The sequence below is a fragment of the Embleya sp. NPDC056575 genome (genome assembly GCF_042793325.1).
Classification (GTDB): Bacteria; Actinomycetota; Actinomycetes; order Streptomycetales; family Streptomycetaceae; genus Embleya.
Map to the genome: position 1 here is coordinate 1 of NZ_JBHTVA010000009.1, position 55,978 is coordinate 55,978.

Sequence of the window (55,978 nt, forward strand, 5' to 3'; positions counted from 1 at the left end):
CTCCCGGACACCGGGGGCGGCGCGGGCGCCGTCGTCACATGGGGGCCGGGCGGCCCCGGCCCGATCAGGGCTCGAACTTGTATCCGAGACCGCGCACGGTGACCAGGTAGCGCGGGGCGCCCGGGTCCGGCTCGATCTTGGCCCGCAGTCGCTTCACGTGCACGTCCAGCGTCTTGGTATCGCCCACATAGCCGACGCCCCAGACCCGGTCGATCAACTGCATCCGGGTGAGCACCCGGCCCGCGTTGCGCAGCAGCACCTCGAGCAGGTCGAACTCCTTGAGCGGGAGATCGATCCGCCGACCCTCCACGGTGACCCGGTGGGCCTCGACGTCGAGCCGGACCGGACCCGCCTCGATCGCGCGCGGCTCGTCCGTCTCCACCCCGCCTTGGCGGCGCAGCACGGCACGGATCCGGGCGATCAGCTCTCGGGTCGAGTACGGCTTGGTGACGTAGTCGTCGGCGCCGATCTCCAGGCCGACCACCTTGTCGACCTCGCTGTCCTTGGCGGTCACCATGATGACCGGCACGTTGGACTTGGCCCGCAGCCCGCGGAAGACCTCGGTGCCCGGCAGGCCGGGCAGCATCAGGTCGAGCAGGACCAGATCGGCGCCGCCCTGGTCGAACAGCTCCAACGCCTCGGGGCCGGTGGCGGCCACGGCCACCTCGAAGCCTTCCTTGCGAAGCATGTACGACAGCGCGTCGCTGAAGGACTCTTCATCTTCGACGACGAGCACACGGGTCATCGTGATGCCTCCATGGATGGGGTCGACGATGTCATCGACATCGATTGAGAGGTACTGGACTTGAAGGGCAGCACCAGGGTGAAGGTGGATCCCACACCCTCCAGGCTGCGCACGGTTACCTCTCCCCCGTGGCCCGCCGCGATGTGCTTGACGATGGACAGGCCCAAGCCGGTACCGCCGGTGGCCCGCGAGCGGGCCGGATCGACACGGTAGAACCGCTCGAAGATGCGATCCAGGTCACGCTGGGGAATGCCCAGGCCCTGGTCGGAAACGGTGATGACGGCCATCCGCGCCTCTGCTCTGACCTCGATGTCGACCCTCGTCCGCGCAGGACTGTAGTTGACCGCGTTCTCGACCAGATTGCCCAGAGCCATCACCAGTTGATTGTGGTCCCCCGGCACGATCAGCTCACGATCGCCCCCGATCGCGAGGGTGATCTGCTTCGACTCCGCCGCCTGCCGGCAGCGGTCGGCGGCCTCGGCCACCAGGTCGTCGAGGGGTACCGGTCCCACGTGGTGCAGCGGATGGTCGTTCTGCACCCGGGACAGGTCGATCAGTTCCTGGACCAGGTTGGTCAGCCGGGCCGACTCGATCTGCATCCGGCCCGCGAAGCGGATGATCGCCTCGGGGTCGTCGCTGGCGTCCATGACCGCCTCGGCCAGCAGCGAGAGCGCGCCGACCGGGGTCTTGAGCTCGTGGCTCACGTTGGCCACGAAGTCGCGGCGCACCGCGTCCACCCGGCGCGCCTCGGTGCGGTCCTCGACCAACAGCAGCACCAGCCGAGAGCCCAGCGGCGCCACGCGCGCGGACACCTCGAACTCGTGCGCCTCGCCGTCGGCGCGGGCGAGCAGCAGGTCGCGCTGCCTTATCTCGCCGTCGCGCCTGGTCTCCTTGGCCATCACCAGCAGGTCCTCGGGCACCAGTTGATCCCCGCGGACCAGGCCGAACTTGTAGGCCGCGGAGGACGCCTTGACGACCGTGTCGAACTCGTCGAGGACCACGGCGGAGGAACGCAGCACGGACAGCACGGTCGCCACTCCGGGCGGCAGGGAAGGGGCCGCGGCGGGCGCCGCGGCCGTACCTCTGCCCTGGGCCCGCTCACTCCAACGGAAGGCCAGGGTGCCGGCCACACCGACGGCCAATCCGGATACAGCGGCCAAAGCGGCGGCGGCAACGTTCACGTCCACATGTTCCAGGGTAGAGCTGACCCGAACGGGTGAAACCGTCCAGAGGGTCCGTCGTGCAGATCTTCATGTGTCGTTCATCCGTGCGCCACGCCTGTCACCGGTGATCGTTCGGAGGTCGTCATGTCCGACCCGCAGACCCCACCCCAACCGAGGGCTCCCGTGCCGGGCTGCAACTGCCCGTCCAGTTGTGGCTGTGGCTGTAAGTCCGGTTCCGCGTGCAATTGTGGCGGCAGTTGCGGCCGCTGAACCGGCGCTCGGGCCGACGAGCCCGGCCCGTGCGGAGCGCCGGACCCCTTCCGTGACAGTCGGGCGCTCCGCGCGGAGCCGATCGGGCCTTCACCCGATGTTCGTGTTCACTTCCGCCCCTGGTTCTTGACCGCTTCGATCGCGGCCGCCGCGGCCTCGGGGTCGAGGTAGCGGCCACCGGGGGTGACGGGGCGCAGGTCCGCGTCCAGTTCGTACAGCAGCGGGATGCCGGTGGGGATGTTCAGGCCTGCGATGTCCGCGTCCGAGACGCCGTCCAGGTGCTTGACCAGCGCGCGCAGCGAGTTGCCGTGCGCGGCCACCAGGACCGTGTCGCCGCCGAGCAGGTCCGGCACGATCGCGTCGTACCAGTAGGGGAGCATGCGCTCCACGACGTCCTTGAGGCACTCGGTGCGCGGGCGGATCTCCACCGGCAACGACGCGTAGCGCGGGTCGGCGAACTGCGAGTACTCGTCGTCGTCGGCCAGCGGCGGCGGCGGGGTGTCGTAGGAGCGGCGCCAGAGCATGAACTGCTCCTCGCCGAACTCCTCCAGGGTCTGCTTCTTGTCCTTGCCCTGGAGCGCGCCGTAGTGCCGCTCGTTGAGCCGCCAGGAACGCCGCACGGGCAGCCAGTTCAGGTCGGCCACGTCCAGCGCGAGCTGGGCGGTGCGGATCGCGCGGCGCTGGAGCGAGGTGTGCAGGACGTCGGGCAGCACCCCCGCGTCGAGCATCAGTCGTCCGCCGCGCGCGGCCTCCTTCTCCCCCTTTTCGGTCAGGTCGACGTCGACCCAGCCGGTGAACAGATTCTTGGCGTTCCATTCGCTTTCGCCGTGGCGAAGAAGTACCAGTTTGTACGGAGCATCAGCCATGGCAAGGAGCGTAATCCACCACCGCGCGGCCCTATTGCCCGCGGTTCTCCGGGGCGGCGAATCGGGCGAAGGCCTCCAGGTTGCGCAGGGATTCGCCGCGTTCGACGCGCCAGTCCCATTCCCTGCGGATCGAGGTGGCGAAGCCGATCTCCAGGAGGGTGTTGAAGCTGTCGTCGGCGGTCTGGAGCACCACGCCCAGGATCCGGTCGATCTCCTCGGCGCTCACCGCGGCCAGCGGGAGCCGCCCGTTCAGGTACACGTCGCCGAGTTTGTCGACGGCGAAGGCCACCCCGTACATCCGCACGTTGCGCTCCAGCAGCCAGCGGTAGAAGGCGGCGTGGTTCTCGTCCGCGTGCCGGATCACGAACGCGCTCATGGTCAGGCTGTGCGCGCCCACCGTGAGGGCGAGCGCCGTCTTGAGCTTGCGGGTGCCCGGCAGCACCGCGACGAACGTGTGCGGCGCGGACCGCTCCCACTCGACGCCGGCGTCGTCCAGAGCCGCGCGCACGGTCTCCGCGGCCCGCTCTCGTTCGGCTTCCACGGCCTGCCCCATTCGTCGCCCCTCTCGCCCCGGTACCCGACGCTACTGCCCGCCCACGACCCACCCACGCGGGGCCGTGCTGCGGGCCAGCGTGTCGGCGTACACCTCGGCCATCGAGGCCGCCGCCGCCGCCCAGCCGAAGGAGGCCGCGTGCCGCACCGCGCCCTCGGCGTAGTCCTCGCGCAGCCGGGGGGTGCGGATCAGGTCGCGCAGGGCCAGGCCGTAGTCGACGGGGTTGTGGCCCCGGACCAGGGTGCCGGAGACGCCGTCGCGCACGGCGGTGGGCAGTCCGCCGACCGCCGCCGCGACCACGGGCGTCCCGCACGCCTGGGCCTCGATGGCGACCAGGCCGAAGGACTCGTTGTAGGAGGGCACCACCGCGACGGTGGCCGCGCGGTACCAGTCGGCCAGCACGTCCTGGCGCACCGGGCGCTGGAAGCGGACCACGTCGTGGATGCCCAGCGTCGCGGCCAGCTTGTGCAGGTGTTCGGGCGCGGCCATGCCGTTTCCGCTGGGGCCGCCGACCACCGCGACCACCAGCGAGTCGCGCAGCGTGGGGTCGGCCTGGAGCAGGTGGGCGATCGCGTACAGCAGCACGTCGGGGGCCTTGAGCGGCTGGATCCGCCCGGCGAACAGGATCACCGTGGCGTCCTCGGGCACGTCGAGGCGGCGGCGCGCGGCGGCCATGTCGCCGGGGCGGAACGTCTCCAGGTCCACCCCGGGGTTGACCACCGCGACCTGATCGGGCTCCGCGGCGTAGAGGTCGATCAGCTGGTCGGCCTCCTCGACGGTGTTGGCGACCAGCCGATCGGCCGCCTCGACCACCTGGGACTCGCCGATCACCCGGGCCCGGGGCTCGGGGGCGTCGCCGCCCGCGAGGGAGGCGTTCTTGACCTTGGCCATCGTGTGCATCGTGTGCACCAGCGGCACGCCCCAGCGTTCCTTGGCGAGCCAGCCCACCTGGCCGGAGAGCCAGTAGTGCGAGTGCACCAGGTCGTAGTGTCCGGGGTCGCGCATCGCCTCGGTGCGCAGCACGCCGGAGGTGAAGGCGCACAGCTGGGCGGGCAGGTCCTCCTTGGACAACCCCTCGTAGGGCCCGGCGGTGACGTGCCGCACCAGGACGCCCGGGGCCATCTCGACGACCGGCGGCAGGTCGCTGCCGGTGGCTCGGGTGAATATCTCCACCTCGATGCCGAGCGCGGCCAGCCGCTTGCTCAGCTCGACGATGTAGACGTTCATCCCCCCGGCGTCGCCGGTGCCGGGTTGGTGCAGCGGGGAGGTGTGAACGCTGAGTGTCGCGATTCGACGAGGTGCCCCCCGGCGCGCTCCCCATGTGATCGCGCGCTGGACGTGGTGGCTCACTCGTTGACCTCCCTGGCCGGCCCCGTGCCCTGTCGTTCTGTTGTGCGGAACTACCAGTTGTACCGAGCCGTCGCGGACGGGGTCCGCCCGGCCCGCCGTCGCGGCCCAACTCAAGTCCCAACCCATCGTGGTCGGGCGGGATTCCCGGGCGGGGTGTGATCCACGCCCCGGCGGGGGCGTACGGAGGTGTTCGCCTACGCTGCGAGCATGGGCACGCGCGGCAAACCGGGCATCGGCGCCCCGGGAGCGGGGACGGGAGCTGGGTCCCGGTCGCGGCCGGCCGGGGTGATCACCCGGGGTACCACCAACGCGAACCGGCTGCGCCGGGTCGACCGGTGGCTGACCGGGGTACACGGGCGGCTGCTGCGGGCCGCGGCCGATCCGCTGGTGGTCGACGTCGGCTACGGGGCATCACCGGTGACCACGGTCGAGTTGGCGCGCCGCCTGCGCACGGTGCGGGCCGATGTCGCGGTGGTGGGCTTCGAGATCGACCCGGAGCGGGTGGCCGCCGCGCTGCCGTACGCGGGGAACGGGCTGACCTTCGCCCGGGGCGGCTTCGAGGTGCCGCTGCCGGCCGGCCGCTCGGCGACCGTGATCCGGGCGTTCAACGTGTTGCGGCAGTACGACGAGGACGCGGTGCCGGCGGCCTGGGCGCGGATGTGCGCGCGCCTCGCGCCGGACGGGGTGCTGGTCGAGGGCACGTGCGACGAGTTGGGTCGGCGTGCGGTGTGGCTGGGCATCGGGTCGGACGCCCGGCCGCGCACGGTCACCTTCGCCGCCCGGCTGGCGGGTCTGGGGCGGCCGTCCGAATTGGCCGAGCGGTTGCCGAAGGCGCTGATCCACCGCAATGTGCCGGGCGAGCCGGTACACGCGTTCCTGACCGCGTTCGACCGGGCCTGGGATCTGCACGCGCCGCTGGCCGCGTTCGGCGCCCGGCAGCGCTGGCTCGCGGCGACCGCGACGCTGGCCCGGGACTGGCCGGTATGCGACGGCCCGGCGCGCCGGCGGCAGGGCGAGGTGACCGTCGCGTGGTCGGCGGTGGAGCCCCTGGGGCGTGCCCGCACGTCCCGGCGAGTGTCGCCGATACCCGGCCGACTGTATTGATACATTCTGGTGACTCGTGTCCGATCCGAAACGGCACATGAAATCTTGAACACACCGCGTTGATCCGGACGTGGAACAGCTCGGCGTGTCGTCCTGGATTGCACTGATACGCCCGTTCCGATATCCGGACGATCTCGAATAGTCCCCTGCCGATCACAGCCGGAACATGCAAGGATCCGACGCTGAACCGGTCCTCGGGAACTGCCTTCCCGAAAGCGCGGGTTCCGGTCGGCGTCGCCGCATGAGATCGTCCGCGGCGTCTCCAGGACAAGCCGTTTTCCGAAAGGGCGAAAGCATGGTGAAACTCGGGGGCCGGATCGGTCTGCGAACCCGGGCCGTGACCAGCTGCGGAGCGGCACTGTTGTGCGCGGTCCTGTTCGGCGGCAACGCGTGGGCGGCTCCCGACGCGCCGCCGGTGCCGCCGCCCGCCAACACCGCGATCACCTCGGTCCAGGATCTGCTGGCCGCCCAGGCCCGGGTGCAGGAGTTGTACCGCCAGGCCGAGCAGGCCACCGAGCGATTCAACGCCACCACGGAGCAGTTGGGGCGCACCCAGATCAAGGCCAACGACGTGAACGCGGGCGTGGTGTGGGCCCGGCAGAACGTCGACAAGGCCAAGGAGGATCTGGGCCGACTGGCCCGGCTCCAGTACACGACTCGGGGCATGGACCCGCTGCTGACCCTGATGTTGTCCGCGGATCCCGCGCAGTTCCTGCGCGACGCGCCCACGTACGAGCGGGTCTCGCAGTCGCAGCTGGACACCATCGCGCGTGCCAAGCAGGCCGAACTCCAGCTCACCGCGATGCAAAAGAGCGCGGACGCCCAGCTCGCCGAGAGCCGTCGGCTGGAGCAGGAAGCCGCCGCGACCCGGACCGACATCCAGTCCCGGATCAACGAGGCCGAGAAGATACTGGCCGGGCTCACCCCCGAGCAGCTGGCCGAACTCGCCCGAATGGAGGCGCTGTCGGCGGAGGCCGGTCAGGCCCAGCTGAACACGCTGATCGGCAAGCCCGACCAGCGGACCACGCCCAAGGCGGCGTTGGCCATCGCGTTCGCGATCGACAAGATCGGCAAGCCGTACATCTGGGGCGGCGTCGGCCCCGAGGGCTACGACTGCTCCGGCCTGACCTCGAAGGCGTGGGCGTTCGCGGGCGTGCCGATCCGCCGCACCTCCCAGGAGCAGTGGGCGTCGCTGCCGCGCGTACCGCTGGCCGACATGCGTCCCGGCGACCTGATCGTCTACTACTCCGACGCGAGCCACATCGGTATGTACCTGGGCAACGGCAAGATCGTGCACGCGCCCCGTCCGGGCCGCACGATCACCGTCGCCAACGCCGGTTCGATGCCGATCCTGGGCGTGGTGCGACCCGACGCGGGCGCGGGGACGGTGACTGCCCCGGCGATCCCGAACGTCCCGGGCCCGCCGCCCACCACACCGCCGGTCACGCCGCCGGCGACCACACCGCCGGTGACCACTCCGCCCGTGACCACACCCCCGGTAACAACGCCTCCGGTGACCACCCCGCCCGTGACCACACCGCCCGTGACGACGCCTCCGGCGAGCACGGCCCCGCCGTCGACGCCACCGGCGACGGGGACGGGGACGCCGAGCGGGTCGAAGTCGGGAACGCCGGCGCGTGGGTCGGGGACACCTTCGGGCGGGTGATCGTGGGTCGCGAACGAAGTCGGTGAACGGGTGAGCGGGATCCCGTGCACGCGTCGAAGGGGCCGGGCCTGCGGGCTCGGCCCCTTCGCGTAGGCGGTCGGGTGTGGCACAGGACGCGGCGGCGCGCTTTCGAGGCGAGCCGAATCCGGGGTCGTGCCGTGCCCGCCCCCGGCGACCCGACCGGCTCGCCGTGGGCCTACAGCGCGGCCACCGCCGCCTCGAAGGCGACATGGGCCCGGGCCTCGAACAGCACGAAGCGGGCCTCCGTCACGGCGGACGGTGTGCCGTGGACCGTCTCCACGGCGATGCGTGCCGCGTCGTCCATCGGCCAGCCGTAGATGCCGGCCGAGACCGCCGGGAAGGCCACGGTCGAGGCGCCGAGGTCGTCGGCCACGCGCAGGCACTCGCGGTAGCACGAGGCGAGCAGGGCGGAGCGATCCTCGGTGCGGCTGTACACCGGGCCCACCGTGTGGATGACCCAGCGGGCCGGGAGGCGGCCCGCGGTGGTGGCCACCGCGGCGCCGGTGGCCAGGCCGCGACCCAGCTCGGCCGCGCGCAGCGCCCGACACTCGGCCAGGATCTCCGGGCCGCCCCGGCGGTGGATCGCTCCGTCGACGCCGCCGCCGCCCATCAGGGAGGAGTTCGCCGCGTTCACGATCGCGTCCGCGTGTTGCTCGGTGATGTCGCCGCGAACCAACGTGATCCGTGTCATGCCGACGAGCCTGCCGGCCGGGGCCTCGGCGTCGCCGGCGCATTTCCTCGCTGGGGCGACGCCGCGAAGCGACGGCGGTGCGGGGTCCGGGCCGGGGGACCGTACGGTTATCGGCTCGGGCCGGCCCGCGCTATCGTCCCTTTTCGATTGCCGAACTTCGATTGCCGAACGACGCCGCGTCCGTGCGGCGGCATCATTCCGGAGGTGGTGGCGTGCGCCCCGCGTACGGCGGCGACGGCGGAGCGGTCGAACGGACCGGCTACCGCACGGGGCCGGTGGCCGTCCCCTCCGCATCGGGTCCGGTCGCCCACGTGGCGCGTCCGCTGCGCGTGCTGCTGATCGAGGACGACGCCGGGGACGCCTTCCTGGTCGAGGAGCTGCTGGCCGACTCGCCGGATCCGATGGAGATCGTCTGGGCGCGCTCGATGGCCGAGGCGATGGTCGGACTCGGCGAGGACGTCGGGTGTGTACTGCTCGACCTCGGGCTGCCCGACGCCGAGGGACTCAACGGGCTGCACCGGCTGTTGGCGTTCGCGCCGCGGACCGCGGTGATCGTGCTGACCGGGTTGGCCGACGCGCATCGCGGGTCGGCCGCGGTGGCCGCCGGTGCCCAGGACTACCTGGTCAAGCAGGAGATCGACGGCTCGCTGCTGTCCCGGGCGATCCGCTACGCCCTGGAGCGCAAGCGGGCCGACGAGTCGCAGCGCCGGCTGGTCGAGTCGGAGTTGCGCGCGCAGGAGAACGCCCGACTCGAACGCGGACTGCTGCCCGCCCCGATCCTGCGCGACCCGTCCCTCGACTTTCTCGCCCGCTACCGCCCCGGTCGACAGCGCGCGCTGCTCGGCGGCGACCTGTACGACGCGGTGCAGACCGCCGACGGGCGGGTGCACGTGATGATCGGCGACGTCTGCGGGCACGGCCCGGACGAGGCCGCGCTCGGGGTCAACCTGCGGATCGCCTGGCGCTCGCTGATCTTCGCCGGACTCACCGGCGGTGACCTGCTCACCACGCTGGAACGAATCTTCGAACACGAGCGGCGCTCGGACGAGATGTTCGCCACGTTGTGCATGACCATCATCGAGCCCGACCGCCGCCGGGGCCGGGTCTACCTCGCGGGCCACCCGGCCCCGCTGCTGATCACCCCCGAGGGCGTGGCGCCGCTGTCCGAGGGCGCCACCGGACCGGCGCTCGGGTTGTTCCCCGACGGCCGGTGGGGGTACGAGTCGATCGACCTCGGCCCGGACTGGTCGCTCCTGCTCTACACCGACGGGCTGATCGAGGGCCGGATCGGCCGGGGCCCGGAACGCCTGGGCACCGACGGCCTGTTGCCGCTGGTCACCCGCCTGCTCGCGGCCGGGGGCACCGGCTACGACCTGATCGACTCCGCCGTCGCCGCGGTGGAGGAACTGCACGGGGACAGCCTCAACGACGACGTCGCGGTGTTGCTGCTCCGACACGATCCGGACCATCCGCCGCACGGCGCCGCGGGCGAACACCCGGTGTTGCCCGGCCCGGCGACCGGTGAGGGCCGGACGGCATGAGTCGACGCGAGCCACGAAAGCGACCCGGCGGCCCCCGCATGCGCCAGGTCGTCGGCCTGGGGCTGGGCCTGCTCGCGCTGGTCATCGTGATCTCCGCGGTGATCGGCGCACTGGCCATATCCCGGCTGAACGACTCCCGCGGCACCGTCCTGGAGCGGCTCGAACCGGCCGCCAACGCCGCGCTGCGCCTGGAGAACGCGCTGGTCGACCAGGAGACCGCGGTGCGCGGCTGGATCCTCAGCGGCGACCCGAGCTTCCACGAGTCGTACGCGCAGGCGCGGTCCGAGGAGGACCGGGCCTACGCGGCACTGGAGCGGCTGCTGCCGAACTCCGCAGACGGGGACCGGCTGCGCGCGGACCTGGTCGAGGTGGGCGCCCGGGCCCGGGCCTGGCGGATGGGCTACGCGGAGCCGGCCTTCGCCGATCGCCCGGGCATCGCCGCGGTGCCCGACCAGGGCAGGGGGCTGTTCGACGCGGTGCGCGCGAGGACCTCGGTCCAGCAGGCCGATCTGGGCGACGAACGGGCTGCGGCCCGGCACGAACTGTCGCGCGACTCCACCATGCTGACCGCGACGCTGATCGCGGTGGCGGTGTTGTTCGCCGGGCTGTTGATCGCCATCGCGGTGTTCTTCCGCCGAATGGTCACCAGCCCCCTGGAGCATCTGGGCGAGCAGGTCCGGCGGGTCACCGAGGGCGAGTACGAGCACGCGCTGACCGGGCGCGGCCCGGCCGAGATCGCCGCGCTCGCGCACGACGTTAACTCGATGCGCGACCGCATCCTGGAGGAGTTGCACAGCACCGAGGCGGCCCGCGCGCTGATCGACGAACAGGCCGAGGACCTGCGCAGATCCAACGCGGAGTTGGAGCAGTTCGCCTACGTGGCCTCGCACGACCTGCAGGAGCCGCTGCGCAAGGTGGCCAGCTTCTGTCAGCTGTTGGAGAAGCGGTACCAGGGCCGACTGGACGAGCGCGCCGACCAGTACATCGCCTTCGCCGTGGACGGCGCCAAGCGCATGCAGACGCTGATCAACGACCTGCTCGCGTTCTCCCGGGTGGGCCGGCTGGACACCGAGCTGGGCGACGTCGACCTGCGGGAGAGTCTGGAGCGCGCGCTGCACGCGCTGGCCGCGGCCCGTGAGGAGAGCGACGCGAAGATCACCGCCGATCCGCTGCCCACCGTGCCGGGCGACGCGGTGCTGCTCGGGCAGCTCGTGCAGAACGTGGTCGGCAACGCGATCAAGTTCCGCACCGAGCAGACTCCGAGGGTGCACGTGAGCGCCCGCTGGAACGGCGAGCAGTGGGAGTTCGCCTGTGTCGACAACGGCATCGGGATCGAATCGCAGTACGCCGACCGGATCTTCGTCATCTTCCAGCGCCTGCACCCGAAGGACGCCTACGGCGGCACCGGCATCGGACTGGCCATGTGCAAGAAGATCGTCGAGTATCACGGCGGTCGGATCTGGCTGGACACCGAGGTCACCGCCGGCACCACGATCCGCTGGACCCTGCCCGGCCCGCCGCCCGCCTCAAACGAGGCGGCTCACCAGGGGCCGTAGGGCCCCGTGTTGTTGCGTCCGCCGCCGCGCCGGCCGCCGACCTCCTTGAGCGCGGGGCGCACGTCGACCATGTAGACGATCGCCGCGACCAGGCCCGCGAGGGTGAACATCAGGCCCAGGCCGCCGGTCGGCAGCACGTCGACCACGACCGCGACGCCGAGCAGGATCAGCCAGAAGGACTTCTTCTTCTTGTCGGCGGCGCGGTACGCGTCCTCACGCCGAAACGCCGCGTCGAACAGGCAGAAGACCTTGAGCAGGAGAATGCCGAGGAAAAGCCACGTCAGCGCCTGGTCGAACTTGGCCGTCAGCAGACCATCGGCCATGTCCATGCCCATCGATCCTCCTCTGCGCGGCCGCCGGGTGCCGCCACGTCGTGCGGGGGATTCCAGTCTGGCACGCCGGGCGCGCCCCGACGATGGTGACGCGGACGGATCAGGCGCCGGAACCGGTGGTCGGCTCGGTGCCGGCCTCGGCGGCGGGCTTGGTCCGCGGCTTGGCGTTGGCCCGCTTGGTCGCGTTCGCACCGGTCGCGGCGGTCTTCGCCCGGCTCGCGGCCGGCGCGGCCGGGGGTTCGGCGACGGGCGTGGTGTCGTCGTGCCGGTCGCCGCGCTTGACCAGCTTCTCGCCGCGGGCGGCGAGGTCGTCGTAGATCCCCCGGGCCCGGTCCACCTGCGACCTGGCGAAGATCTGGGTGCGGTCGGGGAGCGTCTGGATGCGCTCGCGGATCACCTTCGGGTCGGTGACGACCTCGGTCCGGAACCGCTCGGGCAGCTCGCGCAGCTTCTCCACCACCAGGTCGCCCGCGCCGGCGACGGCGTAGAACGGGGTGGTCTCGGTCAGGGTCTTCCTCAGGTCCGTGGCGATCGCCATGGTGTTCCTCACTCCTTGTGCGTGTGGATCGAAAGATCGGTCGTGGCCCGGCCGGCCTTGCCGTTCTCGGTTGCGTCGGCGGCGCCCGGTACGTCCCGCACGGCACCGTCCTGTGCGTTCTCCTTGCGGAATGCCTCGTAGATCTCCACGAGCACCCGCTTTTGACGGTCGTTGATCGCCGGATCCGCCATGATCGCGGTGCGCACCTCGCGGTCGCCCTCCTCGCGTTCGTCGAGGATGCCCGCCTGCACGTAGAGCGTTTCGGCGGAGATGCGCAGCGCCTTGGCGATCTGCTGGAGGATCTCCGCGCTCGGCCGCCGCAAACCACGCTCGATCTGACTGAGGTAGGGGTTGGACACCCCGGCCACCTCGGCGAGTTGCCGAAGCGAGTATTGCGCGTTGCGGCGTTGCTCCCGGATGTATTCACCCAGCGAGCCGACGTTCAGACCTGCCATGTCCCCAGCATGCACACATCGCGCTTGCTCTTGCAAGCACCCCGCTAACAACCGCGAGCGGTCCCTCGGGCCGGGAGCCGACCGGCTTCGCCGTCCCCGGGGGGTCAGCGCCCGGACAGCAGGTCCTCCACCTTGGCCTCTCCCTCGCGGTAGCGCCGGGTGATCTCGGCGGCGCAGTCGTCGGCCGTGCGCTGGAGGCGGTGCCGACGGGAGGAGACCTCCTGCTCGTGGCCGGCGAGCTTGTCCAGCGCCTCGCCCAGCTCGGCGTCGGTGTGCGCGGCGAGGTCGGACAGGCCCACGTCGGCGAGCAGTCGCTCGATCCAGCTCCGGTAACGATCGGTGCGCGGCGGCTGCACGTTGACGTGCCGGGCACCCCGGGCGGGCGGTCTGGATTCGGACAGGATCTCGGGCAGCCGGCCCACCACCGGCGATTTCGGCTCGGCGCCGTCCCCGCCGGACCGCCGGGCCAGTTCGGCGCGCAGGATGTCGATCCGCCCCTGGAGCAACCTCCGCAGATAGGACAGATCGTTCTCCTCGCGCTGGGCGTCACGCATGAGTTCGCGAACCCGACTCAGCGTGAGGGCGCGGATGGCCTCCGGGGCCACTCCGTCGGGAAGATCCACCATGAGACGCATCGTGTCATGTCGGGCAGACCGTCGCGTGCCACATGGCGCGGAATCGATCCGGACGGGTGTGCAGAATGGGCCCATGCGTGCCGTCCTGCAAGTGGTGACCGAGGCTTCCGTGACCGTCGACGGGGACGACGGGGAGGTGACGGTCGGCTCGATCGTGGGCCCCGGACTGTGCGTCCTGGTCGGCGTCACGCACACCGACACCCCCGAGATCGCCCGCCGACTGGCCGCGAAGTTGTGGAGCCTGCGCGTGCTCGACGGCGAGAAGTCCTGCTCCGATCTGGCCGCACCGTTGCTGGTGATCTCGCAATTCACGCTTTACGGCGATGCCCGCAAGGGTCGTCGGCCCACCTGGAACGAGGCCGCGCCCGGGCCGGTGGCCGAACCGCTGGTGGCCGAGGTGGTCGCGGCGCTGCGGGCGCTGGGCGCCGAGGTGGCCACCGGCGTCTTCGGCGCGGACATGCGCGTCGCGTTGGTCAACGACGGCCCGATGACCCTCGTCGTCGACATGTGAGCCCGGTCGCGGCCACGACGACCCCGAGAAATCCCAGGGTCGCGAAGCCCGCTTCCCGGGGGTTCTCCCCATGTTCCCGGGCTTCACGGGGAAGGAGAATGGCGACAGGTTCACCGACCGAAGGGGGTTGACCATGTCGCATCGCGGGCCGTACATCGCGGCCGGGATCGTCGTCGCCATCATCGCGCTGATCGTGCTGCCGTCCTGGATCGCCTGGACCATCGTGGCGGTCGCGATCGGCCTGCCCGTCGTCGCCTACTTCACCCTGGACCGCTCGCAGCGGCGGCGCCTGCACCGCATCCGCCGCCGCGAGATCCGCTAGCGCGCCCGCTGCCCGTGGGGCACGGGCAAAGGGGTGGCGCTACGCGGGGACCACGATCTCCTGCGTCGCCGGCACCCCGCCGGCCAGGAGTTCGGCGTCCACGGCGGTGTTGCGCTTGATCAGCGCGAGCGCGATCGGGCCGAGTTCGTGGTGGCGCGCCGCGCTGGTGACGAACCCGACCTGGCGGCCCGCGAGTTCCACCGGCGCGCCGTGCGCCGGCAGCGTCTCCTGGGTGCCGTCCAGGTGCAGGAAGACCAGGCGCCGCGGCGGGCGGCCCAGGTTGTGCACCCGCGCGACCGTCTCCTGCCCCCGGTAGCAACCCTTGTCCAGGTGCACGGCGGTGTCGATCAGGCCCAGCTCGTGCACGATCGTGCGGTGGTCGGTCTCCAGGCCGCGCCGGGGCCGGTGCGCCGCGATCCGCAACGCCTCGTAGGCCCACATGCCCGCCGGATGCGCGTGCTCTCGCCCATACGCCGCCAACCGCTCGCGGGGCAGGAACACCTCGCGGCCGTACCCGGTCTCCCGGACCAGCACATCGTCGGGAGCTTCCCCGCCCGCCTCGTGCACGACGGCGAAGTCGGCGGACACGTCGGCGACCTCGACCCGCAACATGAAGCGCATGCGGTCCAGGAACTCGACCAGGGCCGGCGCCTCACCGGGTTCGACGTGGGCCCAAAATGCCTCGCCGTCGTCCACCCCGTACAGCGCGTGCTCGATGTGTCCGTGCGGGCTCAGCACCAGCGTCAGCGTGGCCTCGTGCGGCTTCAGCTCGGTCAGGTGCTGTGTGGTCAGCGAGTGCAGCCAGCTCAGCCGGTCCGGGCCGGACACCCGGATCACGTCGCGGTGCGACAGGTCGACGAAGCCCTCGCCCGCCTCCAGCCGACGTTGTTCGCGCAGGGGGTCGCCGTAGTGCGCGGCGACGCCGGCGTCGGGGGCTTCCGCGGCGACCGCGCCGGGCAGGGTCAACAAAGGGCTCGTGGGCATGCCCCCACAGTACGAGACCCGTCGAAGGAACCTCAGTTCGCCCGGGCCGCCGTGCACTCCGCGCAGCGGCCGAAGATCGCGAAGTGCGCGAGATCGATGTCGAACCCGTGCTCGTCGCGCAGCCGCTCGCCCATCCCGGCGGCGACCTCCGTACCCACCTCGATCACCCGGCGGCAGTCCCGGCAGACCAGGTGCAGATGGCCGCCGGCGTCCGCCGGGTGATAGGTCGGCGCACCGTGCCCGAGGTGGGTGTGGGTGACCAGGTCGAGCTGTTCGAGCAGTTCGAGGGTGCGGTAGACGGTCGAGATGTTGATCCCGCCGGCGGTCTTGTGCACCTCCACCAGGATCTCGTCCGGTGTCGCGTGGCCCAGGGCGTTCACCGCTTCGAGGACGAGTTGGCGCTGCGGCGTGAGCCGGTAGCCCTTCTCGCGAAGCTCGTGCTTCCAGTCAGTGCTCACGCAGGGAAGTTTACGAGTGCGCGGCGCCCGCCGGGCCGGCCGAGCGGGCGACTACTCGGCCGCGAGTTCCGCGTCGACCCGCTTGAGCTGCGCCGAGACGTGTGCCTGGAGCGGGTGTCCCATGGCGGCCATGTCGTAGGCGTACATCAGCTCGCCCTTGACCAGGCCGTAGAGCCGGTGTCCGGCGGTGTACTCCTTGGCGTCCTCGGTGCGCGCGACCACGTCGGTGCGCATCTCCAGGCGCGGGCCCTCCACCTTGCCGAGCCAGATCTCCACGATGCCGGTCGGGTGGGCAAGCGTGACGTCGACCGAACCGTCCAGCTTGGAGCGCCAGAAGCCGGTCTCGGTGGCCAGCGGGCGCACCCGCTCCCCCGCGTCGTCGAGCAGCCAGGTCCGCGACGTGTAGGTCAGGAACGGCTTGTTCGCGATGTAGCCGAAGGTGACCTGCTGGCCGAAGCGGAACGCCTCGATCGTCGGGTAGTCGCCGACACCGGCGCCTTCCCAGGTGCCGAGCAGGAACGCGAGGGGGACGGCGTCGAAGTGCAGGTCGTCCGGGATTTCGATCATGGTGGGGAGGGCCGCTTCCGAGGGTCGGGTACGGCCGGTCAGCCTACCGGGCGTCGGCTCAGTTCTGGCCCTTGTACAGCTTGGACACGGTCAGCGCGGCGAACCACGCGACGAGGACGCCGACCACGGCCAGCAGCGCAATGAAGAAGATGTGCATCGCCCGGGTGCTCCTCGTGCTTCGTACGGGGCGGCCGGATCGCCCCGGCCGGGTGCCAAACGGCCTCAGTGTATAGGCTGCGAGCCGTGAAGCGATCTCTCGTGGTCAAGGTCACCGCAGGTCAGGACGCGCCGGAGCGCTGCTCCCAGGCGTTCACCGTGGCGTCGGTGGCGCTCGCGTCGGGGGTCGACGTGTCGTTGTGGCTCACCGGCGAGTCGTCCTGGTTCGCGCTGCCCGGGCGGGCCGCCGAGTTCGAACTCCCGCACGCCGCGCCGCTGCCGGATCTGCTCGACGCGCTGCTCGCGGGCGGACGGGTGACGTTGTGCACGCAGTGCGCGGCGCGGCGTGAGATCACCGGGGACGACGTGCTGCCGGGGGTGCGGATCGCGGGCGCCCAGGTGTTCGTGCAGGAGGCGCTGGCCGACGGGGCCCAGGCGCTGGTGTACTGACCGGCCGGGCCCGACGCGCCGGTGTCAGTGGCTGATCCCGGAGATGTTCAGGCCGATCACGCCGAGCAGGACCAGGGCGATCGAGATCAGTTTGAGCGGGGACGAGCTCTCGTTCAGCAGCCAGATGCCCACGAGCGCGGTGCCCGCCGCGCCGATCCCGGTCCACACCGCGTAGGCGGGGCCGACCTCCAGAGACTTGAGCGCGTAGGTGAGCAGTCCGAAGCTGCCCAGCGCGCAGGCGGCGAAGCCGACGGTGGGCCACAGCCGGGTGAATCCGTGACTCTGCTTGAGCATGATGGCGAAGCCGGTCTCCAGGATCCCCGCGATGATCACAATCGCCCATGCCACGTGTTGCCTCCCGGCGTCGCGCCTTGCTCCGGTGCCCCGATGCGCCGGGCGGTTCCCCCCGACGATACGGAAACCTTTCTGCCCCGACGACGGGCGGGACACACCGGGTGCACGACCGAACGACCGCGCCCCTCCCCCGAGCACGTGGGGAGGGGCGAGGCCGTATCGCACCGAGCGGTGGCGGATTCCGTGGGTGTACGTCCGAAGGAGATCCGCCCCGTCGGCGTGTCAGACCGCGATCTCGACCTCGGCGACGGTGCCCTTCTCGGACACCACCACGCTGCGGTCCACGGTCGCACCGGGCACGAGCGCCCGGACGGTCCAGTTGCCGGGTGCCGCGAAGAACCGGAACTGGCCGGTCGCGGACGTGGGCACCTCGGCGGTGAAGTCGCCACCCGCGTCGAGCAGGCGCACATAACCGTTGATCGGCTGCCCGCCCTTGGTCACCGCCCCCTGGATGATGGTTTCCTTCGCCACGTCAACTCCTGCCAGATCCGGGCCGCCGGCCTTCGCACCGCACATCGTTCCTGCTCCCTGCGTTCGGGTGGGTGTAGCCGTCGGTCACTTGCCGTCGCCGAGCTCGATCGGCACGCCGACCAGCGCGCCGTACTCGGTCCACGAGCCGTCGTAGTTGCGCACGTTGCCCTGCTCCAGCAGCTCGTGCAGGACGAACCACGTGTGCGCGGAGCGCTCGCCGATCCGGCAGTAGGCGATGGTGTCCTTCGCCAGGTCCACACCCTCGCCCTCGTACAGCGCGGTGAGTTCCTCGTTGGTCTTGAAGGTGCCGTCGTCGTTGGCGGCCTTCGACCACGGGATGTTCTTCGCGGTCGGCACGTGGCCGGCCTTCTGCGACTGCTCCTGCGGCAGGTGCGCCGGGGCGAGCAGCTTGCCGGAGAACTCGTCGGGCGAGCGCACGTCGACCAGGTTCAGCGAACCGATGGCGGCGAGCACGTCGTCGCGCCAGGCGCGGATCGAGGTGTCCTGCGGCTTGGCCGTGTAGGTGGTCGCGGCGCGCTCGGGCACCTCGACGACCAGCTCACGGGAGTCGAGCTCCCACTTCTTGCGACCGCCGTCGAGCAGCTTGACGTCGCCGTGGCCGTAGAGCTTGAAGTACCAGTAGGCGTAGGACGCGAACCAGTTGTTGTTGCCGCCGTAGAGCACGACGGTGTCGTCGTTGGCGATGCCCTTGGCGGACAGCAGCGCCGAGAAGCCGGCCTCGTCGACGAAGTCGCGCTTGACCGGGTCCTGCAGGTCGTCGCGCCAGTCGATGCGCACCGCACCGCGGATGTGGTTCTTGACGTAGGCGCTGGTGTCCTCGTCGACCTCGACGAGGACGACCTTCGGGTCGTCCAGGTGGGCCTGGACCCAGTCGGCGTCTACCAGAACGTCGGAGCGGCTCATGGGATACCTCCGGTGCAGAAGTGCGCGGGATCTCGCGGATGTCGGGGTGCACGTTCGCGACACACGTTCGCGACACACCCGGGCATGCCGCGGCGCCGCCGCATGCGGGGATGTACGTGTGTCAGGGGTGTTTCACGCGGGAGCCGGGTGCCCGTTCCGCCGTGTCGTCACACGGCCCGGGTCCCGGGGCCGACGGTCGGTCGCGATCCACCGCGGGTGGATCGCCGAACGACGACTGTCGACAAGTCAGTCAGCGCAACACAGGCAGGTCTGCGTGCGGCACAGGTCCACTGCGCGCCGCTTGGTGAGGTCATCCGCCTGTCGCTTCACACCACGATCGTAGGGACGGATGACCGCCACTGTCATGCATGTCCCATCATGCGAGACAAATATGTCCGTATCTTGAGATAGCTGTGGGATTAGTCGTTATTTGTCAGGGTTGTGCGGGTGGAATCTCCAAGAGTTGTTCGCCGCCGCCGACGGTCCTGACGCTGAAGCGGACGATCTCGCCGACGGGGATGCTGGTCGCGCCCCGGATCGGATCGGCCGAGGGGTACTCGCCGTCGGGCACCACCCACGAGGACGCGGTCTCCACCCGGCCCTTGGTGCCGTAGACGTCCAACCGGCAGCGGGTGCCGGGGCGGATCCCGGACAGCGACAGGTCCACGCTGCTGCCCCACGCGGTCGCCGCGTAGCGCAGTTCGGCGCCCGCGCCGGAGCGTGGATCGCCCGCGCGCACGGTACGGCCGCCCGATTGCGCGGGCGCCGTCGCGGTGCCTGGCGGGGCGGCCGGCGCGGTCGGCGTGCCCGGGACCGTGCCCGTCGGCGCCGCCGCGGTGTCCCCGTCGCGGCCGGTGTCGCCGAGCGCCCAGCCGGTGAGGCCCGCCAGCAGCACCAGCACCGCCGCGGCCGCGGCGGCCAGCGAGCGCAGCCGCCGACCCCGGTCGGCCCGCTCGGCGGCGGCGGACAACAACCGCGCGGGGGCCGCCCCCCGCGCGCCCGCGCCGCTGGCCCGCGCCTCCGGCTCGCTCAGCCGGGCGAGCATCCGGGGCAGGCCGGCCAGTTCCTCGTACTCGGCCCGGCAGCGCGGGCAGCCGGCCACGTGGGTGCGCACCCGGGCGGCCTCGTCCTCGTCCAGCGCGCCGACCACGAAGGCGCCGAGGTCCAGGCGCGCGACCGCGCAACCCAGCGGGGCGGGCGATCCCGGCGGCCGGGCGGGCGACGGCGGGTTCGTGCCGGGAGTGGTGCCGTTCGTCGTCGTGCCCTCGTCGCCGATGTCCGTCACGGGACCAACCCCCTTTCCTCCAAGGCCACACGCAGCGCTCGCAGCGCGTAGTACGTCCGTGATTTGACCGTGCCCTCGGGCACGCCGAGGGTCTTGGCGGCGTCGGCCACCGAACTGCCCCGGTAGTACGTCTCCAGCAACACCGCGCGGTGCTCGGGGCTCAGCGCGGCCATCGCGTCGGCGACGTCCCAGGCGAGCACGGCCCGCTCGAACTCGGCCTCCGCGCCCTCGTCGGGCACCGTCGCGAGCACCGCGTCGCCGGTCTCGGGCGGCCGGGCGCGGCGGGCGCGGCCGACGTCGATCACCACGTTGCGGGCCACGGTGCACAACCAGCCGCGGACCGAACCCCGGCCGGGGTCGAGGGCTTCGGGGTGGCGCCAGGCCCGCAGCAGGGTCTCCTGCACCACGTCCTCGGCCCAGGCCCGGTCACCGCCGGTCAGACGCAGCGCGAACCCCAGGAGCGGGCCGCCATGTTCGAGGTAGAGGGTGCGGATGACCGCCTCGTCGGCGGTGGATATTCGGGACGCCGAGTGCAGCGGGTCGGCGGCGGGTCGGTCGTCCTCGGGGGCGGTGCGCGCGAGGAAGGCGCGAGCGGCCGCCGGGTCCGCCTGCGCCTCGGCGCCGAGCACGTCCGAACGTTGCAGCACACCCGCTTCACGAGCGGGCGGGCCCGGCGGTTCATCCCGCGTCCCGGGGCGGGACCGGCGGCGTATCCACGGCATGGCCGCATCCTCCCGTGACGAGACCGCCGATGCACGGTCAATCAGCCGATCATGACCCGGCCCAACAGATACGCGGCCGGCGCGGCGAGCGCGAGCGGCAGGGACACACCGGCGGTGAAGTGCACGAACCGGGACGGATGGTCGTAGCCGGCCACTCGTCGACCGAGCAGTGCGAGCGCCGCGGCACCGGCCCCGAGCAGCGCGGCGTACGGCGCCTCGCCGCCGAGCGAGACCGCCGCGGCGGCGCCCGCCGCGGAGCCGAGCAGCCAGGACGGGATCGCCGCGATCGCCGGGGGCAGCGGAACCGCCCGGACCAGCGTCGCGACACCCGCCGCCAGCACCGCCGGCACCACCGCCGCGCCGGCGTCGACCGGGCCGCCCGACAGATCGCCCGCGACCAGATAGGCCACGTCGAAGGCGGTGATCAGCGCGGCGGACGTGGTCACCGTCAGCGCCGGCAACAACTCCCCCGGCCGGGCTCCGCTTCGGGCCTGCATGGCCAACGTCACCAACAACGCGCCGGCGAGCACCGCCGGCACACTCGCCAGCCCCTGCTCACCCTTGGCGTAGACCGCCGCGTCGGTACCGAACGCGACCAGCACCACCAGCGCGATGCCCTGGCGCGCCGGCCACATGCCGTTCAGCCGGAACCACCCGACGGCGGTGAGCACCTGGAGGAACGCGATACCCAGCAGGAGCGCGGGCTTCCCGGCGATCGCGGTGACCGCGAGCACACCGGCCAGCCCGACCGTGCACAGTCCCGGCAGCAGGCCGGGCGGATCCCAGATGGGCGTCCTGGCCGACCGCGACGCGCGCGTGGGCGAGTCGCCGCGCCGGGGCGCGGGCACCGGAAGCGACGCGGGAGCGGACTCCGTCCCGACCCGGGGGTCGGGGTCGGCCGCGTAGTCGACATCCGGATCGAACGTGGTGCCGGGATCGAAGTCGATGTCGGCGGCGAAGTCGGTGCCCGCGCCGAACTCGGCACCGTAGTCGGCCCCCGGCTCGAACTCCGGCTCGAACCCGGTCCCATGGCCGCCGTGCCCACCCGCGTCGTCCACGATCGCCGGCATCACCTCGGTCGCGCCGGCGTACTCGCCCCCGCCGTAGCCGTCGCCGCCGTAGGCCCCGAATCCGGATTCGGTGATCGCGGGCAGTACGTCCGTCGCGCCGTCGTAGCCGTAGCCGCCCGAAGCCGGCACACCCTGCGGATCCGGGTAGCCGTACCCGCCGCCGGCCGCCTGGTCCGCCATCGGGTCCTGGTATCCCTGCGGATACTGCTCCACCTGATAGCCGTAGGCCGCGTGGTCGGCCTGCTGCGGGTGCGGTTGCCCGTACTGCCCCGCCTGCGCGGCAACGGCGCCGTAGGACTCGACGGGCTGCCCGCCGTACGGCTGCCCCGGGTCTCCCGGGTGTCCCGGATACCCCTGGGCGACGTGCTCCCCCGGGTATCCGGCGGCCGGGTCGTAGCCGGCCGGCTCGTCGTATCGGTCGCCCGCCGGGCGACCGTCGGGGCCGCTCATCCGCCGGCGAAGGGGGGCAGGACCTCGACGGTGCCGCCCTCGGTCAGGACGACCGCCGCGTGGTCGCGACGGCCGACCGGGTCCCCGTCCACCACGAACGAGCAGTTCGCGACGACCGCCTCGAAGCGGGTCGAGCCGCCGTGAAGCTCCCGGGCCCGGCGCAGCGCCTCGGCGAGGGTGGCCGCGTCGTACGGCTCCTCCGGCGTGCCCGCGGCCTCCTTCGCCGCGGCCCAGTACCGCATGGTGCCGACCGCCATCGCGCGCCCTCCCGTGTGTCTGCGTCGTGTGTGGGTCCGCCGGTGTCCCGGTGTGTCGGTGTCCCGGTGTGTCGATGCGCCGTCCCGGTGCCGACCGGCGCCGAGGCGTGCAGCATCCATGATGACGCCTCCGGACGAGCCCTTCGGTCCGCCCGGCGCGCGGATCACCCTTCGGTGTGCGCCCGGGCCCACCGGCCGATCCGATCCACCAGCTCGGCGTCGACCGCGTTCTCGGCGTGCCCGAGGCCGGGTTCGATCCACAACTCCTTCGGCGGCCGGGCCGCGGCGTGGATCTGCCGGGGGTGGTCGAGCGGGAAATAGGGGTCGCGATCGCCGTGCACCACGAGCAGCGGCGTGGGCGCGAGCGCGGCGGCGGCCTCGAACGGGGCGAGCGGGACCGGGTGCCAGGGCTCGGCGGAGATCCGGGTGCCGAGCGCGAGCCGGGCGAGCACCCGGCCGGTCGGGCGTTCGATCGCGAAGTGCACCCGCCGCATCGGCGCGGTCCCCCGGTAGTACCAGCGGGCGGGCGCGCTGACCGCGACCACCGCGGCGGGCCCGGTGTACAGCGCCGCGTGCCGCAGCACGACCCCGCCGCCCATCGAGAAGCCGACGGTGACCACTCGGCGGTAGCCGAGCCGGCGACCCCAGCCGATCGCCGCCTCCAGGTCGCGCACCTCGCGGTCGCCGACCGTGCTCAGCCCGGTGGACGCGCCGTGTCCGCGAAAGTCGAACCCGATCACCCCGCCGTGCCGGCGCAACCCGCGCAGGACCGTGCGGACCGCCGGTCGCCGCCACGATCCGGTGAACCCGTGGGCGACCACGAAGACCCGATCGAGTGCCCCGAAACCCGCCGCGGAACCCGCCGCGAGCCCGTGTACCGCGCTGATCCGCACGTCGTCGTCGGTGCACAACACGGCCTGCTCGGGTGCAGGCATTCCGGTGAACGGCGGGTCGCCGAATGTCGGGTGGGGTGTCCGCAGTGCGGGAAGATCCCCGGGTGGGTCGGTTCCTCGAGACATGTTCGCTATCCTGGCCCCGCAGGCTCTCCTCCGATGACGGGCACACCCCAAGGACCCCGGTAGTGGTTCCCCAACGGTTACGGAATCGGACGAGTCGGCGACCGATGAAGGATCCGGGCGACGATGCCCCGGGTCCTTTCGTGTTTTGTGCCTGTTTTTGGGAGGTGTCCCGTTGAGTGCCCTGCTGCTGCTCACGAACGCGCTCCAGCCGTCTGCCGAGGTGCTGCCCGCGCTCGGACTGCTGCTGCACCAGGTACGGGTGGCCCCGGCCGAGGCCTCCGCCCTGGTCGACGCGCCCGCCGCCGACGTCATCCTGGTCGACGGCCGGCGTGACCTCCCCCAGGTGCGCAGTCTGTGTCGGGTCCTGCGGACCACCGGGGTCGGCGCCCCCCTGGTCCTGGTGGCCACCGAGGGCGGCCTGGCCGCGCTGACCGCCGACTGGGGCGTCGACGACGTGCTCCTGGACACCGCCGGGCCGGCGGAGGTCGAGGCCCGCCTGCGGCTGGCGATCGGCCGGCTCCAGGCGGCGCAGGGCGCGGAGGACGAGCCCACCGAGATCCGCAACGGCGACCTGAGCATCGACGAGGCCACCTACAGCGCGAAGCTGCGCGGGCGGGTGCTCGATCTGACGTTCAAGGAGTTCGAGCTGATCAAGTACCTCGCGCAGCACCCGGGCCGGGTGTTCACCCGGGCCCAGCTGCTGCAGGAGGTGTGGGGATACGACTATTTCGGCGGCACCCGCACGGTGGACGTGCACGTGCGCCGGCTGCGGGCCAAACTCGGGCCGGAGCACGAGTCGCTGATCGGTACCGTGCGCAACGTCGGCTACCGGTTCGTGGTACCCGACCGGGGTGTCGGGGACGTCGCGGTCGCCGAGCGGGTGTGAGCCCGCACACCCGAACGACCCGTGTCCGCGCATCCGGGCGGCCGGGGTGCGCAAGTGAACCCCGCCCAGTCGACCGACCGGGCGGCACATCCGGCGCCCATGCCTACAAAACAGACTTATCCGGAAGAACGCGGAGGAGCGTCCCGTCCCCGCGTCCAGGTTGTGAACTCCCGTGAGCCGCGCCGGTCCTCGTCCCTACAATGACCGCGTGCCCAAAGTGACCCGCGACGACGTCGCCCGCCTCGCGGGGACCTCCACCGCGGTGGTCTCCTACGTCGTCAACAACGGCCCGCGCCCGGTCGCCCCGGCCACGCGCGAGCGTGTACTCGCGGCCATAGACAAGCTCGGCTACCGCCCCGACAGCGTGGCCCAGGCGATGGCCAGCCGCCGCACGAACCTGATCGGATTGGTGCTGCCCGACGCCCGGCAGGCGTTCTTCGCCGAACTCGCGCACACCGTCGAGCAGGCCGCGTTCGAGCAGGGCCGGCTGGTGCTGATCGGCAACTCCGACTACGAGGACGACCGCGAACTGCACTACGTGCGCGCGTTCCTCGGCATGCAGGTGTCCGGCCTCGTGCTGGTCAGCCAGGGCCCCTCCGAGCGCGCCGCGCGCGAGATCGCCACCCGCGACGTGCGGGTGGTGCTGATGCACCGCCAACCCGACGCGCTGGGCGGCGACGCGGTCATCCTGGACGACGTCCAGGGCGCCTACACGGCGGTCCGGCACCTGGTCGACACGCACGGCTTCACCCGGGTGGACTGCCTCGGCGGACCGCCCACCACCCCCGACTCGGGCGACCCGGTCACCGACCACGTCACCGGCTGGCGGCGGGCGCTGGCCGAGCGCGGACTGCCCACCGAGGGCCTGCTGCACGAGGCTCCCTTCGGCCGCTTCGGCGCCTACCAGGTCGCGCTGTCCCTGCTGTCCGGGCCGGACCGGCCCCGGGCGCTGTTCTGCTCGACCGACGACCAGGCGATGGGCGTGCTGCACGCGGCGCGCGAGGTGGGCCTGCGGGTGCCGGACGACCTCGCCGTGGTCGGCTTCGACGACATCGCCGAGGCGGCCATCGCCGACCCGCCGCTGACCACGGTCACCTCCGACCGGCCGGGCATGGCCCGCGCCGCGGTGGAGCTGGCCCTGGAGCGCGAACCGGCCGCCGCCGGCGACCCGCGGGTGCGCACCTTCCCGTCCACGCTGGTGGTCCGACGCAGCTGCGGTTGCGGCTGACCGTCCCGGCCGCGCCGACGGCGCCGGGACGGCTCCCGGCGCCGCTCAGTACCGTGGACGTCATGGACCTCGCGGATGTGTCGATCGAGACGGTGAATCGGGCCTCGGCGGATGACGCCGCCGCCGTACTGGCCCTGGCGGAGGCGGCGGCCGGCGTCGACGGCGCGGCGCCGTTGTCCGAGCAGTCCCGCCTCGAGCTGCGCCACGGCGCGCCCTCGGCCCGCGAATTGCTGGCCCGCGACGCCTCCGGGATCGTCGGCTTCGCGCACCTCGACGGCGCGGACCCGGTGGACGGGCCCACCGCCGAACTGTTCGTGGTGCCGCCCGCGCGCGGCGCGGGCCTGGGTCGGGCGCTGCTCGAAGCCGTGCTCGCCGAGGCCGCGCGGGTCGACGAGCGGGGCCGGCTGCGGGTGTGGGCGCACGGCAAGCTGCCGGCGGCCGGGCGCCTGGCCGAGGCGCTGGACTTCACCGCGTTCCGCGAGTTGTGGCAGATGCGCCGGGTGGCAGGCACCCCGGTGCCCGAGGTCGCCACGCCCGCCGACGTCCGGCTGCGCACCTTCCGCCCGGGGGCGGACGACCGGGCCTGGCTCGCGCTGAACGCGAAGGCGTTCGCCCACCACGCCGAGCAGGGCGCGTGGACGGTCGAGGACCTGACCCGGCGGTTCGCCGAACCGTGGTTCGACCCGGCCGGCTTCTTCCTCGCCGAGGACGCGAACACCGGCGAGCTGCTCGGCTTCCACTGGACCAAGACGCACCCCGCGACGGCGGACTCCGGCCCGCTGGGCGAGGTGTACGTGGTCGGCGTCGACCCCGCCGCGCAGGGTCGCGGCCTGGGCGCGCTGCTGACCGCGGTGGGCCTGCGACACCTGGCCGAGCGCACCGTCGACGGCGTGCCGCTCGCCGAAATACTGCTGTATGTGGACGCGGACAACGAGCCGGCGGTCAAGGTCTATACCCGTTTGGGCTTTCGTGTGCATACAGTCGATGTGATGTACCGACGTTGAACACCGTGTGAAACCTGGCGAACAACTGTTTCGGGGCGCCTTCGTACAGGTGCGCATAGACCGTCGCGAAAAGACAATGGTCCGATGAACGCCGAGACTCCCGCCGCACGATCCTCCCGACACCTCACCGTGGCCGTGCCGCCGGCGAAGAACGGCGGCACGGCCGTCACCGCGGCCGTGGTGCACGCGGAGTCCGAGCTGCCCCCGGACCGGTTCCTGGACCGCGAGGGCAGCTGGCTGGCGTTCAACGAGCGGGTGCTCGAACTCGCCGAGGATCCGAGCACCCCGCTCCTGGAGCGGGCTCGATTTCTGGCCATCTTCGCGTCCAACCTCGACGAGTTCTTCATGGTCCGGGTGGCCGGCCTCAAGCGCCGGATCGCCACCGGCCTGGCCGTACGCGCGGCGAGCGGACTCCAGCCGCGCGAGGTGCTGGAGAACATCTGGTCGCGCAGCCGTGCGCTGATGGCCCGCCACTCCACCTGCTTCCACCACGACGTGCTGCCCGCGCTCGGCGAGGCCGACATCCAGCTGCTGCGCTTCGACGACCTCACCGACGGCGAGCGGCAATCGCTCTACGCGCTCTTTCGCGAGCGGGTCTTCCCGGTGCTCACCCCGTTGGCGGTCGACCCGGCGCACCCCTTCCCGTACATCTCCGGCCTGTCGCTGAACCTGGCCGTGATCGTGCGCAACCCGCGCTCGGGCAACGAGCACTTCGCCCGGGTCAAGGTGCCGCCGCTGCTGCCGCGCTTCGTGGAGACCTCGCCGGCCCGCTTCGTGCCGTTGGAGGAGGTGATCGCCGAGTTCCTGGGCGATCTGTTCCCGGGCATGGACGTGCTCGGCCACCACGCGTTCCGGGTCACCCGCAACGAGGACCTGGAGGTGGAGGAGGACGACGCGGAGAACCTGCTCCAAGCGCTGGAGCGGGAGCTGATGCGCCGCCGGTTCGGCCCGCCGGTGCGGCTCGAGGTCGAGGAGACCATCGACCCCCACGTGCTCGACCTGCTGGTGCGCGAGTTGGGCGTGGGCGAGAAGGAGGTCTACCCGCTGCCGGGGCCGCTGGACCTGACCGGGCTGCACGCGATCGCCGACCTGGACCGGCCGGAGCTGAAGTTCGGCCGCTTCGTCGCCGGCACCCACCGCGACCTGGCCGAGGTGGAGACCGCGCAGGCCGCCGACGTGTTCGCCGCGATGCGCAAGCGCGACATCCTGGTGCACCACCCCTACGACTCGTTCGCGACGTCGGTCCAGGCCTTCCTGGAGCAGGCCGCGGCCGATCCGAACGTGCTCGCGATCAAGCAGACCCTGTACCGCACCTCGGGCGACTCGCCGATCGTGGACGCGCTGGTGGACGCGGCCGAATCGGGCAAGCAGGTGCTGGTCCTGGTCGAGCTCAAGGCCCGCTTCGACGAGCACGCCAACATCACCTGGGCACGCAAGCTGGAGCAGGCCGGCTGCCACGTCGTGCACGGCGTGGTGGGCCTGAAGACGCACTCCAAGCTGTGCCTGGTGGTGCGCCAGGAGGGCGACGCGCTGCGCCGCTACTGCCACATCGGCACCGGCAACTACAACCCCAAGACCGCCCGCCTGTACGAGGACCTGGGCCTGCTGACCGCCGACCCGCAGGTCGGCGAGGACATGTCGAACCTGTTCAACCGACTCTCCGGCTACTCGCGCGCGCAGTCCTTCCGGCGCCTGCTGGTCGCGCCGCACTCGCTGCGCAACGGACTGGTCGAGCGGATAGAGCGGGAGGTGGCCAACCACGAGGCGGGCCTGCCCGCCTACGTCCGGCTGAAGTCCAACTCGCTGGTGGACGAACTGGTGATCGACGCGCTGTACCGCGCCTCGCAGGCGGGCGTCCCGGTGGACCTGTGGATCCGGGGCATCTGCGCGCTGCGGCCGGGGGTTCCCGGGTTGTCCGAGACCATCCGAGTGCGCAGTATTCTCGGCCGATTTTTGGAACACTCGAGGGTGTGGGTCTTCGCCGGCGGCGGCGAGCCCGAGGTGTGGATCGGCAGCGCCGACCTGATGCACCGCAATCTCGACCGCAGGGTCGAGGCGGCGGTGCGGCTGCGCGGCGATCGACACCGCGACGAGATGACGTCCTTCATGGACCTGGGGATGAGCGCGGAGACCGCGTCCTGGCACCTCGACCGGGACGGTACCTGGACCAGGCACGCGACGGCGGCCGACGGCACCCGGCTTCGCGACGTGCAGGAGCACCTCATCGAGACCCGGAGGCGCAGACGTGGGCCGGAGTAGCAAGCAGGCGACGAGCATTCCCCGACCGCGCGCGGCGGCCGAGGACACCTCCGCCGGCGAGATCCTGCTCGCCCATCTGGTCGGCGAGGCGGGCGCGTTCATCGACCAGCTGCCCCGCCTGGGCGCGGGTGAGGAGGACGCCGCGCACCAGGCGCGAGTGGCCGCCAGACGCATCCGCAGCGCGCTGGCCACCTGCGCGCCGCTGCTCGACCCGGAGCCCGCCACACGCCTGCGTACCCGGCTGCGCGAGGCCGCGGACGCGCTGGCCGGCGAGCGCGACTCCGAGGTATTGCTCGAACGCCTGCTCGCGGACCTGGACGCGCTGCCCGAGCGGCCGGGCACGGTCCGGGCCCGGGCGCTGGCCGAGCGCCGACTGCGCGGCGATCTGGGCTCCGGGCGGGCCCGGGCGCTGGCCGCGCTCGACTCGGGACTGTTCACCACGCTGTCCGCCGAGTTGGTGGAGCCGGCCCTGGGGCTGACCTTCACCGAGCGGGCGGCGGATCCGGGCGCCGAGGTGGTGCCGAAGCTGGTGGCCCGCACGCTGCGCCGACTCGACCGGGCCGCCGACGCGCTGCCGCTGGTCGCGGCGGGGGTGCCGTATCCGGATCCCGTGGACGCCCCCGGCTTCTCCCCGTACGCGGGCACCGACGACGAGGCGTGGCACCGGGTGCGGATCCTGGCCAAGCGGGCCCGCTACGCCGCCGACATGTGCGTGCCGGCGTTCGGCGCGCCCGCCGCCCGGCTGGCCCGGCGGCTCAAGGCGGTCACCGAGGTCCTGGGCATCCACCAGGACGCCTGCATCGCGGCCAACGCGGTGGCCGAGCTGGCGGGCACGCCCCGGATCGGCGGGCCCGCCTCGTTCGTGCTCGGCGAGTTGTACGCCCGCGAGCGGTGGGCGGCGACGGCGCAGCGCCACGCCTTCACCCGGGTCTGGCCCGGGGCCTACGCGCACGATGTCAGGTCGTGGCTCGATGGATGACCCGCCCGGGGCGGCGGAGCCCGCGCACGATCCGATCCTCGCCGCGGGCGGGGTGTTGTGGCGGCGCACCCCCGACGGGACGCAGGTGGGGCTGGTGCACCGGCCGCGCTACGACGACTGGTCCTTCCCCAAGGGCAAGCTGGAGCCCGGTGAGCCCGCGGTGGTGGCCGCGGTGCGCGAGATCGCCGAGGAGACCGGTTTCCGGGCCGTGCTGGGCCGGGAGCTGGGGGTGCGCAGCTATCCGATGCGCTCGCGCGACCGGATCAAGATCAACCGCTACTGGGTGGCGGAGGCGGTGTCGGGCGACTTCACCCCCAATCACGAGGTGGACCGGATGTGGTGGGGCGCGCCGGAGGAGGCCGCGGAGCGCAGTGGGACGCCGGACTACACCGCGTCGTTGACCGAGGCGTTTCGCACCGGGCCGCCGCCGGCGACGGTGCCGGTCGTGGTGTTGCGCGCGGGCCCGGCGTTCGCCCCGGCCCTGGTGCCGATGCTGGCCGCGTTCGCGCCGGTCGAGGTGTACGGATGTGCGGAGCCGGACGCCGCGGCGACGGTGGCGCCGTATGTGGCGGCGGCCGGGGCGCGGGTGCACACGGCCGCCGTGTCGCCCGCCGAGGCGGTGCGCGCGGGTCGGCCCGCGCTGCTGTGTACGCCCGTCCCGGACCCGCCGGCGATCGCCTCCGAGGCCGGCTCGCCGCGGCTGCCGGCGGAGCCGTTGTTGCCCGGCGAATTCGCCGTGTTGCACACGTGGGCGGGGCGGGTGGTGGCCGTGGGCCGATACGCCCCCTATCCGACGGGAAGCTGAGCACTTGGTCAAGCCGTGATCACGGTTTACCGAACGTAACTCGGCGTCCATCTGAACGCGGGATGAACGTTGCTCCGACGTCACCATAAAGCCGCAGTTCGCGGGTGGTAAATGGCTACATGAACGGACAATTCATCCAGCGGTCGGCTTATCTGACTCGACCGTTCGAGTTCACCCTCGGTTCACTTTCCGCGGCGGATCGCTTCATTCACACGGCCTAACTTCATGCATGACGGCGACCGCTCGGGTCGTCGCGACCACGAGCAGAGTTCGATCGAAAGGGAGCGCCGTGACCATTCGGCCCCGCAGTGTCCGTCGCGGTATCGGCTTCACCGGCCTGGCACTCGCCGGCGCGCTCACGCTGGCCGCGTGTGGCTCCGACGACAACAGCTCGGGTGACGACAAGTCGTCCACGAAGGCTGCGTCCGCCCCCGGCGCGGAGGCCCCCAAGGGTGACTGCGGCACCGGCAAGCTCGCCGCCGCCGGCTCCAGCGCGCAGAAGAACGCGATGGACGAGTGGATCAAGGCGTACCAGGCCAAGTGTTCGGGTGCCACGATCGACTACGCGTCCTCGGGTTCGGGCACCGGCCGCCAGTCGTTCTTCGACAAGCAGGTCACCTTCGCGGGCTCCGACTCGGCGCTCAAGCCGGAAGAGGTCGCCAAGGCCGCCGCCGCGTGCGCGCCGGGCCAGGCGATCAACCTCCCGATGGTGACCGGCCCGATCGCGGTCGCGTACAACGTCTCCGGCGTCAAGGACCTGGTCCTGGACGCGAAGACGATCGCCGGCATCTTCTCCGGCAAGATCACCAAGTGGGACGCCGCCGAGATCAAGGCGCTGAACCCGAACGCGCAGCTGCCCGGCACCGCGATCCAGCCCGTGCACCGGTCCGAGGCGTCCGGCACCACCGAGAACTTCACCAAGTACCTCAAGGCCGCCGCCGGCGCCGACTGGACCTACGACTCGGCCCAGGACTGGAAGGCCCCGAACGGCCAGGGCGCCAAGGGCAGCGAGGGCGTCGCGCAGATCGTGAAGTCGACGCAGGGCGCGATCACCTACGTGGAGCAGTCCTACGCGGAGAACGCCGGCCTGGGCATGGCCGCGATCAACACGGGCGCGTCGGCCCCGGTCAAGCTCACCCCCGAGGCGGCGGGCAAGGCCGTCGAGGCGGCCAAGATCGCCGGTGAGGGCAACGACCTGAAGCTGTCGGTCGACTACGCGACCAAGGCCGAGGGCGCCTACCCGATCATCCTGGTGACCTACGAGATCGTTTGCGAGAAGGGCACCGCGGCGGACAAGCTCCCGCTGATGAAGTCCTTCCTCACCTACACCTCCAGCGCCGAAGGCCAGAAGGTCCTCGCGGGCATCGGCTACGCGCCGCTCCCGACGACCGTCGCGGACAAGGTCCGCGCCGCCGTGGCCGGTCTGTCCTAGTCCGAGCCCGCTGAGCGACCGACTCGTACGGAGAGAGATGTCCACCACCACTCCCACCGCACCGGCGGACCCCGAGCGCAAGGCCCCCGCGGCCAAGCGCGTCAAGGTCCGACCAGGCGACCGGATCTTCTCCGGTGCCGCCCGCGGCGCCGGCATCAGCCTGCTCGCCATCATGGCCGCGATCGCGATCTTCCTCGTGGTCAAGGCTACGGACGCACTGTCGAAGAACCAGGGCAGCTTCCTGACCGACCAGGGTTGGGACCCGAACGTGGCCAAGCCCGCGTTCGGCGTCGTCACCCTGGTGTTCGGCACGGTTGTCAGCGCCACCATCGCGATGGTCATCGCGGTGCCGGTCGCGGTGGGGGTGGCGCTGTTCATCACGCACTACGCACCCCGGCGGATCGCCCAGACGCTCGGTTACATCGTCGACCTGCTGGCCGCGGTGCCCAGCGTGGTCTACGGCCTGTGGGGCTACATCTTCCTGGCCCCCAAGCTGCTCGGCCTGCACACCTGGCTGGCCGACTACCTCGGCTGGATCCCGATTTTCGACAAGGAGCAGCCGGGCGCCACCGCCCGCACGCTGTTCACCGTCGGCATCGTGCTGGCCATCATGATCCTGCCGATCATCGCGGCGGTCACCCGTGAGGTCTTCCTCCAGGTGCCCCGGGCCCACGAGGAGGCCGCGCTCGCGCTCGGCGCCACCCGCTGGGAGATGATCCGCGTCGCGGTGCTGCCCTACGGCAAGCCCGGCATCATCAGCGCGTCGATGCTCGGCCTCGGCCGCGCGGTCGGCGAGACCATCGCGGTCGCGATGGTGCTCTCGCCCAGCTTCGACCTCTCCATCCACATCCTGGACCCGGGCAACACCACGATCGCGGCGAACATCGCGAACCAGTTCGGCGAATCCAACGACATCGGCCGCGGCGCGCTGATCGCCTCCGGTCTGGTCCTGTTCATCATGACGCTGCTCGTCAACGGCGCCGCGCGCGTCGTCATCAACCGGCGCAAGGCGTTCTCTGGAGCGAACTCATGACCGTCCTGGACACGGGCGACAAGCGCCCGGGCATCGGTACGGACGCGGCCGAGAGCGGTCGCGGGGGTCCGGCCGATCCGCGCGCGGCGTCGCTGACCCGGCGGACCCTGCCGCGTCAGGTGCCGTGGGCGATCGCCGGCGGCGGCGTGCTGCTGACGATCGTGTTCAAGCTGACCCTGGACAACTGGGCGCTCGCGGTCTTCCTCGCCGGCGTGATCTTCATCGTCGCGCTCTCCGCCGTCTCGTGGCGCTTCGAGGACGCCCGTCGGGCCCGGGACCGGTTCGCCACCAGCCTGATCTCCACCACGTTCGTGCTCGCCGTGCTGCCGCTGGTCTCGCTGCTCGGCTACACGATCCAGCGCGGCGTCGACAAGCTCACCCCGTACTTCCTGTCCCACTCGATGCGCGGCGTGGGCGCCCGGGACGACACCGGCGGCGTCTACCACGCGATCATCGGCACCCTGGAGCAGGTCGGCCTGGCCACCCTGATCGCGGTCCCGATCGGTCTGCTCACCGCGATCTACCTGGTCGAGTACGGACGCGGCCGGCTGGCCAAGACGGTGACCTTCTTCGTCGACGTGATGACGGGCCTGCCGTCGATCGTCGCGGGTCTGTTCATCTACGCCTTCTGGATCCTGATGCTCGGCTTCGAGGCCTCCGGCTTCGCCGGGTCGCTGGCGCTGATGATCCTGATGTTGCCCACGGTGGTGCGCTCCGCCGAGGAGATGCTCAAGCTCGTCCCGAACGAGCTGCGCGAGGCCAGCCTGGCGCTCGGCATCCCGAAGTGGCGCACCGTGCTCAAGGTCGTGCTGCCCACCGCGTTCGGCGGCATCGTCACCGGCGTGATGCTGTCCATCGCCCGCGTGATCGGCGAGACCGCCCCGCTGCTGCTGCTCGTCGGGCTCACCCAGTCGATCAACACCGACCCCTTCTCGGGGTGGCAATCGGCGCTGCCGCTGTACGTGTTCGACCAGAACCACGCCGGCAACAAGTTCGCCGAGGAACGGGCCTGGGCCGCGGCACTCACGCTGATCCTCATCGTGATGATCCTCAACCTGGCGGCGCGGCTGATCGCCCGCTGGAAGGCACCGAAGGCGGGCCGATGAAGGCCACGACGAGGACCCGTACGGCCGACCGCGGCACCGACATCCGCACCGATCCAGAGGCAGGAATGACCAAGCGCATCGAAGTTTCCGGACTCAACGCCTACTACGGCTCGCACAAGGCCGTCGAGAACATCTCGATGACCATGGAGCCGCGTTCGGTCACGGCCTTCATCGGTCCCTCCGGCTGCGGCAAGTCCACCTTCATCCGCACCCTGAACCGCATGCACGAGTTGATCCCGGGCGCCTCCGTGGACGGCTCGGTCGCGCTCGACGGGCAGGACCTGTACGGCAGCGACATCGACCCGGTCGCGGTGCGCCGCACGGTCGGCATGGTGTTCCAGCGGCCCAACCCCTTCCCGACCATGTCGATCTACGACAACGTCGCGGCCGGGCTCAAGCTCGCCGGGATCAAGCGCAAGGGCGACCTGGACGCGATCGTCGAGCGGTCGCTGCGCGGCGCCAACCTGTGGACCGAGGTCAAGGACCGGCTGAACAAGCCCGGCGCGGGCCTGTCCGGTGGCCAGCAGCAGCGACTGTGCATCGCGCGCGCGATCGCGGTCGAGCCGCAGGTGCTGCTGATGGACGAGCCGTGCTCGGCCCTGGACCCGATCTCCACGCTGGCGATCGAGGACCTGATCGCGCTGCTCAAGGAGCGCTACACGATCGTGATCGTGACGCACAACATGCAGCAGGCGGCCCGCGTGTCGGACAAGACCGCGTTCTTCAACCTGGCGGGCCCGGGTCAGCCCGGCAAGCTGGTGGAGATCGGCGACACCGAGACGATCTTCTCCGCCCCGACCGAGGAATCCACCGCCGACTACATCGCCGGCCGGTTCGGCTGACGGATCGACGCACCGAGCGACGAGTCGACGGACCGCCGACATGGACACGCGAGAGGGCCCGCACCGGATCCGGTGCGGGCCCTCTCGTCCGTTATGCGACACCTGTGCCACTTGTGGCATCCGCGCCGTCCGGGCCGGATGCCGCGTGCGTGCCGCATCACGCGCGCGGCGCGCGGCCCCCGGGTCAGCCCACGATCAGGTGGGCGATCCCGTAGGTGCCCGCCGCGACCAGACCCGCGGCCGGCATCGTGGTGAACCAGCCGATCAGGATGTTCTTGGCGACACCCCAGCGCACCGCCTTGACCCGCTTGGTCGCGCCCACGCCCATGATCGCCGAGGTGATGATGTGCGTGGTGGAGATCGGCGCCTTGAAGACGTAGGCGGTGGTGTACAGGATCGACGCGGCCGTGGTCTCGGCGGCGAAGCCCTGCGGGGGGTCCAGCTCGATGATCTTGCGGCCGAGGGTGCGCATGATGCGCCACCCGCCCGCGTAGGTGCCGGCCGAGAGCGTGATGGCGCAGGCGAGCTTGACCCACACCGGAATGCCGTCGCCCTCGTGGTGGCCGCTGATCACCAGCGCCATCACCACGATGCCCATCGTCTTCTGGGCGTCCTGGATGCCGTGCCCGAGCGCCATGCCGGCCGCCGAGACGGTCTGCGCGAGGCGGAATCCGCGCTTGGCCTTGTGCGGATTGGCCCTGCGGAACAGCCAGATGATCCCGACCATCACCAGATAGCCGGCCACCAGACCGACCACCGGCGACAGGAACATCGGGATGACGACCTTTTCCAGCACGCCGTCCCAGTAGACGGTGCTGGAGCCCGCGAGCGCGGCGCCGACGAGGCCACCGAACAACGCGTGCGACGAGGACGAGGGCAGCCCGAAGTACCAGGTCAGCAGGTTCCAGAAGATCGCGCCGACCAGCGCCGCGAACAGGATGACCAGACCTTGATGGCCCTCGGGGGTGGAGATCAGCCCTTCGCTGACGGTCTTGGCGACACCTTCGCCGAGGAAGGCGCCGGCGAGGTTCATCACCGCGGCCATGGCCAGCGCCGCCCGCGGGGTCAGTGCCCGGGTGGACACCGAGGTGGCGATGGCGTTGGCCGAGTCGTGGAAACCGTTGGTGTAGGTGAAGAAGAGTGCGACGCCGATGACGATGATCAGACCAGTGAGCTCCACTGGGTCAGGACTCCTTGACGGCGATCGTCTCGACCGTGTTCGCCACGTGCTCGAACCCGTCGGCGGCCTCTTCGAGCACGTCGACGATGCCCTTGAGCTTGAGCACGGTCAGCGCGTCGTACGCCCCGCTGAACAGGTGCGCCAGCAACCTGCGGTGGATCTGGTCGGCCTGGTTCTCGAGGCGGTTGATCTCGATCCAGTACTCGGTCAGGTCCTTCATGGTGCGCAGCCGGGGCATCGCCTCGGCGGTCAGCTCCGAGGCCCGCACGAGCACCTCGATCTGGTCCGCGACCTGGGGCGGGAGTTCGTCGAGCTGGTAGAGCACGACCATGTCCACCGCCTCTTCCATGTAGTCCATGACGTCGTCGAGTTGCGAGGCGAGCGCGTAGATGTCCTCGCGGTCGAACGGCGTGATGAAGGAGGCGTTGAGCTGGCGCATGATCGCATGCGTGGTGTCGTCACCGGCATGCTCGGCCGCGCGCATCCGTTCGGCGATCTCCGGACGAGCGGAGACCTCTGCGCCGAGCAACTCCGTCAGGAGCTTGGATGCGGTGACCAGGTTGCTCGCCGCTGCGGCGAACATGTCGTAGAAGCTCGTCTCCCTGGGGGTCAGACGCAATCGCACTTGAGGTCTCCGGGATAATGAAGGTGGTCGGCGTCGATGCTAGGCGCTCTTGCGGTCATGCACGCAAACCGGGGAGTCGACGCGAACCCCGACCGCACCCGGCGGTAATGAGACACGCGCGCACAGCGACGAACGGGCATGCGGAACCGCCCGTTCCGCCGTCGAGGACGCCCGTCACACGGCCAGAGTATGGGTCCGCGCACCATTCGAATGACAGAGCGCCCTACCCTCGATCCATGTCGCCCACATCACACGAACCGATTCCGGGGATCGACCGGCACGACACCCTCCGGGGTCGGTCGGCCGTGGGCGGGGCGATCGGAGCGCTTGCCGGATATACCCCCCGGGGGTAAATTCGGAGACGTGGACGGTCACCCGATCGGGCCATGGACAGGTGGGAAACGGCCGCACGGACACGGGAGACGACGGTGGAACAGGATCCGCAGACACCGGACACGAAGGCGACATCCGGCGCATCGGGGCACGAAAGCTCGGGACACGGCGCGTCCGGGCACGGCTACAGCGGGCGCAAGGACGAGCACCTGAAGCGGCTGCGTCGGGTCGAGGGGCAGATCCGCGGGTTGCAGCGCATGGTCTCCGAGGACGAATACTGCATCGACATCCTCACCCAGGTCTCGGCGGCGACCAAGGCACTGCAGTCCTTCGCGCTCAGCCTGCTGGAGGAACACCTCGGGCACTGCGTGGCGAACGCGGTGGAAAAGGGCGGTCCGGAAGCGGACGAGAAGGTCAAGGAGGCGTCCCAGGCGATCGCACGCCTGGTGCGCTCCTGAGGCCGCGGCGACGGGGGCCGGCCCTGCCGTGCGTGCCCGACCCCCGGCCGCCGGCCAGGCCGAGCACGGCGTCGATCTGCGCCTGGGTGAGCGGGCCCTCGCTCGCCGAGGCCGCGATCATCAGGTCTCCGTAGAGCTCGATCTCGTCGAGGACGACGTGGTCGTGCACGCGGCGGTCGGAGAATCGTGACACTCCCACCACCTCCTCGCGGCACGCCTCGGACGGTCCTTCGGCCCATCCAGCGTAGGGGCGACTCCTCGGCGCGACCATGACACGCCTGGGTCATTTGGGAACCGCCCGGAACGACGCCGCGAAGGTGACCGGGGCCGTCCGGCGGACCGGGCCACGGGCCCGGTCCGGCCGATCCGGCGAGGTCTAACCGCGTTTCGCCGGTGCGCTCGGTGAGGCGGCGGGCGGAGCCGGTGACACGTAGAGGTCCTTGGCCTCGGGCGGCTTGATGTCGACCACGACACCGAAGTCGTACAGCTCCGCGGCGGAGAGCACCTTCGTCGTCGGCGCGGTCTTGGCCTCGTCCGGACCCATCACGAACACGAACGACTCCTCGACCCTGCGCAGTCGACCGGCGTCGTCGAGGTAGGCGTCGAACGGGATCGGCGCGCCGTCGAAGGTCTTCAGCGCGGCGGCCAACGGGCCGCGCACCTCCGGCGCGGTCAGGTCGTGCGCCTTGCGGATGTCCAGCGTGCCCTTGTAGTGCCGCACGGTGTCCGGGCCCAGCTTCTCGGTGCCCACCAGGACCACGTCGTCGTTGACCCCGCGCAGTATCTCGAAGGACGTCCCGGGGTCGGTGCCGCCGCCGCTGACCAGGTTGCCGTCGGCCAGCCCGTCGATCGCGAGGCGCACCCACTTGTCCTTGGGGACGCCGGGCGAGCCGTTCTTCATGTAGAGCGCGTCGGGGGTCAGGATCTCCTGGAGCGGCCCGGCGATGCCGGAGTCCTTGGGCGCGTCCACCGTGAGCGAACCGATGTGCCGGACATAGTCGAACATGCCCTGGCCGGTGAGCTTCACGACCCGGTTGTCGCTCTCCATCGTCATCGTGGTGCGGGTGCGCGAACTCTTCGCGCCGGTGGTGACGTCGGCCGCCTTGCGCACGGCGGCGACCGCGTTCGACGGGCCGCCGCTCGCGGTCCCGCCACTGCCCTTGACCTGCGCTCCCTGCGGTTGCACGTCATCGCCCTGACAACCGGCGACCCCGGCCAGGACCAGGGCGCAACAGGCACCCGTGAGCGCGGTGCGGACCAACATGTGGGGTTCTCCCGGATGCTCGGAATCCTCGCGTGACGGCCGTCCACGCGGCGGCGGCTCGACGGGACAACGAGCGAGGCGAGGCCGGGTTACGGCCGTTCGGGCGAGGCCGGGGCGGCGGGGGCGTTCGCGAGGGCGGACGGGCGCGATCGGGCCAGCCGGCGGCGGGTCAGTTCCGCGGCGCCCGCCGCGTCGCGAGCCTCGATCAGGTCGAGCAGCCGGTGCAGCTCGGCGGTGATCGAGCCGTGTTCGGGCGCGTCCGCCTCCGGGCGGGGACCGTACAGCCGGGCCTGGGCGCGCAGCTCGGCGACCACCTTGACCAGGCGCGCGTTTTCGGCCAGGCCGAGCAGGTGCGCGTGGAAGCGATCCTCGGCGTCCACGCGGTCCGCCACGTCGGCCCGCTCCAGCGCCTCGGCGAGGTCGTCGACCAGCGCGCGCAGACGCGGCATCTCCTTCGCGCAGCCGTCCCGGGCGAGCCGGGCGACGGTCGGTATCTCCAGGAGTTCGCGCAGGTCGTGCACGTCGGCCAGGTCGGCGGCGGACATCGTGCGCACCCGGAAGCCCTTGTTGCGGACCGGCTCGACCAGGCCGTCCTTGGCCAGGTCGAGCAGTGCCTCGCGCACCGGCGTGGCGGACACCCCGAACCGGCCGGCCAGGGCGGGCGCCGAGTAGACCACCCCCGGCTGCATCCGGCCGGTCACCAGCGCGGCCCGGATCGCCCGCGCGACCTGTTCGCGCAGGCTCAGCCGCTCGCCCAGTCGGCCCGCGTCCCGGCCGCCCTCGGTGTCGCTCCCCATCGTGTCCGCCCCCTCGGCCGCGCCGCCGTCATCCCGCCGCACGCGGCGCGGCCGTGACCAGTGGCCGCAGCGGTCCGCGTTCGACCATCCGCACCACCGGCTCCAGGAGACGGCCGACGAACATCGAGCCGACCAGCGCGACCAGCGCGCCGAGCGCGAATCCGGCGAGCACGTCGGTCGGGTAGTGCACGCCCACGTAGAGCCTGGCGAAGCCGGTGAACACCGCGGCGATCACCGCGAGCACGCCGATCCGGCGGTCCACCAGCAGGATCCCGACCGCGAGCGCCATCGTGGTCAGCGCGTGGTCGGAGGCGAAGGACGGGTCGGTCTTGCCCTGCACGAGCACGTGCAGCCCGTCGTGGCTCAGGAAGGGGCGCGGCCGGTCCACCCAGTCGCGCAGCGGCGCGTTCGCCAACTCCGCCACCAGGGCCGCGAGCGGGGCCCACACGAGGCCGGCCACGGCCGCCACGTGGTCCGGCCGGGAGCGTACCCGCCACCACGTGAGCAGGCCGAGCACGGCGAGTACGGCGAACATGCCGTACTCGCCCATGAACTCCATGCCGCCGTGCGCCCAGGAGGTGTGTTCGGTGAGTCCGTTGACGTCCCGCAGGACCTCGATGTCGAGGTTGTCGTCGGTACTCTCCGCCAGGACCTGCAAGGACACCGGTGAACCCCTTTGCGTGGTGCTGTTGGTGCTGTTGGTGCTGGTGGAACCGATGGTGCTTTTGCTGCTTGTGGTGCAGGACGTGCCTGTGGGGCGGGTGGTTCTTCCGCCGCGCCGCTACTTGCCCTCGTAGGCGTTGACGACTTCCTCCATCGGCCCGTCCATCTTGATCACGCCCTGGTCGAGCCAGATCGCCCGGTCGCAGGTGTCGCGGATCGACTTCATGCTGTGGCTGACCAGGAAGACCGTGCCGGCCTCCTTGCGCAGTTCGCGGATCCGGGCCTCGCTCTTGAGCTGGAACTCCCGGTCGCCGGTGGCCAGCGCCTCGTCGATCATCAGCACGTCGTGCGAGCGCGCCGCCGCGATGGAGAACCGCAGCCGCGCCGCCATGCCGGACGAGTAGGTCCGCATCGGCAGCTTGGTGAAGTCCTTGCCGTTGTAGTTGTTCAGGCCGGAGAAGGTGGCGATCTGCTCGTAGTTGGCCTCGGCCTCGCGCTGGGTCATGCCCATCGCCAGGCAGCCCAGGATGATGTTCCGCTCTCCGGTGAGGTCGTTCATCATCGCGGCGTTGACCCCGAGCAGGGACGGCTGGCCGTCGCTGTAGATCTTGCCGGTGGTCGGCGGCAACAGGCCGGCGATGCAGCGCAGCAGCGTGCTCTTGCCCGAGCCGTTGCGGCCGATCAGGCCGATCGCCTGGCCCTTGTAGGCGACGAAGCTGACGCCGCGCACGGCGTGCACCTCGGTGACGCCGGTGGCCTTCTTGCGCAGTGCCAGTCGGGACAGCGCGGAGGTGGCGCTGCCCTTGCCGGAGGAGGCGCCGTGGACCCGGTAGACCAGGTGCACGTCGTCGACGACGACGGTCGGCGGCAGTTCCTCGCCGACCTGCTGCGGTTTTTGCGGAACGCCTTGTTCGGGCACCTCGACCTCGGACTTCGCGCCGGCTTCGGCCAGACTCATGATCGCGGGTGGCTCAGCCACGGCCGTACCTCTCTTCCGCCTTCCAGAAGTACATGTAACCGCCGAGACCCATCAGCAGCGCCCAGCCGACCGCGTAGGCCCACGTGTGCGCGGGCACCGTGGAGTGGCTGTCGATGAGCGCGTCGCGCACCAGCTCGATGTACACCGCCCCGGGGTTCGCCTCCAGGACGCGGGCCACCCAGGTCGGCGCCGTCTTGGTGTAGTTGTCCAGGCTGTAGAAGACGCCGCTGATGTACAGCCAGGTGCGCAGGATGAACGGCAACAGCTGCTTGATGTCGACCATCACGGCGCCGATGCGGGCCAGGACCAGGCTCAGGCCGACGTTGAAGACGAACTGCAGGACCAGCGCGGGCACGATCAGCAGCCACTTGAGGCTGAGCGGTTCACCGGTGCCGAGCACGATCGCGCACAGCACGACCATCGAGAAGAGCAACTGCTGGAGCTGGACGATGGTGAACGAGATCGGCAGGCACGCCCGGGGGAAGTGCAGCGCCCGGATCAGGTTCAGTTGGTCGCTGATCGCCCGGCTGCCCGCGAGCACCGCGCTCTGCGTGAAGGTGAACACGAAGACGCCGGTGACCAGGAAGGCGACATAGTTGTCGATGCCGCCCTTGGTCTTCACGAGGTAGCCGAAGATCAGGTAGTACACGGCCGCGTTCATCAGCGGCGTGAGCACCTGCCAGACCTGGCCCAGCTTGGCGGTGCTGTAGGTGGCCCGGGTCTTGGCGTTGGCGAAGGCCACGATGAAGTGGCGCCGGGCCCAGAGCTGCTTGGTGTACGAGAGCAGCCCGGGGCGCGCTCCACTGACCGTCAGCTTGTAGCGGGCGGCGAGGTCCGCCAGTGGTTCGGTGGAACCGGGGGGTGCCGACGTCCCCTGTGGGCTCAGGGTGTCGGCCTGCACGCTGTTGGCCACGTTGACACTTTCATATGCGTCGGGTCGAGATCGAAAACGTACGGGGGTTTCCAGCCTGTCAGATCACGGGCGGGCGGCCGAGTCTGGTCATGCGCCAGACCGTCCGCCAGGACATCGGTCGGCGCGGGCCGCTGGGGGTCTTCCAGCCCTCGCGAAAGCCCGCGAGCCACGCCTGGGCGTTCTCCCGGGACGGCCGACGGGCGGCGGTGAGTACCACCCAGGTGCCCAGGTAGGCGGGCACGATCGGCCAGGGCAGGTTGCGTCGGGCCAGGTAGACGCGGTTGCGAGCGTTCATCCGAAAGAAGGCCGCGTGCCGGGCCGGGCTGGTCTTGGGGTGCTCCAGCACGATGTCGGCGCGGTACTCGATCTCCCAGCCCGCGTCGAGCGCGCGCCAGGCCAGGTCGGTCTCCTCGTGCGCGTAGAAGAAGTCGTCGGGCAGCCCGCCGACCTCGCGCAGCACCGCCGCGCGCACCGCGCTGGCGCCGCCCAGGAAGGTGGTCACCGGGCCCGAGCGCAGCGGGTCGCCGACCCGGATCCGGGGCACGTGCCGGCGCTGGGTCTCGCCGCTCTCCGGGTCCACGATCCGGAAGGAGACGATGCCCAGGCGCGGGTTGGCCGCGAACGCCTCGCGCAGCAGGCGGCCGGCGTCGGTACCGCCGAGCCGGCCGTCGTCGTCGAGGAAGAGCACCACGTCGGTGTCGGCGGGCAGGCCGTCGGTGCCGACGTTGCGGCCGGCGGGGATGCCCACGTTCTTCGGCAGGGCGATGCCCACCGCACCCTCGGGCAGCTCCGGCAGCGGCCCGCCGTTGGCGACCACGACCACCGCCATCGGCTCGCCGTCCTGGTCGGCGACCGAGCGCAGCAGGCGCTCCAGCTCCCGCGGGCGGTCGCCCATGGTCAGCACCACCGCGCCGAGCACCATGTGCTCGGTGTCGGCGCCGCCGTCGGCCCGCTGCCCCTCGGCAGCCTCGGCGGTCACCGGAGCCTGCTCGACATGAGCACGCTGACCAGGTGCAGCACGGTCTGCAGGAGGGCGATGGCGGCCAGCGCGGTGACCGCGATCCGGCTGTAGAGCAGGCCGCCGTCGTCGGCCACCAGGTCGAGCGCGCCGGCCAGGAGCAGGAAGATCGACGCCTCGACGGCGCCGACCAGGCGGTGGAACTTGAGCGAGGCGACCATCTTGCGCGCGCTCGCCGCGCTCGAGGAGCGCGGCACGGCGGCGGCGTCCTGTACGGGCGGCAGGCCGCTCTTCGCGCGGGCGCCGTCGACCAGGTCGGTCTCGGACTTGATCAGGATCGCGCCCAGCGCCGCGACCACGCCGAGCGTGGCGTAGCCGTTGAAGCCGCCGCCGTCCAGGACGCCCGCCGCGTGCAGGCCGGCGCCGGAGAGCAGTGCGGCCTCGGAGAGGTAGTGGCCGACCCGGTCGAGGTAGACCCCGGTGACGGAGGTCTGCCGGCGCCAGCGGGCCACCTCGCCGTCGACGCAGTCGAGCAGCAGGTAGAGCTGGACCAGGATCAGCGCGGCGAGCGGTCCGGCGATCCCGGGCAGGATCAGCGCGGCGCCGGCGGCGATGCCCGCGAGGATCATCATGTAGGTGAGCCCGTTGGGCGTCACCCGGGTCCCGACGATGCGTCGGGTCACCTGGAGGGAGATCCGGCGCATGTAGATGCGCCCGGCCCAGTGTTCGCCACTGCGCCGGTCGAGCAGACCCTCGGGGTGTACGACCGAGCGAAGCTCAGCCGCCGTAGGTGTGGACATATTCGGTCACCGAATCCCGGATGGCGTCGTGGTCGAGGTCGAGATGTTCGAGGATGGTGAAACGTCCCGGGCGGGTCTGCGGCGCGTGACTCACCACCGCCGTGAACTCGTCGATGGTCAGGCCGAGATGCTCCGGCACGACCGGCAGCTTGTGCCGCTCGAGGGTGCTCGTCAAGAGCCTGGTCAGCGCCTCGTCGCCGCGCAGGTGGGTGGCGAACGCGGCGCCCAGGCCGACCTGTTCGCCGTGCAGCCCGTCGTGGCCGTCGCGCTCGCCGTAGAGCAGGTCGATGGCGTGCGAGATCTCGTGGCAGGCCCCGCTGCACGGGCGGGTGGTGCCGGCCACCGACATCGCTATGCCGGAGAGCACCAGGCCCTCGGTCAGCGCGACGAGGAAGTCGTCGTCCTCGATGCCGCCCGGGCGGTGCAGCATCGAGTCGCCGGAGGTGCGGGCCAGCGCGACCGCGAGGCCGTCCAGCGGCTCGCCGGTCACCCGGTGGGACAACTCCCAGTCGGCCACCGCGCACAGGTTCGACAACGACTCGCCGATGCCGGAGCGCACGAAGCGCTGCGGCGCGGCCCGGACCAGGTCCAGGTCGACCACCAGCGCGATCGGCGTGGGCACGCCGTAGGAGCCGCGGCCCGCGTCGTTGTCGAGGATGCTCACCGGCGAGGCGATGCCGTCGTGGGCGAGGTTGGTGGCGACCGCGACCATGGGCAGGCCCACGCGCGCGGCGGCGTATTTGGTGGCGTCCAGGACCCGGCCGCCGCCGAGGCCGACCACCGCGTCGTAGGCCCCGCCGCGCATGCGGTCGGCCAGGTCGACCGCCGCGGTCAGCGTGCCGCCGCCCACCGAATACCACTCGGCGCCCGGCAGTTGCGGGGCGAACCGCTCGCGCAGCCCGGCGCCGGAGCCCTCGCTGACCACGACCGCGATCCGGCCCGAGGTGGAGACCCGACGGTCGGCCAGGATGCCGGCCAGGTCGGCGACCGCGCCGGCGCGGATGTCGACGGTGAGCGGTGTGGGGACCAGTCGGGTCAGTACCGGCACGCGATCTCCCGGGCGACCGTCAGGTCCTCGGTGGTGTCGATCTCGGTCCACGGCACCCGGATGTCGGGCGCGCCGATCGGCTGCACGTCGACCCGGCCGCCGCGGTTCACCAGCTCCTGGTAGCCGTCCTCGTAGTACAGCTGCGGGTCGCGTTCGAAGGTGGCCCGGAGGGCGTCGACCAGCGCGGGCGCGGCGTGGCCCTCGATCAGCGTGACGCCGATGTACTCGCCGGCCGCCTCGGCCGGGTCCATCAGCTTGGTGATCCGGCGCATCCGGCCGTCGTCGCCGAGGGTGACCTTCATTTCCTCGTCGGCGAGCGGCTTGGCGGTGTCCAGGGCCAGGATGATGCCCTTGTCGCCGCCCCGCGCGGCCAGCATGGTCTCCTGTACCGAAAGCGGGTGCAGCGTGTCGCCGTTGGCGAGCAGCACGCCGTCGGCGAGGTGGTCGCGGGCGCACCACAGGGAGTAGGCGTTGTTCCACTCCTCGGCCTTGTCGTTGTCGACCAGGTGCAGCTTGAGGCCGTACCGGCGCTCCAGCAGGTCCTGCCGCTCGCGGATCGCGTCGCCGCAGTAGCCGATCACGATCGCGGCCTCGGTCAGGCCGACCGCGGCGTAGTGGGAGAGCGTGACCTCCAGGATCGACCGCTCGCTGTCCGGCGCACCGGGCGCGCCCACCGGCACCAGGGCCTTGGGCAGCGTATCGGTGTGCGGGCGCAGCCGGCGGCCGGCGCCGGCGGCGAGAACGAGGCCGATCATGAAAGGTCTCCAGTTCGATCGGGGGCCGCCGCGACGACGGCCTCCAGGGGGCGGTACGAGGGGGTGGAGGCCGAGGGGGCGGGGCCCACCGGGGTGGCGTCGTCGATGTCCGGGCGCGCGCCGCGCACCCAGAAGGCGACACTCTCGGCGAGCACGATCGCCGCCAACACGCCGGCCGTGACGATCAGACCGGTGCGCAGGGTGTCCGAGCCCGCCGCGGCCAGCACGGTCACCAGGAGCACACGTCCCTCGTGACCGAGCACCGCCCACACCAGCGCCCGGGGCGGGGCCCCGTAGCCGCCGCGCAGGCGATACACCGTGTCGTAGTGATGGTAGGCGGTGGCCGCGACCAAACCGAACGCCGCGGCCACCGCGGTGGGCACCACCTGCGCGGCCAGGACGGTGATCGCGGCGTATTCGGCGGCCCGGAAGATCGGCGGCACCACCCAGTCGAGCCGGCGCACCAGCGGGCGGCCGATCGCGACCCCGGCGCACAGCGCGTAGGCGCCCGCGCCGGCCAGGCCCCACCACTGGCCCGCGCCGCCCGCGAGCAGCACGGCGAGCAGGGCGGCGGTGCCCAGCAGCGCGGCCGCGGGGGCGGGCACGCGCAGCCGCAGCCGGGCGACGAGTTCGGCGAGCGGGCCGCTGTCGGCGAGCGCGGCCAGGTGCTCGCCGACCTGCGGGGCGGCCGGCGTGCGGCGCGGCAGCGAGCGCAGGACGCGGCCGAGCGAGGTGTAGCAGGCGGCGAGCACGCAGCCGGTGATCAGTACGACGAAGGTGATCCGCGGCGTGGTGGTCGCGGTGAGCACGGCGATCAGGGCCCAGCGCTCGCCGATCGGCAGGATGATCATCCGCCGGGCCCACACGGTCCAGCCGACCGTGTTCAGCTTGCCGGACAGCTTGGCGCCCGCGCCGCCGTCGGCGCCCGCCGCGTCGTCCTGGTCTCCACCACCGATGCCGCGCCGGGTCTCGTTGAACGCGAAGTCGACGATGTGCCGGGTGGTCATCACCACCATCGCGACCAGCGCGAGGGTCCACACGTCGTCGTCGTGCCGGGCGGCGCCGAGCGCCAGGCCCGCGTAGACGGCGTACTCCTTGGCCCGGTCGAAGGTGGCGTCCAGCCAGGAGCCGATCCGCGAATAGCTCACCGCGTAGCGGGCGAGTTGGCCGTCGGTGCAGTCGAGCACGAAGGAGAAGTACAGGCCCAGGGCCGCGCCGATGTAGCCGGCGCGGGTGCCGGTGGCCGCGCCCGCCGCCGCGGCGAGCGCGACGAACAGCGAGGCGACGGTGACCTGATTGGGCGTCAGGCCCCGGCGGGCGCACCAGCGGGCCAGGTAGCGCGACCAGGTGCTGACCGCGAAGGTGGTGAAGAAACCGTCCCGCGCCTTGACCGCCGAGGCGAGCCGGACGCGCTCGTCGTCCACCGCTGCCACCGCGGCCACCGCCCGGGCGCGCGCGTCCTCGTCGCGCGGCACCTCGGCGACCAGTTCGCCCAGCGGGACCTCGCGCACCGAGACGCCCGCCGCGGCCAGCCGCTCGGCGATCAGGTCGGGCACGCATTCGTCGGCGGCGGGCCGGTCGAGGCCGGCCGCGATCCGGGCCGCCTCGGCCCTGGCCTCACCCTCGACGGCGAGCACGCCGGGTACGTGTGCGGCCGGGAAGCGGGTGTCGGCGATCACCAGGCGCAGCGCGTGCCGGTGTCCGACGAAGCGCGCGTCGACGAGGGTGATCCGGTCCTCTCCCGCGGCCAACGCGGCCCGCAGCGCGCCCGGGGCCACCACCTCGATCTCCGGCACACCACGATCGAGCGCCGACAACTCGGCGAGCAGCGGGGCCGGATCGGCACTGGTGTGGGCGTCCGCCGGCCGGGGCGAAGACGCGGAGGTTGCCGTGGACGCCGTGAGGACCAGTGCCGTGGACAGGCGCCATCACTCCTTTTGCGGTGGTGCCGCGGGCACCGCCGATGAACGTGCGGTCGGGCACGGACCGGGAAGACAACCGAACGGGCGTGCAGGGAGGTGCGGAAACAACGAGACAGGCTAGCCGATCCCCCGGAGCCGCCCGAACGGCTCGTTCGCAACCGTCCGGCATCGTCGAACGTCCCACGTTTTACCAGATCAACGGGCGGTCACCGGGATCGATACGGCTGCCGGCCCCACCCGTTCGGTTTTTCGTGGGGTTCTCGTCGTGTTCGTTAGGATCGGCCGAGTCGGTCCCGACGCCCCCGTCCGGTGACCGTCGCAGCTCCCCGCCCCACACCCGCCCGGAGGTGACCGCTTGTCCGCGACCGATGTGCCCGATATCAGCGTCGTAGTGATCGTCTACAACGACGCCCGACGGTTGGTGCACGCGGTCGCATCGGTACTCGGCCAGACCCTCGCCAATCTCGAGGTCGTCATCGTCGACGACCACAGCACGGACGACAGCTTCGCCGTGGCCGAGCGGTTCGCGACCGAGCACCCGGGCAGGGTGCGTGCCATCCGCCTGCCGGAGAACAGCGGGGGATGCAGCCGGCCGCGCAACGTGGGCATCGACGCCGCCCGCGGCACCTACGTGATGTTCCTCGACAGCGACGACGTCCTGGACCGGCACGCCTGCAAGAACATGCTGGTGGCGGCCGACGAGACCGGTGCCGACCTGGTCTCCGGGTTGTGCGTGCGGGTGCACCTGGACAAGCGGAACAAGGTCACCGAGTGGTACCCGGCGCTGTATCGCGAGCGTGCGGTGCTCTCCTCGGTGGCCGAGAAGCCGGAGTTGTTGTACGACACGCTGTCGACCAACAAGTGCTACCGGCGGGAGTTCCTCAACAGCGCCGAGTTGCGCTTTCCCGAGGGCTATCACTACGAGGACCTGCTCTTTTCCGCGCGGGCCTATCTCGCGGCGTCGAAGCTGACCCTGATCCCGAGCACGATCTACCACTGGAACGTGGTGGAGAAGGCCGAGAAGCTGTCCATCTCGAACCGGCGCAACGAGATCCGCAACTTCATCGACCGGGTGCGGATCCATCAGCTCATCGACGACGAGTTGCGGGCGCGCGGCGAGGTGGAGCTCAAGCTCCTCAAGGACCGCAAGTTCATCCAGCACGACCTGGTGCTCTACCTGTGGGGCCTGCCCTTCCAGACCGAGGAGGAGCGCGACGGCTTCATCGCCGTGGCCCGGCCCTACCTGGAGACGCTGGACCCCCGGGCCTTCGTGGAGGCCAACCAGATCCCGGCGATCGCCGCCTATCTCGTGTTGCGCGACGACCGGGTGAACCTGATCCCGGCGATCGACTTCGTGCTGAACCGCAGCAAGATCACCTCGCCGCTGCACCTCGAGGGCGACCGGGTGTACTGGTGTGCCGGGCACGTCGACGACGAGTTGGGCCGGCAGATTCTGGACGTCACCGACACGATGCCGTGGACCAAGCCGCTGAAGTCGCTGTGGCTGGGCAACGAACTCACCTCGGTGAGTTCGGTGGGCGGCGTGGTGCGGATGTCCGGGGTGATCGTCAATCCGGTCGAACGTATCGGCCCCGACGCGAAGTTGTCCGCGCACCTCGAGTTCCTGCCCCGGCGCAAGAAGCTCGCCCCGCTCGCGGTGCGGCGCCCGGTGCAATCGATCAGGCGCACCCCCGAGGGGATCGTGTGGGAGGCCGAGGTCGACCTCGCCGACACCATCCATCCGATCGGGTTGATCGACCCGGTCTGGGACGTCCGGCTGATCATGTCGGTGGACGGCGAGAAGGTCACCACCCGGATCTTCGGCACCTCGATCCCCGAGCACGTGCAGTCGTTGCCCGCCCGACCCCGGCTGAGCCGACTCGCCGGGGACCAGTTCTCCCTGCACATCACGTCCAAGGGGCACCTGGCGTTCGAGCTGATCGCCGAGGGGGCGACCGCACGGCGCAGCGACGAGTTGTTGACCAGGGCGGTGCAGAGCCGGGCCGGCGTCAAGGCCCGGGGCATCCTGCGCACGCAGTTGCGCCAGACCGGCGCGCGCAAGCGCAAGCTGCTGCGGATGGGCCGCGAGGTGCTGGGGCAGTTGCCGGTGCGCAAGGGCACCGCGGTGTTCGAGAGCCACCTGGGCAAGCAGTACGGCGACAGTCCGCGCCACATCTACGAGGAGCTGCGCCGCTCGGGCGCGCCGATCAAGGTGACCTGGGCCTATGCGGAGAGCAAGGCCGGGTTCCCGGCCGACGCGACGCTCGTCAAGCGCGGTTCGTGGGCCTACTACAAGGCGCTCGCGCAAGCCGAGTTCTGGGTCGACAACCAGGGCTTTCCCGGTGACGCGGTGAAGAATCGCGGCACCACCTACATCCAGACCTGGCACGGTTCGGCGCTCAAGCGCATGGGCTTCGACATGCCCTCGGTGAAGCACTCGGGCGAGGCCGAGCAGCGGCGCCTGCAGGAGATGGTCGATCGGTTCGACCACTTCGTGGTGCGCTCGGAGCACGACGTGCGCACGCTGGTCCGGGGCTACCGGCTCAAGTGCGAGATCCTGCGGATCGGGTATCCGCGCAACGACGCGCTGATCGACGGCGAGGCGAGCCGCGCACAGGTCGCGGCGCTGCGCGAGCGGTTGGGCCTGGCGGGCGACGAGCGTCGCGTGGTGCTGTACGCGCCGACGTTTCGGCAGGAGGAGGACGGTTCGATCACGCCGTTCACGCTGCCGTTCGATCCGGCCCGGTTCGTCGAGGAGTTCGGCGATCGTTTCGTGTTGCTCGTGCGTACGCACTACCTGAACACGGTGACGCTGCCGCCGTCGCTGGCCGACCACGTCAAGGACGCCTCGACGGTGCCCGACGTGACCCAACTGCTGCAGCTGACCGACGTGTTGATCACGGACTACTCGTCGCTGATGTTCGACTACGCGTTGCTCGACCGGCCGATGGTGTTCTTCACCTACGACTACGACGCGTACACCCGCCAGTCCCGCGGCGCGTACTTCGACCTCGCCGAGACGGCTCCCGGGCCGCTGGCGCACGACGAGGACCAGCTGTTCGGGCATCTTCGCGAACTCGACGCCGCCGCCCCGGAGTACGCGGAGCGCCGGCGGGACTTCGTGGAGTCCTACGGCGAATACGACCACGGCACCGCGGCGAAGACCATCGTCGAACGTTTCTTTCTCGGCAAGGAATCACAGTGAGCGACGTCGAGACCGTGCGAGCACACCCGTCGCGGGACGTCTTCATCGTCTGCAACAACATCGAGGAACTCGGCGGGTTGCAGCGTTGGGCGCACCACACCGCCGCGATGTTGACCGAGGTCGGGCACACCGTGACGCTGATCGGCGTGGTGCACCCGGAGCAGATCCACGACTACGGCCGGGACCTGCCGTATCGCACGATGTACCTGCACGAGGAGCATCCGCCGTCGGCGTGGAGCCCGCGCACGGTGCGCGACCGGTTGAACGTGGGCGCGCAACGCCGTGAGGCGCTGCGCAAGGCGTCGGTGCAGCAGGCCGCGGACCGGCTGACCGGGCTGTTCCGCCGGGCCCGGCCGGGCGGCATCGTGATCGTGCCGCAGGTGTGGGCGATGGAGTGGGTCGGCCTCAGCGACACCTCCGGGCTGCGGGTGATCGGGATGAGCCACGAGTCGTTCGAGGCGTCCGCCGCCTCCTCCCGGCACCGGCGGGTCAAGAAGTACTTCGCCGGGGTCGACCGGCTGTTGCTGCTGACCGCCGAGGACGCCGACGCGTGGAGCCGGGACGGGCTCAACAACACCGACTTCATGCCCAACCCGCTGCCGATCGAGCCTCGGGAGTTCACCCCCCGGTCGAGCCGGGTGGTGGTGAGCCTGGGTCGGTTCTCCTTCGAGAAGGGCTACGACCTGCTCCTGGAGGCGTGGGCGCTGGTCGCGCCGCGGCATCCGGACTGGACGCTGCGGCTGTACGGCGCCGGTCCCGAGGACGCCCGGCTGCGGGCGCAGACCTGGACGCTGGGCGTGCACGACAGCGTGGAGTTCCCCGGGCGCACCTCGGACATCGAGGGCGCGTTGGCCGACGCCGCGGTGTTCGCGCTGTCCTCCCGGGCGGAGGGGTTCCCGATCTCGCTGCTCGAGGCGATGGCGATGGGTGTGCCCAGTGTCGGCTTCGACTGCGCGCCGGGTGTGCGCGAGATCATCGCCGACGACGGCAACGGCCTGCTGATCCCGCGCGGGAACACCGAGGAGTTCGCGCGCGGCCTCGACCGGCTGATGAGCGACCAGGGCCTGCGGGATCGGCTGGGCAAGCAGGGCCTGACGGACGTCCTGCGGTTCTCCCCCGAGGCGATCCTGGAGCGCTGGGAACAGCTGTTCGTCTACGTCTATCGCTGAGCCGGATCGGTCGCCGGGCCTCGGGGTGAGGTCCGGCGGCGCCGGATCCGGGCGTCCAGCACCTCGCGCACCCCGCCCACGCCGCCCGCGAAGCGGATCGCGAGCGAGCCGCTCGCGGTGGCGTAGAACTGGGCGAGCGCGAGCCCGTGCCGCAGGTCCGGCTGGACCCGGCGGCCGAGCCCGGCACCGGCGGCGACCTTGGTCTCCAGGTGGGTGCCGTCGCGCAGGTGGACCACGGCCCACACGTCCCACACGGTGAACGGCTCGCCCGTGGACAGCAGCGTGTTGTCCAGGCCGATGGTCGTGCTCCAGGAGCCGCCGTCGGGATCGACCGGTTCCTCGTGGAGCACGCCCGTGCCGGCGCCGGCGACCCGCACGGCCTCGCCGTGTCGATCGCGCAGTTCCAGCTCGATCCGGTGCGGACGCCCCGGACGCAGGCGCTCGTACAGGTCGCGCACGCGCACGTCGAGCACGCTGCGGCGGCCGGCGTGCACCGTGGCCCGTACCTCGACGGGCAGTTCGGCGGTCGGGATCGCGGCGAGGCCGTCCAGTTCGACCGCGGGAGCGCGGTCGTCCCACACCGGCACGCCGTCGCGCTCGCGCAGCGGACCGGTGAGCCGGGGCGGGTCGGCCGCGAGCCGGGACAACCGCATCAGGTCGACGGGCTCCTCCCGCGCGCGCACCACCGCCGCCGCCCAGCGCCCGGCGGGCCGGGCGAGGGCGAGCGCGCGCGGGTCGAACCCGGCCAGGTGGGCACGGGTGGAGGACCACCACTCGGCGCGATACGCCTCGGTGCGCGCGTGCAGGTCGCGCAGGTAGAGCGGCAGGTCGTGGTCGACGAACTTGGTCTCCGCGGCGAGGCGCAACTCCGGGACGGGGTCCAGGATTTCGAGTACCTGGCGGTGTGCGTCCAGCCGGTCGAGCCAGTTGCGCACCCGGTCCCGGCGCAGCGAGATCGACGGGTCGCCCGCCGCGCGGCGCACATGCCAGGTGTAGACGTCGTCGGTGATCACCACGAAGCGCGGCCCGGCCGCGTACACCCGGGCGGTGAAGACGAAGTCCTCGTAGTGCGCGGCGCCGTCGGGGAAGCGGATGTCGTGCTCGATCAAGAACGCGCGGCGGTACGCCTTGTTGACGGAGAGCGTGTCCCACAACGTCCGCGGCCGGCCCGCCAGGCCGTCGAACACGCCGGGGCGGGCGAACAGGTCCGGCTGCCACTGCACGTCGCGCACCCGCGGCAACTCGCGGCGTACGCACCGGCCGGCGACCACGTCGGCCCCCTCCCGGACGCCGGCGTCCACCAGCGCGGACACCGCGCCGGGCGGCAGTACGTCGTCGCTGTCCAGGAAGACGATCCAGTCGGCCCGTGAGGCGTCGACGCCGTCGTTGCGCGGGGTGCCGCAGCCGCCGCTGTTGACGCTCCGTCGGATCACCCGGACCCGGGGGTCCTCGGCGGCCAGGCGATCGGCGACGGCCGCCGAGGCGTCGGTGGAGGCGTCGTCGACGATGGTCACCTCGGTGACCGCCGGGCCCTGGGCCAGCGCCGAGCGCACCGCGTCGGGCAACAGGGCCGCGTCGTCGTAGACGATCACCACGACGCCGACCCGGACCTGCTCGGCCATGGTGCTACTCCCTGTCCGGGTTGTTCGTCGGGTTGGTCACCGGCACCTGTACCGGGGCCGGGGACTTGGCCTTGGACTTGCACCCGTTCGCGGGGAACGGGATCACCGGGACCGGGGCGGGCTCCTTGCCGGGCGCGGGCGCGGCCACCGGCTCGAAGCGGTAGCCGCATCGGGTCGGGTTGCTGAACAGCACGTCCAGGCCCAGCTCCGGCCGGTCCCGGCGGATCCGCTGCACGGTGTCGAGGGTGGCCGGGTCGTTGGTCATCACCCGGATCGGGGTGCCCGGGAACTGCCGGGTGATCCGGTCCTTGAGCGCCGCCGGGCTCTCCTGGGTGCCCAGCGGCGGCTTGACCGGCCAGGCGACGCCGAGGTTGCGCTGCATCACGTCGACCCACAGGGTGCCGTAGTAGTTGGCCTCCCAGTCGTTGCGCATCTGCAGGATGGTGGCCTTGCCGTCGGGATCGGGCTGGGCCTGGACGGCGGCGAGCACGGCCCGGGCGAGCTTGGGGTGGTCCATGCCCTTGAGGAAGTAGCTGACGCCCCAGCTGTAGTCCTTGCCCGGCTTGCGCCACACGTAGCGGTCGGGGTTGGCGTTGCAGGCGATGGTCACGGTGACCGCCAGGGCGAGCGGAACGGCGGTCCACGCGTTGGCGAACGCCGGCCTCGGCCGCCGGCCCGGGCGGAAGTATCCGGGCTGGTGGCGCGGCACCACCAGCCAGGTGGCGCCGAGGCACACCAGCGCAACCACGAACAGCTGGTGGAGCAGCTTCTCGTAGTAGTAGGAGGTCTCGCCGATCACCGCGGTCTGGTACAGGAACATCAGCGCGACTATCCCGACGGCCCCGAGCATCCACAGGATCACCCGCCGGCGTACCGGGTGCCGCCACGCGTACCTGGACGCCAGGCCGAGTCCGACCAGGAAGACCAGCAGCATCAGCAGGTGCCGGTTGGTGGGGCTGATCCCGCCCGCGGCGTTGACCGCCTCCGACTTGCTCGCGTACTTCCAGTTGACCACCGGCACGATGAGCGCGCCCACGGCGGTGATCACGGCGACCACCGCGGTGAGCAGCCGGCGCTCCAGCAGCTGCTTGCGGTAGCCGATCAGCCAGACCAGGAGCATGGCCCCGGCCAGCGGCAGGAACAGGTAGTAGGTGAACGACAGCGCGATGGTCAGCGAGGCGAGCACGCACAGTTGCTCGCGCAACCGCGACAGCGGGCGGGCGACCACCGCGACCAGGAGGGCCAGCAGCGCGAGCCCGGCGAACTCGCTCGGGAAGCCGCGCAGGAACATCGCCATGCCGTCGCCGAAGTACAGGTAGGCGGCGGCGGCCGAGGCGAGCACGAGGTAGCGCCACGGGGACAGCGCGGTGCCGGCGACCCAGCGCATCGACCACATGACCGCGAAGATCATCAGGACGAAGGTGGCCGCGTAGAAGTAGACGAAGTGGTTCATCGCCTCCTGGCCGGAGCCCGCCCCGGTGCCCGCCCGCCAGAAGTTGTCGAACAGGCCCATCGCGAAGTGGCTGCCCTGCGGGTACGCGGTGAGGTCGTCGGTCAGGCCCGCCTTGAGGTCGGGGCGGTGCATGAACGTGTAGCCGCCGGCGGTGCGGATGCCGTCGTAGAGCGCGAAGTGCCGGCCCAGGTCCTCGGCGACCGCGATCAGCGAGATCCTGCCGACCAGACCGCGGCCCAGGTAGGGCCACAGGGTCAGGAAGGTGATCACCCCGGTCAGCCCGACGGTGAGCAGGTCGGGCAGGGTGCCCACGCGCGGCAGCTCGGGACGGCGCCGCAGCAGTGCGGCGACCAGCACCAGGACGCTGAAGCCGAGCCCGGAGACCGGCACCGGGTGCAGCCCCCACGGCCACGCCGAGAAGAGCAGGCCGGCCACGCACATCGCGCCCGCGGTCAGCGCGAACGCGAGCACCAGGCGGTCCAGGACGGTGCGTCCGGCCCGCAGCAGCGAGGCGACCAGCGCGAGGAAGACGAACGGCAGGACGATGGTGGCGTGCGCGGCGTACGCCGCGAGCGGGATCAGCCAGGACAGGGCCAGTGCGACGAGCACACCGATCGCCAGGCGCCCGCCGCCCACCGGGGACGCACCGCGCGGCGCGGCCGGTGCAGGCGTCGACAGGCTCGTCCTCGCGCTCTCTGAGACGGTCACGGATCCTCATTCAGGGCTTGCGGAAGATGACGGCTGGGCTGGGCACAGCGTATCGAGTGGGGCACG

57 protein-coding genes are annotated in these 55,978 nt (G+C 71.5%); 21 read left to right on the forward strand and 36 right to left on the reverse strand.

From position 1 onward, the window contains the following. Positions 1 to 64 precede the first annotated feature (64 nt). The 5 genes from ACFRCG_RS08830 to mshA all read right to left on the reverse strand — a co-directional run bounded on the left by ACFRCG_RS08830 (position 65) and on the right by mshA (position 4,947). The gene (locus ACFRCG_RS08830; protein WP_078975976.1) at positions 65 to 745 is read right to left on the reverse strand and encodes a response regulator transcription factor; all 681 of its coding nucleotides are present in this window, start codon (positions 743 to 745) and stop codon (positions 65 to 67) included. Further along, entirely contained in the window at positions 742 to 1,932 is a 1,191-nt protein-coding gene (locus ACFRCG_RS08835) for a sensor histidine kinase (RefSeq protein WP_380030102.1), read from the reverse strand. Before ACFRCG_RS08835 ends, ACFRCG_RS08830 begins: the two co-directional genes overlap by 4 nt. Before the next feature lie 353 nt (positions 1,933 to 2,285). Next, the gene (locus ACFRCG_RS08840) at positions 2,286 to 3,044 is read right to left on the reverse strand and encodes a phosphoglyceromutase (protein WP_380030103.1); all 759 of its coding nucleotides are present in this window, start codon (positions 3,042 to 3,044) and stop codon (positions 2,286 to 2,288) included. A 31-nt stretch (positions 3,045 to 3,075) separates the two neighbouring features. Then, positions 3,076 to 3,597 (reverse strand): YbjN domain-containing protein, encoded by a 522-nt coding sequence (locus ACFRCG_RS08845; RefSeq protein WP_380030104.1) that lies wholly within the window; start codon positions 3,595 to 3,597, stop codon positions 3,076 to 3,078. A 30-nt stretch (positions 3,598 to 3,627) separates the two neighbouring features. Next, on the reverse strand, positions 3,628 to 4,947 hold the full coding sequence (mshA, locus tag ACFRCG_RS08850) for a D-inositol-3-phosphate glycosyltransferase (protein ID WP_380030105.1): 1,320 nt from the start codon (positions 4,945 to 4,947) through the stop codon (positions 3,628 to 3,630). A 207-nt stretch (positions 4,948 to 5,154) separates the two neighbouring features. Here mshA and ACFRCG_RS08855 point away from each other — a divergent pair, with 207 nt between their 5' ends. Together ACFRCG_RS08855 and ACFRCG_RS08860 are read left to right on the forward strand one after the other, a co-directional pair. Beyond that, positions 5,155 to 6,051, forward strand: coding sequence for a class I SAM-dependent methyltransferase (locus ACFRCG_RS08855; RefSeq protein ID WP_380030106.1), 897 nt, complete (start codon positions 5,155 to 5,157; stop codon positions 6,049 to 6,051). Positions 6,052 to 6,346: 295 nt separating this feature from the next. After that, positions 6,347 to 7,717: an NlpC/P60 family protein gene (locus ACFRCG_RS08860; protein WP_380030107.1), complete on the forward strand. Its 1,371-nt coding sequence runs from the start codon at positions 6,347 to 6,349 to the stop codon at positions 7,715 to 7,717. Positions 7,718 to 7,913: 196 nt separating this feature from the next. Here ACFRCG_RS08860 and ACFRCG_RS08865 read toward each other — a convergent pair whose 3' ends face one another. Continuing rightward, positions 7,914 to 8,429 carry an O-acetyl-ADP-ribose deacetylase gene (locus ACFRCG_RS08865; protein WP_380030108.1) on the reverse strand — a complete coding sequence of 172 codons (516 nt, stop codon included), beginning with the start codon at positions 8,427 to 8,429 and terminating at the stop codon, positions 7,914 to 7,916. A 212-nt stretch (positions 8,430 to 8,641) separates the two neighbouring features. Here ACFRCG_RS08865 and ACFRCG_RS08870 point away from each other — a divergent pair, with 212 nt between their 5' ends. Together ACFRCG_RS08870 and ACFRCG_RS08875 are read left to right on the forward strand one after the other, a co-directional pair. After that, positions 8,642 to 9,970 carry a PP2C family protein-serine/threonine phosphatase gene (locus ACFRCG_RS08870; protein ID WP_380030109.1) on the forward strand — a complete coding sequence of 443 codons (1,329 nt, stop codon included), beginning with the start codon at positions 8,642 to 8,644 and terminating at the stop codon, positions 9,968 to 9,970. A gap of 38 nt (positions 9,971 to 10,008) precedes the next feature. Continuing rightward, positions 10,009 to 11,526 carry an ATP-binding protein gene (locus tag ACFRCG_RS08875; RefSeq protein ID WP_380030110.1) on the forward strand — a complete coding sequence of 506 codons (1,518 nt, stop codon included), beginning with the start codon at positions 10,009 to 10,011 and terminating at the stop codon, positions 11,524 to 11,526. Here ACFRCG_RS08875 and ACFRCG_RS08880 read toward each other — a convergent pair. The 4 genes from ACFRCG_RS08880 to ACFRCG_RS08895 form a co-directional block, all read right to left on the reverse strand. Beyond that, positions 11,511 to 11,837 (reverse strand): DUF2516 family protein, encoded by a 327-nt coding sequence (locus ACFRCG_RS08880; RefSeq protein ID WP_380030261.1) that lies wholly within the window; start codon positions 11,835 to 11,837, stop codon positions 11,511 to 11,513. The two genes, ACFRCG_RS08875 and ACFRCG_RS08880, sit on opposite strands and share 16 nt — an antisense overlap. 121 nt (positions 11,838 to 11,958) lie before the next feature. Next, a complete protein-coding gene (locus ACFRCG_RS08885) occupies positions 11,959 to 12,396 on the reverse strand; it encodes a hypothetical protein (protein ID WP_380030111.1) in 438 nt (145 codons plus the stop codon). An 8-nt stretch (positions 12,397 to 12,404) separates the two neighbouring features. Continuing rightward, a complete protein-coding gene (locus ACFRCG_RS08890) occupies positions 12,405 to 12,851 on the reverse strand; it encodes a helix-turn-helix domain-containing protein (protein WP_380030112.1) in 447 nt (148 codons plus the stop codon). 104 nt (positions 12,852 to 12,955) lie between these two features. Next, on the reverse strand, positions 12,956 to 13,477 hold the full coding sequence (locus ACFRCG_RS08895; RefSeq protein ID WP_380008841.1) for an ABC transporter substrate-binding protein: 522 nt from the start codon (positions 13,475 to 13,477) through the stop codon (positions 12,956 to 12,958). An 82-nt stretch (positions 13,478 to 13,559) separates the two neighbouring features. Between ACFRCG_RS08895 and dtd the strand changes: the two genes are divergently transcribed. Both dtd and ACFRCG_RS08905 read left to right on the forward strand, forming a co-directional pair. Further along, a complete protein-coding gene (gene dtd / locus ACFRCG_RS08900; protein ID WP_380030113.1) occupies positions 13,560 to 13,997 on the forward strand; it encodes a D-aminoacyl-tRNA deacylase in 438 nt (145 codons plus the stop codon). A 133-nt stretch (positions 13,998 to 14,130) separates the two neighbouring features. After that, positions 14,131 to 14,319: a hypothetical protein gene (locus ACFRCG_RS08905; RefSeq protein ID WP_078979320.1), complete on the forward strand. Its 189-nt coding sequence runs from the start codon at positions 14,131 to 14,133 to the stop codon at positions 14,317 to 14,319. Positions 14,320 to 14,358: 39 nt separating this feature from the next. Here the strand turns inward: ACFRCG_RS08905 and ACFRCG_RS08910 are convergent, their stop codons facing one another. From ACFRCG_RS08910 to ACFRCG_RS08920, 3 genes are read right to left on the reverse strand one after another with little or no spacing between them, the layout of a single operon-like run. Further along, entirely contained in the window at positions 14,359 to 15,303 is a 945-nt protein-coding gene (locus ACFRCG_RS08910) for a YgfZ/GcvT domain-containing protein (protein WP_380030114.1), read from the reverse strand. A 32-nt stretch (positions 15,304 to 15,335) separates the two neighbouring features. Next, positions 15,336 to 15,761, reverse strand: a complete 426-nt coding sequence (locus tag ACFRCG_RS08915) for a Fur family transcriptional regulator (protein ID WP_380030115.1) — start codon at positions 15,759 to 15,761, stop codon at positions 15,336 to 15,338. 51 nt (positions 15,762 to 15,812) lie between these two features. Continuing rightward, positions 15,813 to 16,328 carry an FABP family protein gene (locus ACFRCG_RS08920; RefSeq protein ID WP_078975990.1) on the reverse strand — a complete coding sequence of 172 codons (516 nt, stop codon included), beginning with the start codon at positions 16,326 to 16,328 and terminating at the stop codon, positions 15,813 to 15,815. 243 nt (positions 16,329 to 16,571) lie between these two features. On the opposite strand from ACFRCG_RS08920, the gene ACFRCG_RS08925 reads away from it, so the two are divergent. Further along, positions 16,572 to 16,934, forward strand: coding sequence for a DsrE family protein (locus ACFRCG_RS08925; protein WP_380030116.1), 363 nt, complete (start codon positions 16,572 to 16,574; stop codon positions 16,932 to 16,934). A 24-nt stretch (positions 16,935 to 16,958) separates the two neighbouring features. Here ACFRCG_RS08925 and ACFRCG_RS08930 read toward each other — a convergent pair whose 3' ends face one another. The 9 genes from ACFRCG_RS08930 to ACFRCG_RS08970 form a co-directional block, all read right to left on the reverse strand. Beyond that, positions 16,959 to 17,282 (reverse strand): DMT family transporter, encoded by a 324-nt coding sequence (locus ACFRCG_RS08930; protein WP_380030117.1) that lies wholly within the window; start codon positions 17,280 to 17,282, stop codon positions 16,959 to 16,961. A gap of 228 nt (positions 17,283 to 17,510) precedes the next feature. Next, complete coding sequence (locus ACFRCG_RS08935) at positions 17,511 to 17,804, reverse strand: DUF1416 domain-containing protein (RefSeq protein WP_020552259.1); 294 nt, start codon at positions 17,802 to 17,804, stop codon at positions 17,511 to 17,513. 39 nt (positions 17,805 to 17,843) lie between these two features. After that, complete coding sequence (locus ACFRCG_RS08940; protein WP_078975994.1) at positions 17,844 to 18,683, reverse strand: sulfurtransferase; 840 nt, start codon at positions 18,681 to 18,683, stop codon at positions 17,844 to 17,846. A 246-nt stretch (positions 18,684 to 18,929) separates the two neighbouring features. Beyond that, a complete protein-coding gene (locus ACFRCG_RS08945) occupies positions 18,930 to 19,049 on the reverse strand; it encodes a putative leader peptide (RefSeq protein ID WP_380030118.1) in 120 nt (39 codons plus the stop codon). A 67-nt stretch (positions 19,050 to 19,116) separates the two neighbouring features. Further along, complete coding sequence (locus ACFRCG_RS08950) at positions 19,117 to 19,968, reverse strand: anti-sigma factor family protein (RefSeq protein WP_380030119.1); 852 nt, start codon at positions 19,966 to 19,968, stop codon at positions 19,117 to 19,119. Then, the gene (locus ACFRCG_RS08955; RefSeq protein WP_380030120.1) at positions 19,965 to 20,615 is read right to left on the reverse strand and encodes a sigma-70 family RNA polymerase sigma factor; all 651 of its coding nucleotides are present in this window, start codon (positions 20,613 to 20,615) and stop codon (positions 19,965 to 19,967) included. The genes ACFRCG_RS08950 and ACFRCG_RS08955 overlap by 4 nt, the downstream gene beginning before the upstream one ends. A 116-nt stretch (positions 20,616 to 20,731) precedes the next feature. Then, the gene (locus ACFRCG_RS08960) at positions 20,732 to 22,210 is read right to left on the reverse strand and encodes a hypothetical protein (protein WP_380030121.1); all 1,479 of its coding nucleotides are present in this window, start codon (positions 22,208 to 22,210) and stop codon (positions 20,732 to 20,734) included. Next, positions 22,207 to 22,467, reverse strand: a complete 261-nt coding sequence (locus ACFRCG_RS08965; RefSeq protein ID WP_078975997.1) for a MoaD/ThiS family protein — start codon at positions 22,465 to 22,467, stop codon at positions 22,207 to 22,209. The genes ACFRCG_RS08960 and ACFRCG_RS08965 overlap by 4 nt, the downstream gene beginning before the upstream one ends. Positions 22,468 to 22,631: 164 nt before the next feature. Then, entirely contained in the window at positions 22,632 to 23,486 is an 855-nt protein-coding gene (locus ACFRCG_RS08970; RefSeq protein ID WP_380030122.1) for an alpha/beta hydrolase, read from the reverse strand. Between the two features lie 172 nt (positions 23,487 to 23,658). Here ACFRCG_RS08970 and ACFRCG_RS08975 point away from each other — a divergent pair, with 172 nt between their 5' ends. From ACFRCG_RS08975 to pstB, 10 genes are all read left to right on the forward strand, one after another. After that, entirely contained in the window at positions 23,659 to 24,372 is a 714-nt protein-coding gene (locus ACFRCG_RS08975) for a response regulator transcription factor (RefSeq protein ID WP_078975999.1), read from the forward strand. Positions 24,373 to 24,580: 208 nt separating this feature from the next. Next, positions 24,581 to 25,600 (forward strand): LacI family DNA-binding transcriptional regulator, encoded by a 1,020-nt coding sequence (locus ACFRCG_RS08980; RefSeq protein ID WP_126636461.1) that lies wholly within the window; start codon positions 24,581 to 24,583, stop codon positions 25,598 to 25,600. 62 nt (positions 25,601 to 25,662) lie between these two features. After that, entirely contained in the window at positions 25,663 to 26,604 is a 942-nt protein-coding gene (gene mshD / locus ACFRCG_RS08985; RefSeq protein WP_380030124.1) for a mycothiol synthase, read from the forward strand. Positions 26,605 to 26,688: 84 nt separating this feature from the next. Beyond that, positions 26,689 to 28,863, forward strand: coding sequence for an RNA degradosome polyphosphate kinase (locus ACFRCG_RS08990; protein ID WP_380030125.1), 2,175 nt, complete (start codon positions 26,689 to 26,691; stop codon positions 28,861 to 28,863). Continuing rightward, entirely contained in the window at positions 28,850 to 29,842 is a 993-nt protein-coding gene (locus ACFRCG_RS08995) for a CHAD domain-containing protein (RefSeq protein ID WP_380030126.1), read from the forward strand. The genes ACFRCG_RS08990 and ACFRCG_RS08995 overlap by 14 nt, the downstream gene beginning before the upstream one ends. Continuing rightward, a complete protein-coding gene (locus tag ACFRCG_RS09000) occupies positions 29,835 to 30,647 on the forward strand; it encodes an NUDIX domain-containing protein (protein WP_380030127.1) in 813 nt (270 codons plus the stop codon). The genes ACFRCG_RS08995 and ACFRCG_RS09000 overlap by 8 nt, the downstream gene beginning before the upstream one ends. A gap of 289 nt (positions 30,648 to 30,936) precedes the next feature. Beyond that, positions 30,937 to 32,079, forward strand: a complete 1,143-nt coding sequence (pstS, locus tag ACFRCG_RS09005) for a phosphate ABC transporter substrate-binding protein PstS (RefSeq protein ID WP_380030128.1) — start codon at positions 30,937 to 30,939, stop codon at positions 32,077 to 32,079. Between the two features lie 37 nt (positions 32,080 to 32,116). Beyond that, entirely contained in the window at positions 32,117 to 33,112 is a 996-nt protein-coding gene (gene pstC / locus ACFRCG_RS09010; protein WP_380030129.1) for a phosphate ABC transporter permease subunit PstC, read from the forward strand. Beyond that, positions 33,109 to 34,218 (forward strand): phosphate ABC transporter permease PstA, encoded by a 1,110-nt coding sequence (gene pstA, locus ACFRCG_RS09015; RefSeq protein ID WP_380030130.1) that lies wholly within the window; start codon positions 33,109 to 33,111, stop codon positions 34,216 to 34,218. The genes pstC and pstA overlap by 4 nt, the downstream gene beginning before the upstream one ends. Positions 34,219 to 34,283: 65 nt before the next feature. Next, positions 34,284 to 35,060, forward strand: a complete 777-nt coding sequence (gene pstB / locus ACFRCG_RS09020; protein ID WP_380030262.1) for a phosphate ABC transporter ATP-binding protein PstB — start codon at positions 34,284 to 34,286, stop codon at positions 35,058 to 35,060. A gap of 184 nt (positions 35,061 to 35,244) precedes the next feature. Here pstB and ACFRCG_RS09025 read toward each other — a convergent pair whose 3' ends face one another. Both ACFRCG_RS09025 and ACFRCG_RS09030 read right to left on the reverse strand, forming a co-directional pair. Continuing rightward, on the reverse strand, positions 35,245 to 36,240 hold the full coding sequence (locus tag ACFRCG_RS09025; RefSeq protein WP_380030131.1) for an anion permease: 996 nt from the start codon (positions 36,238 to 36,240) through the stop codon (positions 35,245 to 35,247). Between the two features lie 4 nt (positions 36,241 to 36,244). Beyond that, on the reverse strand, positions 36,245 to 36,865 hold the full coding sequence (locus tag ACFRCG_RS09030) for a DUF47 domain-containing protein (protein ID WP_380030132.1): 621 nt from the start codon (positions 36,863 to 36,865) through the stop codon (positions 36,245 to 36,247). A gap of 386 nt (positions 36,866 to 37,251) precedes the next feature. On the opposite strand from ACFRCG_RS09030, the gene ACFRCG_RS09035 reads away from it, so the two are divergent. Together ACFRCG_RS09035 and ACFRCG_RS09040 are read left to right on the forward strand one after the other, a co-directional pair. Next, complete coding sequence (locus ACFRCG_RS09035; protein ID WP_380030133.1) at positions 37,252 to 37,656, forward strand: metal-sensitive transcriptional regulator; 405 nt, start codon at positions 37,252 to 37,254, stop codon at positions 37,654 to 37,656. Positions 37,657 to 37,684: 28 nt separating this feature from the next. Then, positions 37,685 to 37,846, forward strand: coding sequence for a hypothetical protein (locus ACFRCG_RS09040; protein WP_380030134.1), 162 nt, complete (start codon positions 37,685 to 37,687; stop codon positions 37,844 to 37,846). Between the two features lie 186 nt (positions 37,847 to 38,032). Here ACFRCG_RS09040 and ACFRCG_RS09045 read toward each other — a convergent pair whose 3' ends face one another. From ACFRCG_RS09045 to ACFRCG_RS09090, 10 genes are all read right to left on the reverse strand, one after another. Next, entirely contained in the window at positions 38,033 to 38,920 is an 888-nt protein-coding gene (locus tag ACFRCG_RS09045) for a hypothetical protein (protein WP_380030135.1), read from the reverse strand. Positions 38,921 to 39,009: 89 nt separating this feature from the next. Then, on the reverse strand, positions 39,010 to 39,717 hold the full coding sequence (locus ACFRCG_RS09050; protein WP_380030136.1) for a GntR family transcriptional regulator: 708 nt from the start codon (positions 39,715 to 39,717) through the stop codon (positions 39,010 to 39,012). Positions 39,718 to 39,745: 28 nt separating this feature from the next. Next, complete coding sequence (locus ACFRCG_RS09055; protein ID WP_380030137.1) at positions 39,746 to 40,381, reverse strand: phosphatase PAP2 family protein; 636 nt, start codon at positions 40,379 to 40,381, stop codon at positions 39,746 to 39,748. 117 nt (positions 40,382 to 40,498) lie between these two features. After that, complete coding sequence (locus ACFRCG_RS09060) at positions 40,499 to 41,338, reverse strand: ABC transporter ATP-binding protein (protein ID WP_380030263.1); 840 nt, start codon at positions 41,336 to 41,338, stop codon at positions 40,499 to 40,501. 13 nt (positions 41,339 to 41,351) lie between these two features. Continuing rightward, positions 41,352 to 42,272, reverse strand: a complete 921-nt coding sequence (locus ACFRCG_RS09065; RefSeq protein WP_380008773.1) for an ABC transporter permease — start codon at positions 42,270 to 42,272, stop codon at positions 41,352 to 41,354. Between the two features lie 58 nt (positions 42,273 to 42,330). Next, complete coding sequence (locus tag ACFRCG_RS09070) at positions 42,331 to 43,194, reverse strand: glycosyltransferase family 2 protein (protein ID WP_380009208.1); 864 nt, start codon at positions 43,192 to 43,194, stop codon at positions 42,331 to 42,333. Positions 43,195 to 43,247: 53 nt separating this feature from the next. Next, positions 43,248 to 44,030: a CDP-alcohol phosphatidyltransferase family protein gene (locus ACFRCG_RS09075; RefSeq protein WP_380030138.1), complete on the reverse strand. Its 783-nt coding sequence runs from the start codon at positions 44,028 to 44,030 to the stop codon at positions 43,248 to 43,250. Beyond that, the gene (locus ACFRCG_RS09080) at positions 44,008 to 45,078 is read right to left on the reverse strand and encodes an iron-containing alcohol dehydrogenase family protein (protein WP_380030139.1); all 1,071 of its coding nucleotides are present in this window, start codon (positions 45,076 to 45,078) and stop codon (positions 44,008 to 44,010) included. Before ACFRCG_RS09080 ends, ACFRCG_RS09075 begins: the two co-directional genes overlap by 23 nt. Further along, on the reverse strand, positions 45,066 to 45,833 hold the full coding sequence (locus ACFRCG_RS09085) for an NTP transferase domain-containing protein (RefSeq protein ID WP_380008765.1): 768 nt from the start codon (positions 45,831 to 45,833) through the stop codon (positions 45,066 to 45,068). Before ACFRCG_RS09085 ends, ACFRCG_RS09080 begins: the two co-directional genes overlap by 13 nt. Next, a complete protein-coding gene (locus ACFRCG_RS09090; protein WP_380030264.1) occupies positions 45,830 to 47,620 on the reverse strand; it encodes a DUF5941 domain-containing protein in 1,791 nt (596 codons plus the stop codon). The genes ACFRCG_RS09085 and ACFRCG_RS09090 overlap by 4 nt, the downstream gene beginning before the upstream one ends. 490 nt (positions 47,621 to 48,110) lie before the next feature. Here ACFRCG_RS09090 and ACFRCG_RS09095 point away from each other — a divergent pair, with 490 nt between their 5' ends. Next, positions 48,111 to 50,960 (forward strand): CDP-glycerol glycerophosphotransferase family protein, encoded by a 2,850-nt coding sequence (locus tag ACFRCG_RS09095; RefSeq protein ID WP_380030140.1) that lies wholly within the window; start codon positions 48,111 to 48,113, stop codon positions 50,958 to 50,960. Further along, entirely contained in the window at positions 50,957 to 52,129 is a 1,173-nt protein-coding gene (locus tag ACFRCG_RS09100) for a glycosyltransferase (RefSeq protein ID WP_380030141.1), read from the forward strand. Before ACFRCG_RS09095 ends, ACFRCG_RS09100 begins: the two co-directional genes overlap by 4 nt. Here the strand turns inward: ACFRCG_RS09100 and ACFRCG_RS09105 are convergent. After that, positions 52,120 to 53,751, reverse strand: a complete 1,632-nt coding sequence (locus ACFRCG_RS09105; RefSeq protein ID WP_380030142.1) for a glycosyltransferase family 2 protein — start codon at positions 53,749 to 53,751, stop codon at positions 52,120 to 52,122. The genes ACFRCG_RS09100 and ACFRCG_RS09105 overlap by 10 nt on opposite strands. Positions 53,752 to 53,755: 4 nt before the next feature. Further along, entirely contained in the window at positions 53,756 to 55,912 is a 2,157-nt protein-coding gene (locus ACFRCG_RS09110; RefSeq protein WP_380030143.1) for a hypothetical protein, read from the reverse strand. Positions 55,913 to 55,978: the final 66 nt, after the last annotated feature.

Coding starts and splice junctions, on each gene's coding strand:
- ACFRCG_RS08830 (WP_078975976.1), bottom strand. CDS start 745: ATGACCCGTGTGCTCGTCGTCGAAGATGAAGAGTCCTTCAGCGACGCG.
- ACFRCG_RS08840 (WP_380030103.1), bottom strand. CDS start 3,044: ATGGCTGATGCTCCGTACAAACTGGTACTTCTTCGCCACGGCGAAAGC.
- ACFRCG_RS08845 (WP_380030104.1), bottom strand. CDS start 3,597: ATGGGGCAGGCCGTGGAAGCCGAACGAGAGCGGGCCGCGGAGACCGTG.
- ACFRCG_RS08855 (WP_380030106.1), top strand. CDS start 5,155: ATGGGCACGCGCGGCAAACCGGGCATCGGCGCCCCGGGAGCGGGGACG.
- ACFRCG_RS08860 (WP_380030107.1), top strand. CDS start 6,347: ATGGTGAAACTCGGGGGCCGGATCGGTCTGCGAACCCGGGCCGTGACC.
- ACFRCG_RS08865 (WP_380030108.1), bottom strand. CDS start 8,429: ATGACACGGATCACGTTGGTTCGCGGCGACATCACCGAGCAACACGCG.
- ACFRCG_RS08875 (WP_380030110.1), top strand. CDS start 10,009: ATGCGCCAGGTCGTCGGCCTGGGGCTGGGCCTGCTCGCGCTGGTCATC.
- ACFRCG_RS08885 (WP_380030111.1), bottom strand. CDS start 12,396: ATGGCGATCGCCACGGACCTGAGGAAGACCCTGACCGAGACCACCCCG.
- ACFRCG_RS08890 (WP_380030112.1), bottom strand. CDS start 12,851: ATGGCAGGTCTGAACGTCGGCTCGCTGGGTGAATACATCCGGGAGCAA.
- ACFRCG_RS08895 (WP_380008841.1), bottom strand. CDS start 13,477: ATGGTGGATCTTCCCGACGGAGTGGCCCCGGAGGCCATCCGCGCCCTC.
- dtd (WP_380030113.1), top strand. CDS start 13,560: ATGCGTGCCGTCCTGCAAGTGGTGACCGAGGCTTCCGTGACCGTCGAC.
- ACFRCG_RS08905 (WP_078979320.1), top strand. CDS start 14,131: ATGTCGCATCGCGGGCCGTACATCGCGGCCGGGATCGTCGTCGCCATC.
- ACFRCG_RS08910 (WP_380030114.1), bottom strand. CDS start 15,303: ATGCCCACGAGCCCTTTGTTGACCCTGCCCGGCGCGGTCGCCGCGGAA.
- ACFRCG_RS08920 (WP_078975990.1), bottom strand. CDS start 16,328: ATGATCGAAATCCCGGACGACCTGCACTTCGACGCCGTCCCCCTCGCG.
- ACFRCG_RS08935 (WP_020552259.1), bottom strand. CDS start 17,804: ATGTGCGGTGCGAAGGCCGGCGGCCCGGATCTGGCAGGAGTTGACGTG.
- ACFRCG_RS08940 (WP_078975994.1), bottom strand. CDS start 18,683: ATGAGCCGCTCCGACGTTCTGGTAGACGCCGACTGGGTCCAGGCCCAC.
- ACFRCG_RS08945 (WP_380030118.1), bottom strand. CDS start 19,049: ATGACAGTGGCGGTCATCCGTCCCTACGATCGTGGTGTGAAGCGACAG.
- ACFRCG_RS08960 (WP_380030121.1), bottom strand. CDS start 22,210: ATGAGCGGCCCCGACGGTCGCCCGGCGGGCGACCGATACGACGAGCCG.
- ACFRCG_RS08965 (WP_078975997.1), bottom strand. CDS start 22,467: ATGGCGGTCGGCACCATGCGGTACTGGGCCGCGGCGAAGGAGGCCGCG.
- ACFRCG_RS08970 (WP_380030122.1), bottom strand. CDS start 23,486: ATGTCTCGAGGAACCGACCCACCCGGGGATCTTCCCGCACTGCGGACA.
- mshD (WP_380030124.1), top strand. CDS start 25,663: ATGGACCTCGCGGATGTGTCGATCGAGACGGTGAATCGGGCCTCGGCG.
- ACFRCG_RS08990 (WP_380030125.1), top strand. CDS start 26,689: ATGAACGCCGAGACTCCCGCCGCACGATCCTCCCGACACCTCACCGTG.
- ACFRCG_RS09000 (WP_380030127.1), top strand. CDS start 29,835: ATGGATGACCCGCCCGGGGCGGCGGAGCCCGCGCACGATCCGATCCTC.
- pstC (WP_380030129.1), top strand. CDS start 32,117: ATGTCCACCACCACTCCCACCGCACCGGCGGACCCCGAGCGCAAGGCC.
- pstA (WP_380030130.1), top strand. CDS start 33,109: ATGACCGTCCTGGACACGGGCGACAAGCGCCCGGGCATCGGTACGGAC.
- pstB (WP_380030262.1), top strand. CDS start 34,284: ATGACCAAGCGCATCGAAGTTTCCGGACTCAACGCCTACTACGGCTCG.
- ACFRCG_RS09035 (WP_380030133.1), top strand. CDS start 37,252: ATGGACAGGTGGGAAACGGCCGCACGGACACGGGAGACGACGGTGGAA.
- ACFRCG_RS09045 (WP_380030135.1), bottom strand. CDS start 38,920: ATGTTGGTCCGCACCGCGCTCACGGGTGCCTGTTGCGCCCTGGTCCTG.
- ACFRCG_RS09050 (WP_380030136.1), bottom strand. CDS start 39,717: ATGGGGAGCGACACCGAGGGCGGCCGGGACGCGGGCCGACTGGGCGAG.
- ACFRCG_RS09060 (WP_380030263.1), bottom strand. CDS start 41,338: ATGAGTCTGGCCGAAGCCGGCGCGAAGTCCGAGGTCGAGGTGCCCGAA.
- ACFRCG_RS09070 (WP_380009208.1), bottom strand. CDS start 43,194: ATGGTGCTCGGCGCGGTGGTGCTGACCATGGGCGACCGCCCGCGGGAG.
- ACFRCG_RS09075 (WP_380030138.1), bottom strand. CDS start 44,030: ATGTCCACACCTACGGCGGCTGAGCTTCGCTCGGTCGTACACCCCGAG.
- ACFRCG_RS09085 (WP_380008765.1), bottom strand. CDS start 45,833: ATGATCGGCCTCGTTCTCGCCGCCGGCGCCGGCCGCCGGCTGCGCCCG.
- ACFRCG_RS09105 (WP_380030142.1), bottom strand. CDS start 53,751: ATGGCCGAGCAGGTCCGGGTCGGCGTCGTGGTGATCGTCTACGACGAC.